The organism is Leifsonia sp., assembly GCF_051955155.1.
In the GTDB taxonomy this organism is placed as follows: domain Bacteria; phylum Actinomycetota; class Actinomycetes; order Actinomycetales; family Microbacteriaceae; genus Leifsonia.
In genome coordinates this window covers 1-50,384 of the sequence record NZ_JBQCGZ010000166.1, presented here as the reverse complement: position 1 = coordinate 50,384, position 50,384 = coordinate 1, and the positions used below count along the sequence as shown (strand labels likewise).

The 50,384-nt window shown below is 71.3% G+C and carries 44 protein-coding genes; 23 read left to right on the top strand and 21 right to left on the bottom strand.

Annotated features, from left to right (window positions below):
* Positions 1-37 precede the first annotated feature (37 nt).
* The gene (locus tag ACTHMF_RS17890; protein WP_440319506.1) at positions 38-934 is read left to right on the top strand and encodes a glycosyltransferase family 2 protein; all 897 of its coding nucleotides are present in this window, start codon (positions 38-40) and stop codon (positions 932-934) included.
* 76 nt (positions 935-1,010) lie between these two features.
* Positions 1,011-3,500: a glycosyltransferase gene (locus ACTHMF_RS17885; protein ID WP_440319505.1), complete on the top strand. Its 2,490-nt coding sequence runs from the start codon at positions 1,011-1,013 to the stop codon at positions 3,498-3,500.
* A 58-nt stretch (positions 3,501-3,558) separates the two neighbouring features.
* On the opposite strand, the gene ACTHMF_RS17880 is transcribed toward ACTHMF_RS17885, so the two are convergent.
* The 3 genes from ACTHMF_RS17880 to ACTHMF_RS17870 are packed head-to-tail and all read right to left on the bottom strand — an operon-like array spanning position 3,559 to position 6,878.
* The gene (locus ACTHMF_RS17880) at positions 3,559-4,776 is read right to left on the bottom strand and encodes a polysaccharide pyruvyl transferase family protein (RefSeq protein WP_440319504.1); all 1,218 of its coding nucleotides are present in this window, start codon (positions 4,774-4,776) and stop codon (positions 3,559-3,561) included.
* Between the two features lie 28 nt (positions 4,777-4,804).
* Positions 4,805-5,956: an ABC transporter ATP-binding protein gene (locus ACTHMF_RS17875; protein ID WP_440319503.1), complete on the bottom strand. Its 1,152-nt coding sequence runs from the start codon at positions 5,954-5,956 to the stop codon at positions 4,805-4,807.
* Between the two features lies 1 nt (position 5,957).
* Complete coding sequence (locus ACTHMF_RS17870) at positions 5,958-6,878, bottom strand: ABC transporter permease (protein WP_440319501.1); 921 nt, start codon at positions 6,876-6,878, stop codon at positions 5,958-5,960.
* A gap of 226 nt (positions 6,879-7,104) precedes the next feature.
* Here ACTHMF_RS17870 and ACTHMF_RS17865 point away from each other — a divergent pair, with 226 nt between their 5' ends.
* The 5 genes from ACTHMF_RS17865 to ACTHMF_RS17845 all read left to right on the top strand — a co-directional run bounded on the left by ACTHMF_RS17865 (position 7,105) and on the right by ACTHMF_RS17845 (position 13,819).
* Positions 7,105-8,409, top strand: coding sequence for a hypothetical protein (locus ACTHMF_RS17865; protein WP_440319499.1), 1,305 nt, complete (start codon positions 7,105-7,107; stop codon positions 8,407-8,409).
* A complete protein-coding gene (locus ACTHMF_RS17860; protein ID WP_440319497.1) occupies positions 8,402-9,793 on the top strand; it encodes a hypothetical protein in 1,392 nt (463 codons plus the stop codon). The genes ACTHMF_RS17865 and ACTHMF_RS17860 overlap by 8 nt, the downstream gene beginning before the upstream one ends.
* A gap of 138 nt (positions 9,794-9,931) precedes the next feature.
* Positions 9,932-10,384, top strand: a complete 453-nt coding sequence (locus tag ACTHMF_RS17855; protein ID WP_440319495.1) for a hypothetical protein — start codon at positions 9,932-9,934, stop codon at positions 10,382-10,384.
* Positions 10,384-12,678, top strand: a complete 2,295-nt coding sequence (locus ACTHMF_RS17850) for a hypothetical protein (RefSeq protein WP_440319493.1) — start codon at positions 10,384-10,386, stop codon at positions 12,676-12,678. The genes ACTHMF_RS17855 and ACTHMF_RS17850 overlap by 1 nt, the downstream gene beginning before the upstream one ends.
* 52 nt (positions 12,679-12,730) lie before the next feature.
* A complete protein-coding gene (locus ACTHMF_RS17845) occupies positions 12,731-13,819 on the top strand; it encodes a glycosyltransferase (RefSeq protein ID WP_440319492.1) in 1,089 nt (362 codons plus the stop codon).
* 4 nt (positions 13,820-13,823) lie between these two features.
* Here the strand turns inward: ACTHMF_RS17845 and ACTHMF_RS17840 are convergent, their stop codons facing one another.
* Positions 13,824-15,116 (bottom strand): nucleotide sugar dehydrogenase, encoded by a 1,293-nt coding sequence (locus ACTHMF_RS17840; protein WP_440319490.1) that lies wholly within the window; start codon positions 15,114-15,116, stop codon positions 13,824-13,826.
* An 81-nt stretch (positions 15,117-15,197) separates the two neighbouring features.
* Between ACTHMF_RS17840 and wecB the strand changes: the two genes are divergently transcribed.
* Entirely contained in the window at positions 15,198-16,256 is a 1,059-nt protein-coding gene (wecB, locus tag ACTHMF_RS17835; RefSeq protein ID WP_440319488.1) for a non-hydrolyzing UDP-N-acetylglucosamine 2-epimerase, read from the top strand.
* On the opposite strand, the gene ACTHMF_RS17830 is transcribed toward wecB, so the two are convergent.
* From ACTHMF_RS17830 to ACTHMF_RS17805, 6 genes are all read right to left on the bottom strand, one after another.
* Positions 16,253-16,900, bottom strand: coding sequence for a hypothetical protein (locus ACTHMF_RS17830; RefSeq protein ID WP_440319486.1), 648 nt, complete (start codon positions 16,898-16,900; stop codon positions 16,253-16,255). The genes wecB and ACTHMF_RS17830 overlap by 4 nt on opposite strands.
* A 57-nt stretch (positions 16,901-16,957) precedes the next feature.
* Entirely contained in the window at positions 16,958-18,136 is a 1,179-nt protein-coding gene (locus ACTHMF_RS17825; protein WP_440319484.1) for a glycosyltransferase family 4 protein, read from the bottom strand.
* Complete coding sequence (locus ACTHMF_RS17820) at positions 18,133-19,125, bottom strand: Gfo/Idh/MocA family protein (protein ID WP_440319482.1); 993 nt, start codon at positions 19,123-19,125, stop codon at positions 18,133-18,135. Before ACTHMF_RS17820 ends, ACTHMF_RS17825 begins: the two co-directional genes overlap by 4 nt.
* The gene (locus ACTHMF_RS17815) at positions 19,125-20,222 is read right to left on the bottom strand and encodes a DegT/DnrJ/EryC1/StrS family aminotransferase (RefSeq protein WP_440319480.1); all 1,098 of its coding nucleotides are present in this window, start codon (positions 20,220-20,222) and stop codon (positions 19,125-19,127) included. Before ACTHMF_RS17815 ends, ACTHMF_RS17820 begins: the two co-directional genes overlap by 1 nt.
* Complete coding sequence (locus ACTHMF_RS17810) at positions 20,219-20,812, bottom strand: DapH/DapD/GlmU-related protein (protein WP_440319478.1); 594 nt, start codon at positions 20,810-20,812, stop codon at positions 20,219-20,221. The genes ACTHMF_RS17815 and ACTHMF_RS17810 overlap by 4 nt, the downstream gene beginning before the upstream one ends.
* 78 nt (positions 20,813-20,890) lie before the next feature.
* Complete coding sequence (locus ACTHMF_RS17805) at positions 20,891-22,330, bottom strand: lipopolysaccharide biosynthesis protein (RefSeq protein WP_440319476.1); 1,440 nt, start codon at positions 22,328-22,330, stop codon at positions 20,891-20,893.
* An 83-nt stretch (positions 22,331-22,413) separates the two neighbouring features.
* Between ACTHMF_RS17805 and ACTHMF_RS17800 the strand changes: the two genes are divergently transcribed.
* The 4 genes from ACTHMF_RS17800 to ACTHMF_RS17785 are packed head-to-tail and all read left to right on the top strand — an operon-like array spanning position 22,414 to position 25,490.
* Positions 22,414-23,094, top strand: a complete 681-nt coding sequence (locus ACTHMF_RS17800) for a glycosyltransferase family 2 protein (protein ID WP_440319507.1) — start codon at positions 22,414-22,416, stop codon at positions 23,092-23,094.
* Between the two features lie 11 nt (positions 23,095-23,105).
* Positions 23,106-23,525, top strand: a complete 420-nt coding sequence (locus tag ACTHMF_RS17795; protein ID WP_440319474.1) for a DUF2304 domain-containing protein — start codon at positions 23,106-23,108, stop codon at positions 23,523-23,525.
* 20 nt (positions 23,526-23,545) lie between these two features.
* Positions 23,546-24,526 carry a UDP-glucose 4-epimerase GalE gene (galE, locus tag ACTHMF_RS17790; protein WP_440319473.1) on the top strand — a complete coding sequence of 327 codons (981 nt, stop codon included), beginning with the start codon at positions 23,546-23,548 and terminating at the stop codon, positions 24,524-24,526.
* Positions 24,519-25,490, top strand: coding sequence for a glycosyltransferase family 2 protein (locus tag ACTHMF_RS17785; protein ID WP_440319471.1), 972 nt, complete (start codon positions 24,519-24,521; stop codon positions 25,488-25,490). Before galE (ACTHMF_RS17790) ends, ACTHMF_RS17785 begins: the two co-directional genes overlap by 8 nt.
* Before the next feature lie 24 nt (positions 25,491-25,514).
* Here ACTHMF_RS17785 and ACTHMF_RS17780 read toward each other — a convergent pair whose 3' ends face one another.
* The gene (locus tag ACTHMF_RS17780; protein ID WP_440319469.1) at positions 25,515-26,399 is read right to left on the bottom strand and encodes a glycosyltransferase family 2 protein; all 885 of its coding nucleotides are present in this window, start codon (positions 26,397-26,399) and stop codon (positions 25,515-25,517) included.
* Between the two features lie 184 nt (positions 26,400-26,583).
* Between ACTHMF_RS17780 and ACTHMF_RS17775 the strand changes: the two genes are divergently transcribed.
* Positions 26,584-27,807, top strand: coding sequence for a lipopolysaccharide biosynthesis protein (locus ACTHMF_RS17775; protein ID WP_440319468.1), 1,224 nt, complete (start codon positions 26,584-26,586; stop codon positions 27,805-27,807).
* On the opposite strand, the gene ACTHMF_RS17770 is transcribed toward ACTHMF_RS17775, so the two are convergent.
* Genes ACTHMF_RS17770 through manA form a run of 3 tightly spaced genes read right to left on the bottom strand, consistent with a single transcriptional unit; the run spans position 27,749 to position 31,543 of the window.
* Positions 27,749-29,038: an exopolysaccharide production protein gene (locus ACTHMF_RS17770; protein WP_440319466.1), complete on the bottom strand. Its 1,290-nt coding sequence runs from the start codon at positions 29,036-29,038 to the stop codon at positions 27,749-27,751. The genes ACTHMF_RS17775 and ACTHMF_RS17770 overlap by 59 nt on opposite strands.
* A gap of 9 nt (positions 29,039-29,047) precedes the next feature.
* Positions 29,048-30,376 carry an O-antigen ligase family protein gene (locus ACTHMF_RS17765; protein ID WP_440319464.1) on the bottom strand — a complete coding sequence of 443 codons (1,329 nt, stop codon included), beginning with the start codon at positions 30,374-30,376 and terminating at the stop codon, positions 29,048-29,050.
* 15 nt (positions 30,377-30,391) lie between these two features.
* A complete protein-coding gene (gene manA / locus ACTHMF_RS17760; protein WP_440319462.1) occupies positions 30,392-31,543 on the bottom strand; it encodes a mannose-6-phosphate isomerase, class I in 1,152 nt (383 codons plus the stop codon).
* 114 nt (positions 31,544-31,657) lie between these two features.
* Between manA and ACTHMF_RS17755 the strand changes: the two genes are divergently transcribed.
* The 5 genes from ACTHMF_RS17755 to ACTHMF_RS17735 all read left to right on the top strand — a co-directional run bounded on the left by ACTHMF_RS17755 (position 31,658) and on the right by ACTHMF_RS17735 (position 39,268).
* Positions 31,658-32,836: an acyl-CoA dehydrogenase family protein gene (locus tag ACTHMF_RS17755; protein ID WP_440319460.1), complete on the top strand. Its 1,179-nt coding sequence runs from the start codon at positions 31,658-31,660 to the stop codon at positions 32,834-32,836.
* Positions 32,837-32,991: 155 nt separating this feature from the next.
* Complete coding sequence (gene galE, locus ACTHMF_RS17750) at positions 32,992-33,954, top strand: UDP-glucose 4-epimerase GalE (RefSeq protein ID WP_440319458.1); 963 nt, start codon at positions 32,992-32,994, stop codon at positions 33,952-33,954.
* A 184-nt stretch (positions 33,955-34,138) separates the two neighbouring features.
* Positions 34,139-34,468: a WhiB family transcriptional regulator gene (locus ACTHMF_RS17745; RefSeq protein ID WP_314146577.1), complete on the top strand. Its 330-nt coding sequence runs from the start codon at positions 34,139-34,141 to the stop codon at positions 34,466-34,468.
* A gap of 71 nt (positions 34,469-34,539) precedes the next feature.
* Complete coding sequence (locus ACTHMF_RS17740; RefSeq protein ID WP_440319456.1) at positions 34,540-37,845, top strand: glycosyltransferase family 2 protein; 3,306 nt, start codon at positions 34,540-34,542, stop codon at positions 37,843-37,845.
* Positions 37,838-39,268: a DUF5719 family protein gene (locus ACTHMF_RS17735; protein ID WP_440319455.1), complete on the top strand. Its 1,431-nt coding sequence runs from the start codon at positions 37,838-37,840 to the stop codon at positions 39,266-39,268. The genes ACTHMF_RS17740 and ACTHMF_RS17735 overlap by 8 nt, the downstream gene beginning before the upstream one ends.
* Before the next feature lie 12 nt (positions 39,269-39,280).
* Here the strand turns inward: ACTHMF_RS17735 and ACTHMF_RS17730 are convergent, their stop codons facing one another.
* The gene (locus tag ACTHMF_RS17730) at positions 39,281-39,724 is read right to left on the bottom strand and encodes a metallopeptidase family protein (RefSeq protein WP_440319453.1); all 444 of its coding nucleotides are present in this window, start codon (positions 39,722-39,724) and stop codon (positions 39,281-39,283) included.
* 44 nt (positions 39,725-39,768) lie between these two features.
* Between ACTHMF_RS17730 and ACTHMF_RS17725 the strand changes: the two genes are divergently transcribed.
* From ACTHMF_RS17725 to ACTHMF_RS17710, 4 genes are read left to right on the top strand one after another with little or no spacing between them, the layout of a single operon-like run.
* A complete protein-coding gene (locus ACTHMF_RS17725; protein WP_440319451.1) occupies positions 39,769-39,981 on the top strand; it encodes a DUF3499 family protein in 213 nt (70 codons plus the stop codon).
* 20 nt (positions 39,982-40,001) lie between these two features.
* A complete protein-coding gene (locus tag ACTHMF_RS17720; RefSeq protein WP_440319449.1) occupies positions 40,002-41,441 on the top strand; it encodes a phosphomannomutase/phosphoglucomutase in 1,440 nt (479 codons plus the stop codon).
* Between the two features lie 36 nt (positions 41,442-41,477).
* A complete protein-coding gene (gene ahcY / locus ACTHMF_RS17715; RefSeq protein WP_440319447.1) occupies positions 41,478-42,959 on the top strand; it encodes an adenosylhomocysteinase in 1,482 nt (493 codons plus the stop codon).
* Positions 42,959-43,510, top strand: coding sequence for a GNAT family N-acetyltransferase (locus ACTHMF_RS17710; RefSeq protein WP_314146584.1), 552 nt, complete (start codon positions 42,959-42,961; stop codon positions 43,508-43,510). The genes ahcY and ACTHMF_RS17710 overlap by 1 nt, the downstream gene beginning before the upstream one ends.
* A 4-nt stretch (positions 43,511-43,514) precedes the next feature.
* Here the strand turns inward: ACTHMF_RS17710 and ACTHMF_RS17705 are convergent, their stop codons facing one another.
* Both ACTHMF_RS17705 and ACTHMF_RS17700 read right to left on the bottom strand, forming a co-directional pair.
* The gene (locus tag ACTHMF_RS17705; protein WP_440319445.1) at positions 43,515-44,420 is read right to left on the bottom strand and encodes a cyclase family protein; all 906 of its coding nucleotides are present in this window, start codon (positions 44,418-44,420) and stop codon (positions 43,515-43,517) included.
* A gap of 46 nt (positions 44,421-44,466) precedes the next feature.
* On the bottom strand, positions 44,467-45,324 hold the full coding sequence (locus ACTHMF_RS17700) for an RDD family protein (protein WP_314146586.1): 858 nt from the start codon (positions 45,322-45,324) through the stop codon (positions 44,467-44,469).
* A gap of 17 nt (positions 45,325-45,341) precedes the next feature.
* On the opposite strand from ACTHMF_RS17700, the gene ACTHMF_RS17695 reads away from it, so the two are divergent.
* Positions 45,342-46,337, top strand: a complete 996-nt coding sequence (locus tag ACTHMF_RS17695; protein ID WP_440319443.1) for a stage II sporulation protein M — start codon at positions 45,342-45,344, stop codon at positions 46,335-46,337.
* Between the two features lie 19 nt (positions 46,338-46,356).
* Here the strand turns inward: ACTHMF_RS17695 and ACTHMF_RS17690 are convergent, their stop codons facing one another.
* The 4 genes from ACTHMF_RS17690 to ACTHMF_RS17675 form a co-directional block, all read right to left on the bottom strand.
* Entirely contained in the window at positions 46,357-47,688 is a 1,332-nt protein-coding gene (locus ACTHMF_RS17690; RefSeq protein WP_440319441.1) for a DUF58 domain-containing protein, read from the bottom strand.
* A gap of 9 nt (positions 47,689-47,697) precedes the next feature.
* Complete coding sequence (locus tag ACTHMF_RS17685; RefSeq protein ID WP_440319439.1) at positions 47,698-48,702, bottom strand: AAA family ATPase; 1,005 nt, start codon at positions 48,700-48,702, stop codon at positions 47,698-47,700.
* Positions 48,699-49,949 (bottom strand): DUF4350 domain-containing protein, encoded by a 1,251-nt coding sequence (locus ACTHMF_RS17680; protein ID WP_440319437.1) that lies wholly within the window; start codon positions 49,947-49,949, stop codon positions 48,699-48,701. Before ACTHMF_RS17680 ends, ACTHMF_RS17685 begins: the two co-directional genes overlap by 4 nt.
* Positions 49,946-50,384, bottom strand: a 439-nt coding sequence (locus ACTHMF_RS17675) for a DUF4129 domain-containing protein (protein ID WP_440319435.1), incomplete at its 5' end; no start/stop codon positions are given. The genes ACTHMF_RS17680 and ACTHMF_RS17675, both read right to left, overlap by 4 nt.

The window sequence follows — 50,384 nt, the reverse complement described above, 5'->3', positions numbered from 1 at the left end:
GCGGCTACGGCCGGTATCTGAAGCGACTCCTCGAGGCATGACGGCGGACGGGGCGCTCGGGGCGGGGTCGGCCGGCTTCGACCGGTCCCTGGTAGCCGTCGTCACGGTCAGCTACGGCTCCGAGGATGTCCTCCCGGCGTTCCTGGGCGGGCTCGCCGATGAGATCGCGGCGGGGATGGACGTGGTCGTCGCCGACAACGCGCCGTCCACAGGGTCCCCGGTGCCCGGCATCGTCGAGCGAGCGGGTGCCAGGTACCTGGCCCTGGACGCCAACCACGGATACGGCGGAGCGGTGAACCGGGCGGTGGCGACCCTTCCCGCCTCCGTCGAATGGGTGCTCGTGAGCAACCCGGACGTCGTGCTCGATCCCGGCGTGATCGCCGCATTGGTCGCGACAGGGTCCCAGGCACCGGCGATCGGCAGTGTCGGTCCCGCTGTGCTCACCCCGGAAGGCGAGGTCTATCCGTCGGCTCGCGAGGTGCCGTCGATCCGGAGCGGCGTCGGCCACGCGCTCTTCGCCAACCTCTGGCCGGAGAACCCCTGGACGACCCGCTACCACCGCTCCAACGACACCGGGAGCCAGCGCGACGCCGGTTGGCTGTCGGGATCCTGCGTCCTCGTCCGGCGCAGCGCGTTCGAGGCCGTCGGCGGCTTCGATGAGGAGTTCTTCATGTACTTCGAGGACGTCGACCTCGGCTACCGCCTCGGGCTCGCCGGCTTCCGGAACGTGTATCAGCCCGCCGTCTCCGTCGTGCACACCGGCGCGCACTCCACCCGCTCGCACCGCGCGGCGATGGTCGCGGCGCACCATGACAGCGCCAGGCGGTTCCTGCAGAAGAAGTACCGCGGCTGGAGGCTCGCGCCCGTGCGCTGGACGCTCGGGGTCGGCCTCGCGATCCGTTCCCGCATCGCCGAACGCCGCGCTCGCGACTGAGCGGCCGCCCGGTTCCCGGCCAGCTTGCGCTGCTAAACTCGTGCCGCTTCCGTCCGCCGAGAACCTGAAGGAACGAATGTCTGTACTGAAGCCCGGTGTTGTCTCAGTCGTGCTGGTCAACTTCCGGGGTGTCGACGACACGCTGCAGGCCATCCGGTACCTCCGCGAAACGGACTGGCCGTCGGAGCGTCTGGAGATCGTCGTGGTCGAGAACGCCTCGGGCGACGACAGCCTCGAGCGGCTGAAGGCCGAGGCGGGCGACGACGTCCTGATCGTCGAGTCGCCGGAGAACAAGGGCTTCGCCGGCGGCTGCAACCTCGGCGTATCCCAGAGCTCCGGCGAGTTCCTGGCCTTCCTCAACAACGATGCCCGTCCGGACGCCGGCTGGATCTCGGCCGCCGTGGCGCGGTTCGGCGAGAACGGTCGCATCGGTGCGATCGCGAGCAAGGTGCTCGACTGGGAGGGCGAGAAGGTCGACTTCATCGACGCCGCCCTCACCTGGTTCGGCATGGGCTACAAGCCGCTCACCGCGCAGCCGATCCCCGCCGATGAGGGAAACAAGGCCCAGGACGTGTTGTTCGGCACCGGGTCCGCCATGTTCGTGCGCCGCGACGTCTACGACCAGCTCGGCGGCTTCGACGAGGCGTACTTCATGTTCTTCGAGGACGTCGACTTCGGCTGGCGGCTCAACCTGGCCGGCTGGCGCTTCGTCTACGAGCCGGAGTCTGTCGCCTACCACAAGCACCACGCGTCGATGGGCGGCTACGGCGCATACAAGGAGGCCTACCTCCTCGAGCGCAATGCGCTCTACACGCAGTTCAAGAACCTGGGCGACGAGAAGCTGGGCGAGACGCTGCAGGCGACGATGGCCCTGAGCGTCCGCCGCGGAATCGAGAAGGGGCAGGTCGACACCACGGTGTTCGACCTGCGTGCGGGCGATGACGACTCCACCGAGAACGCCTCTGTGCCGAAGATCGCGCTCTCGAGCATGTATGCCATCGACCAGTTCGTCTCCGCCCTGCCGGAGCTCCGCGCCAAGCGCGAGCACATCCAAGGCACCAGGGTCGTCTCGGACTCGCAGATCTGGCGGCTGTTCCGCGAGACGAACGCCCCGTCGTTCTCCTCAAACCGCTACATCGACGGCTACGTCGCGCTGACCGACACGTTCGACGTGTTCGACGGCCCCGTCGGCACCAAGGTCCTCGTGATCACGGGCGACCCGATCGGCCAGCAGCTGGCCGGTCCGGCCATCCGGGCCTGGAACATCGCGGAGGCGCTGAGCGCCAAGCACTCGGTCACGCTGGTCTCGCTGGTCGGGATCGGGGACGTCACGGCGCCGTTCGACCTCGCCCACGTCCGCTCCGGCGACGACCGCGCGATGAAGCAGCTCGAGCAGTGGGCGGACGTCATCGTCTTCCAGGGCCTGGCGATGGCGCTCTTCGAGTCGATCCGCACCTCCGAGAAGATCATCGTCGCGGACATCTACGACCCGATGCACCTGGAGCAGCTCGAGCAGGCGCGCGAGCTCCCCGAGGCGCAGTGGAAGCGTCAGGTGCTCGACGCCACCGAGGTGCTCAACGAGCAGCTGGCGCGCGCCGACTTCTTCCTCTGCGCGTCGGAGCGCCAGAAGCACTTCTACCTCGGCCAGCTGGCCGGGCTCGGGCGCCTCAACCCGGCGACCTACGCGAACGACCCCGACCTGAACGACCTGATCGCCGTCGTGCCGTTCGGCCTCTCCAGCACCCCGCCGCAGCACGTCAAGCCGGTGCTCCGCGGCGTTCGGGACGGCTTCGGCGAGGACGAGAAGATCCTGATCTGGAGCGGCGGTCTCTACAACTGGTTCGACCCGCAGACCCTGATCCGCGCGGTCGGCGAGGTGGCGAAGAGCCACCCGCAGACCCGGCTGTTCTTCCAGGGCGTCAAGCACCCGCACCCCGGCGTCCCGGAGATGGAGATCGTCGCGGAGTCCCGCCGCCTCGCCGGCGAGCTGGGGCTGCTCGACTCGGTCGTGGTGTTCAACGACACCTGGGTGGACTTCGCGGACCGGCAGAACTACCTCCTCGAGGCCGACGCCGGCGTGAGCACGCACCACGCGCACGTCGAGACCACCTTCTCGTTCCGCACCAGGATGCTCGACTATCTGTGGGCCGGCCTGCCCATGATCGTGACCGAGGGCGACCATTTCGCCGATCTGGTGCGCTCGGAGGAGCTCGGCATCGTCGTCCCCGCCGGCGACGTGTCCGCGCTCGCGGCCGCCATCGAACGCGCTCTGTACGACGAGGCATTCCGACGCAAGGCGGCTCGCAACATCAAGCGCGTGCGCCCCTCCTACTACTGGGAGTCCGTGCTCGAGCCCGTGGTCTCGTTCGTGGACCACCCGCACCACGCGGCCGACCTGGTGGAGGACGGCCGGTTCAAGCACGAGTACGTCCCCGGCGCGCTTCCGCCGCGCCGCGCCAAGCACGGATTGCGCCGCGATGCCGAGCTGGTGTTGCACTACATGCGCAATGGCGGTCCGCGCGTCGTCGCGAGCAAGGTCAAGAGCCGGCTGCGCAAGCAGGGCTGACGCCAGCCGGACGCACCTCGGGTGCCGCGTGGAGCTCCACGCGGCACCCGATCTGCGTTCAGCGCCGGCGGAGGCGCCCGATGCGCTCGCGCAGGCGGACGCGCAGCGGACCCACCTGCCGGCTGATCGCGAGTCCGCGCTTGACCCACCAGCGGGTCAGCAGCTCGTCGTACCGGCCCGTGACGTCCTGCAGGGAACGCTGCGCGTCGGCCGCCTCGTTCACGGCGGCCTCCCTGCGCGCCTCCACGATCGAGAGCGCGAGGTCCCGATCGGAGATCACGCTGGAGGACTGGCCGAGCAGGATGCGGTCGCGCTCGGTCGTCCCGGCCTCGCCCGCCGCGTCGCCGGTGGGCGAGGCCGGGCCCGCCGCGGAGTCGGACGCGGGCTGAGCGCCCAGGATCCTGGCGTACTCGTCGTACACCTCGTTCACAACGGCTTTGTCGGCGGCGACCTGGGCGGAGGCGTCGAAACCGCCGTGCTCCAGCCGGTCGACGACGTCGACGAACTCGCGCTCGTCGCGGATGATGAACTCGCCGAGCCCGCGGTCGCGGAAGTAGTTCTCGATCTTCGGCTGGTGCACGGCACCGAAGCTGACGCCCTGGCTGTAGGCGAAGATCGACGCGTGCAGCGAGGACGTGATCAGGTAGCTCATCTGCCGGATCACCGAGTGCAGCTCCAGCGGCGCCAGGTCGGGCAGCACGAACGAGTTCGACCAGTCGAACGGCATCGAGCGCATGAACGAGGCGTCCAGGTTGTAGTGGGTGAACGGGATGAACACCTTCTTGTGCGGGATCCGGTTCACCAGATCCACCATGTTCTCCAGCAGGCGCAGGGTGTGCGGGACGAGGTGGATGCCGACGACCGTCTCGCCAGGCTCGATGCCGTCGAGCTCGAAGTGCGGCGACTCCAGCAGCGTGGTCGTGCACGGCACCAGGCGCGCGTCGGGGACCCAGGTGCGCAGATGGTCGACCTCGACCTCCGAGCGCGCCGACACGAACTGGTAGTCGCGCAAGTAGTCCAGGTCCGTCGACGTCGGCCAGACACCCGCAGCGTTGAGGATGTGGCTGCCGGTCCGACGGTAGTGGTCGTAGAAATCGTCGCCGACCTCGCGGATGAGCTCTCCGCCCCCGATGATCAGAGGGGCGTCGGCGTCCGCGAAGGGGTCGACGTAGTCCGAGTCGATGCCGCGAGCCGCGAGGACCTGCCGACCGGCGATGCCGATGGCGATGTCCCCGGTGTTCCGGCTGATCGAGTCGAAGAGGAGGTGAGCGGTCATGTCTGCTTTCGGGATGGAAGGGACACGTCTAGAAGGACACGTCCGGAGTGATCCGGAGGAGGCCGCTTCCGACTTCGGGGTCCACAATATCGAACGCCGTGATTCCCGTCCGGCGGTCGTAGGTGGTTCCCGCGTCGTCTCCCAAGCCGATGTTCACCACGTACCGGCCGACGCCCAGGCGCACGTCGGGCAGATGCACGCGGACGACGTGCGTGCCCACCGTGTTCGGGAGCTGCACGTCCAGCGGGAAGGTCGTCCAGCCGTAGAGCCGGACGCCGAGCGCACTCTCCAGCGCGAGGCCGATCCCCCAGGGCAGCGCGGTGTCGGAGATGTGGATCTCGATGTCGATGTCGACGTCGGTCCTGCCGTTCTCCGTGTGGATGCTGCTGGTCGCGCCGAGCAGCGTGTACGGCGATCCGGCGGTGCCGAACTCCGAGATCGCGTGCCGATTGGCGTCGTACCCCTCGCGCAGCACCTTGAGCCCGATCACGGGGTCGCCGTCGTGCTTCATCACGCCGTGGTCGAGGACGACGACGCGGTCGCAGAGCTGGCCGATCTGCTCGGAGGAGTGGCTGACCAGGACGATCGTGCGGCCCTCCTTCTGGAACTCCGCGATCTTGTCCATGCACTTGCGCTGGAACGGCTCGTCGCCGACCGCGAGCACCTCGTCGACGAGCAGGACGTCGGGGTCGATGTGGATGGCGACGGCGAACGCGAGGCGCACGTACATGCCGGAGCTGTAGAACTTCACCTGGGTGTCGATGAACTCGCCGATCCCGGAGAAGTCGACGATGGCGTCGAAGTGCCGCTCGGTCTCCTGGCGGCTGAGGCCGAGCAGCGCCGCGTTGAGGAACACGTTCTCGCGGCCGGTCAGGTCCGGATGGAAGCCGGCGCCGAGTTCCAGCAGGGCGGCGACCCTGCCGCGGTAGCGGACGGTGCCCTGCGTGGGCTGGATGATGCCGCCGATGGTCTTCAGCAGCGTGCTCTTGCCCGAGCCGTTGTGGCCGACGAGGCCGATCGTCGTCCCGGAGTCCACCTCGAGCGAAACGTCGCGCAGCGCCCAGAAGTCCTCGCGGTGCTCCTTGGAGCGGGAGAAGTTGAGGATGCGCTCCTTGATCGACTTGTCCTTGTGCAGGACGAAGCGCTTGGAGACGTTCTCGACGGAGATCACTTTTGTCATGTCACAGCTCCTGCGCGAAGTTGCCCTGCAAGCGGTTGAAGACGCGCTGGGCGATGAAGAGGAGGACGAGGCTCACGAGCGCGGAGATCGTCAGCCGCAGCACGAGGTCAGGCGGAGCGTTGTAGGCGTCGATCGTGGCGCCGGCCGTCCACAGCCCCTGCTGCATGCCGAGCACCGAGAGCGTGATCGGATTCGCCAGGTAGAGCTGCTCCAGCCAGTTCCCGTGCAGAGCGTCGTGCACGAAGCTGAACGCGTAGACGATCGGCGACGCCCAGAACAGCACGGTCAGCACCACCTCGACGAGGTGCTGGATGTCGCGCAGGTACACATTGAGCGCCGACAGCAGCAGCGCGAGCGCCGTCGCGAAAAGCAACAGGTTCACGAAGGCGAGCGGGACGATCGCCAGCTTCGGCGTGAGCGGGAACTCCCCGAGTACTGCGGTCGCCGCGAGGAGGATCACCAGCTGGATCGCGAAGGTGAACAGCGCGCTGCCCACGCTGGCCAACGGGAAGATCTCGCGCGGCAGGTACACCTTCTTGATTAGACCGGAGTTCGCCACGATGGACGTCGTCCCGCCTCCCACGATCTCGGTGAACAGCGTCCAGATGGTGAGGCCGACGAAGACGAAGATGGCGAAGCTCGGCACGTTGCGAGCGGCGCCGAGGATCTGCCCGATCGCGAAGTAGTAGATGAGGAGCTGCGTGAGCGGGCGCACCAGGCTCCACAGCAGTCCGAGCGAGCTGTCCTTGTAGCGCGCGCGCACCTCGCGCCGCACCAGCAGGCCGAGGAGTTCGCGGTGACGCCACAGGTCGGCGAACGACCGGCCCATCCCACGGAACAGCTGGGGCTTCTCACCGACGACGTTCCACGGTGCGGCCGCGATCGCCTGGGCGCGGGCAGCGGCGGACGGTGTCGAGGACATGGGGGCTCCTGATTTCGACGTGTGCACGGGGCAGGACAGAGTGACAGGATATCCGGCCTGCCTTGGAGCCGCCGCCGAGCGGCCCAGGCGGCGGAAGGTATGCTGTTGCGGGGTTCGCCGCGCGCGGTCCATGACGTATACGGGAGAGTTCATGACGATAACGGCTGAGCCGGGGGTCCGCCCTGCCCGGGCCGCGCGAGGTCGCCACTGGTTGAGGATCCTGTGGGTGCCCGTCCTGCTGGTGATCGCCTCCCTCGCGATGGGCTTCACCGTCACCTCCTCGCACGGTAAGGCGCTGTCGCCGGTCGACGAGTGGGACTACATCGACTACCTCTACAAACTGCCGCAGGAGCCCGTCGTGCCGCGCGGCGACATCGCGGGGCCGGAGACGCTGAGCATCATCTCGTGCGACGGTTTCCGCATCTTCGGCACCATGGGCGCGCCGTGCGGCACGAAGCCCACCGATCTCTCGCAGTACCCGCAGAGCGCCATCAACACCGCCGCCGGGTACACGCCGATCTTCTTCTGGGTCACCTGGGCGGGCGCGAAGGCGATCCAGGTAGTCACGCACGTGGACCTCGTTCAGGCGGCGCGCTACTTCGGGGCGTTCTGGCTCGCCGGGGGCGTGCTCATGCTGTGGGGGCTCATGCGGCTCTTCCGCGTCCATCCGGTGGCGATCCTGGCCGCTGGTCTCGCGCTCATCGCGTCGCCGTACTCGTGGTGGACGTACACCTTCGTCAGCACGGACGCGCCGTCGGTGCTGATCGGCGCGCTCACCCTGTTCGCCGCGGTGAAGTTCGCCCGCGGGCAGTGGTCGGGCTGGTGGCTGGTGGCGATCGCCTTCGTCGGGACCCTGGTCAAGGTGACGCACCTGCTCGGGGCGGCGCTCGCGGTGCTGTATCTGGTGATCGAGTTCGTGATCAGGCGCGTGCGGGAGAAGCGCAGAGGCTTCGAGTGGCGGCGCTCGATCGGCAGGGGGAGCACGGACGGCTTGCTCGTCTTCGGCGTGCTCGCCGGGCTCGCGGCGGCCGTCGCCCAGTTCGGCTGGCGGTTCGTGCTGAACCTGAACGTCGTCGGGCCCGATCCCGACCAGGGCGTCCACCGCCCGCTCACCTCGACAGCGCTCCAGGCCGAGTTCACGAACTTCCTCCCGAACACGATCGTCGCCAACGTCAGCGTCGGACACATCCTCGGGCTTCCGGTGCCAGGCGCGATCATCGCGCCGCTGAGCTGGCTCACGATCGCCGGCGTCATCGGCGCCTTCGCGATCTACCGCTGGCGGCGGCCGGAGAGCTCGATCGTCTATGCGGTCGGCATCGGCGCAGTGTGCCTCGCTCCCGTCCTCGCCATCGTGCTCGCCCTCACCGGCGGCTACCTGCAGCTGCCGTCGCGCTACGGCGGCGTGCTGCTCCCTGGAATGCTGTTGATGCTCGGCCTGATCGCCAAGAACCGCATCTTCGTCTACGGCATCCTCGGCTACAGCGTGTTCCTGTACGGCTACATGATCCTCCACGCCCCGTTCTATGGCTGAGCGGGCGGAGTCGGCGACGACCGAGCGAGGGGCGGCCGCGCCGGCGCGGATGGACGCCCGCCGGACGCGCCGCGTCGACTGGATCCTCGGGGCTCTCCTGGTCATCGCGAGCATGCTCGTCGGCATCGTCCAGGTGTCGGAGCACAAGAGCGTCTCGCCCGTCGACGAGTACGTCTACATCGATTACCTGGCTAAGGTGCCCTCCGAGGGCATCGTCCGTGGCGGCGAGCGGACGGGCGACTACGCACGCGAGACCCTGGCGTGCCGCGGCGTCCGGCTGCTCGGCACCTACCCGCCTCAGCTCTGCCGGACCGCCGACACCGCGCCTGACTCGTCGTTCCCGACCGGTGGCACGAACTCCGCGGACATCTACACGCCGTTCTACTTCGTCATCACCTGGGTCCTTGCGCAGCCCTTCCACTGGGTGGGCGTCTCCGACCTCACCAACGCCGGCCGGCTCACCGGCTGGATCTGGCTGGCCGCCGCGGCCGTCCTGCTCTACCTGAGCCTGCGGCGGCTGCGCGTCGGCCCGTTGCTCTCGTTCGGTCTCGGGCTGCTCATGGTCGGGTCGCTGCCCGCCATCTGGTTCAACACCTACATCAGCACGGACGCTCCGACGATGCTGGCCGGGGCGGCGATGCTCTGGGGGCTGCTCCGGTTCGAGGACGGCGCCCGGTTCCGCACCCTCGCGCTCACCGTCCTCGCAACGGTCGTCACGCTGTTCAAGCTGCAGAACTATGGAGCGGTCGGGGTCGTGGCGGTCGTGCTACTGCTGCGCGCCGCGTGGCAGGCGTTCTCGGTGCGTGGAGAGCCGTTCGGCGCGCGCCTCCGCTCCTGGATCACGGACCGCCGCGTGCTCGCGGCGGCGCTGATGGCCGTCGTGCCGATGGTGTTCGAGGTGCTGTGGCTCGCGCTGCGCAACGCCATCCGCGTGGGGGAGAGCGTCGACCAGGGCATCTCGGCGCCCTTCGGCTGGAAGGCCTTCATCTCGGAGATGTTCAAGCTCTTCACCGGGCCGGCCGAGGGCGCGCGGGACCCGTCGGCGCTCGGCCCGATCGGCTTCATCCTCGCGACCGTGCTGAGCTGGGTCATCGTCAGCGGTGTCCTCGGCGCCGCGGTCGTCGAGCGCCGCGGCTCTGTCGGGGAGTCGATCGCCGTTTCGACGTTCGGCATCGCGCTGCTGCTGGGGCCGGTGCTCGCCATCCTGACCATCGCGATGGCGGGATACTACTTCGCGCTGCCCGTCCGCTACGGCCTCTCGCTGCTGCCGTTCTACCTCGCCTGCGCCGGGATGCTGTACCGGAGGAAACCGTGGGTCGGCAACGTCGTCGCCGTCGTCGGCATCGGCTGCTTCGGCCTGTCCTTCCTGCTGCCCGCCGGCTGAACCGCGTGCCGTGTGCCCCCAACTAGGGAGGGCAGGGGGTCGTGGCCCTGCATATCGCACGGTTACACTCGAAACGCGACCCGAAAGCACCTGAAGCGACATCCGTCGCATCTCGCCGACCCCGAGAGACGACCCATCATGACCAGGTCCGCCGCCCTTCCCGCTGCGCTGACAGCACTCGCCGCCGTCGTGCTGCTCGCCGCCTGCGCGGAGAGCCCGGTTCCGGCGCAGACGCCAGTGCCGCCCTCGGCCACGAAGTCGGCCGCGCCCGGCAACGATGCGCAGACCCCGGCGCCCGTCGAGGCGGTCCTCGTGGTGGCGAGCGTCGATCCGGACGGCGCGCACGTGACGGCGTCCGGCTATCTGCAGGGCGTCGTCCGCGACGGAGGGACCTGCGTCTACACGTTCAGCGGAAGCGGATCGGAGTTCACCGTGGAGCAAGAGGCTGCTGCCGACAGGATGACGACATCGTGCGGCACCGTTCAGGTGCCCTTCGACAAGTTCACGCGGGGATCCTGGACGGTGACCGTCGGGATGACCGTGGACGGCAGGACCGTCACCTCGCAGCCGACCACGGTGGAGGTGCCGTGATGCGCCGCGCTCTGCTCGCCACCGCGGCGATCCTCTCCGTCGTCGCGACGGTCCTCTCCCCGGTCTCGCCCGTCGCGCCGCTCGCGGCGGAGACGCCCGCCTCCGCGGCGGACGGACGGCAGTTCGATCCTGGCAACATCATCAGCGATCAGCTGTTCTTCGACGGCGGCGCGCTGAGCGCATCCGCCGTCCAGTCGTTCCTCGCCGCGAGGGTGCCCACCTGCCGGTCCGGATACACCTGCCTCAAGGACTACCGGCAGTCCACGGCGAGCAGGGCGGCCGTCGACGGCCGCTGCGGCGCGTACACCGGCGCGGCCCACGAGCTCGCCTCCACGATAATCGCCAAGGTCGGAGCGGCCTGCGGCATCAGCCAGAAGGCGATCCTCGTGCTGCTCGAGAAGGAGCAGAGCCTCGTCACCGACACCTGGCCCTCCAGCGGCCAGTACCGCTCCGCCACCGGCTACGGCTGCCCGGACACCGCGGCGTGCGACAGCCAGTACTACGGCTTCTTCAACCAGGTCTACAACGCCGCCCTGCAGTTCAAACGGTACGCGGCGTCTCCGACCAGCTGGAACCACATCGCCGGGCGGGTCAACGCCGTCAGGTACAGTCCGAACGCCTCGTGCGGGTCGAGCAACGTCTACATCCAGAACCAGGCGACCGCCGGACTCTACAACTACACCCCCTACCAGCCGAACGCTGCCGCCCTGTCCAACCTGTACGGGACCGGCGACTCCTGCAGCTCCTACGGCAATCGCAACTTTTGGCGCCTCTACACCGACTGGTTCGGTGCGACCACCATCCGGTCGTCGCTGCTGCGCACTCCGGAGAACCCGCGCGTCTACCTGGTCTCCGGCACAGTCAAGTACCCGGTGCTCACGCAGGACATCCTCACTGCGTACGCGCCGCTGGGGCAGGTCGGCTACGTGTCGCAGAGCTACTTGGACGCCTACAGCACGGCGCAGGCCGCCGGCCGTGTGCTGCGCGGGCCGGACAACACCATCTACTTCACGGATGCGAACGTGAAGCTGCGCTTCGGCAGCTGCGACCTCGTCGCCGCGTACGGCGGCCGCTGCGCGACGGACGGCTACGTCCAGCTCACCGCCGAGCAGCTGGCCGGCTTCGCGAACGGCCCGCAGATGGGCCCGGTGCTGGGGACATCGGCGGGCGCGCGCTACTACGTCACCGGCGGTACCAAGCGCGAGATCCTGGACGCGGCCTCTCAGGCCGCCGCCGGGTTGCCCGCCACATTCCCCGTGCTCACGGAGAATGCGGTCGCCGCGCTCCCGTCCGGGCGCCCCGTCGTCCGCGACGCCGTGTTCGCGGCCGAGCGCGGCACCTCCGGTTACTCCTACTTGGGCAACGGCATGCGCTACACGGTGAATGCCGGCGCCGTGGCCGCAGCGCAGGCGTCGAAGCGCGCCGCCGGCTCGCTCTGGCCCGCCAGCCTCGCGACTCTGCCGAGCGCGTCCGGCTCCTTCAACGGTGTCGTCACGATCGCCGGCTCGTCGAGCGTGTCTGTCCTCTCCGGCGGCGGGCGGTACGTCTGGACGTCCGGAGGCGGAGCCCTCAGCCCGGTCCCCGTGCCGCAGGGGTTCCTGGACAGCTACCCCTCCAGCGGGCAGATCGCGACGGGCGCTTACATCAAGAGCGCGAGCTCGCCCGTCGTGTACCTGGTGACGGCCGACAAGCTCCGCGCGATCTCGACGTGGGACGTGCTCGTCGCGATGACGCCGGGCCCGACGATCGCGACGGTGCCGGACGCCCTGCTCACCGCGATCCCGAAGGGAACGACGCTCACGCTCCCGACGAACACGCTGTGGCGCACCGCGTCTAATCCGATGGTGTACCTGATCAATGGCACCACGAACAAGATCGCGCTCACCGATCTCGCGCATGCCACGGACCTGGGCGTGAAGTCGGTCGGGTACACGACGCAGTCCAACCTCGACGCGTACCAGACAGCGCCGAAGCCGCTCGGCTTCGGCATCGTCTGCGGGACGACCAGCTACGTCAGCGCGGGCGGCGCCATCCACGCGATCTCCGACGCGCAGAAGACCCTGTATCCGTTCGCCTACGCGGCGCTGGACTCCTACGCCTGCCGGCTGCTGAAGGTGGGTGGGCCTGCGACATCCTTCATCCGAACGCCGGACAACGCCATCTACCAGCTCGTCGCCGGTCAGAAGCGTCACGTCACGACGATGGACAGGTACAACCAGCTCGCGCAGGGCCAGACGTTCCTGAACGTCTCGGCCGCGTTCGGCGCCGCGATCCCGACCGGTCCCGCGGCCTGAGCGGCCCCGCCTGACCGAAAGGTCACCGCACGCCTGGGCTAAAATGCATGCAATGCCCACATTGCGTGTAGCGGTCGTCACGACCTGGTTCCCATCCGAAGAACATCCAGCCCAGGCGCCGTTCAACCTCGAGCACGTCAGGGCGATCGCCGGCTTCGCCGACGTCGAGGTGCTGCATGTGCGCCTCGGCGGCCGCGGTGCAGCGGTCCATGAGCGCTACCAGGGCATCTCCGTGCGCCGGTTCGCCCTCGACCCCCGGCGCCCCCTCGAGGCCTTCCGAACGCTGCGGGCCGTCGCGCGTGCGACGCGGACGGCGGACGTCGTGCACACGATGGCGTTCTCGACCGCGCTGGTCGTCGCCGCCGCGCGGCCGTTCGCGCGCCGGCTGCCCTGGCTGCACACCGAGCACTGGAGCGGAGTCACCAGCCCGGCCAGCGTGTCGCCGCTCTGGCAGCGGCTGGCGTGGCTGCGGCGCGTGCTGCGCCGTCCCCGCATCGTGACCGCGGTCACCTCCCAGCTCGCCGCCGCGATGCGGCCGTTCACGCGCGACGACGTCGTCGTCGTCCCGTGCGTGGTGGAGAACCCGAGCCCGCTCGTTGCCAGGCCTCGTGACGGCGCGCGCCTGGTCGGCGTCGGCTACCTGGTGCCTGGCAAGCGTCCGCTGTTCGCGGTGGACGTCGTCGCCGAGCTCGTCCGCCGCGGGGTGGACGCGCGCATGGTGTGGGTGGGCGGGGGGCCGTTGGAGGCCGAGACGCGCGCGCATATCGCGGACGCCGGCCTGACCGACCGCTTCGAACTGACCGGCATGGTGGCGCCTCAGGAAGTGTTCGCGCACTTCGACGACGCCAACCTCTTCTTCCTGCCCACCGAGCGGGAGAACTTCTTCACCGCCGCCGCCGAGGCCGTCTCGGCCGGACGGCCGGTGGTGGTCGCGCGGGTGGGCGGCTTCGTCGACTACCTCGACGACCGCAACGCGGTCTTCGCCGAGGACAGCGTCACCGGCTACGCCGACGCCATCCAGACGGCGCTCGAGCGTTTCGCGGGAGTGCCGGAGAGTCGGATCGCCGACCCGGTGCGCGAGCGATTCGGGCTGCGCAGGGTCGGGGCGGACTTCGAGGCTCTCTACTCCCGGCTCGGCTGAGGTCTCAGACCGCGGTGCCGATGACGCGGTAGGGAACGCCGCCCCAGGCCGCCTCGGAGCTGATCCGGCGGCCGTCGACAACGGCGCGCACGCCGGGGATCTCGCCGGCGCCGACCGTGCGGTACTCCGCGTGGTCCGCCTGGATGACGACGGCGTCGGCCGGCTCGCCCAGGTGGTACGGCGTGAAGCCGAGCTTCTCCAGCTCCTCGTCCGTGTACAGCGGGTCGTGCACGAGCGGCACGGCGCCCCGGTCGGTGAGCTCGGAGACGGTGGGGAAGACGCCGGAGAACGCGGTCTCCTTGACGCCGCCGCGGTAGGCGGCGCCGAGGACGACGACGCGGACGCCCTGCAGGCCGCCGACGGCCTCGTCGAGCAGGTCGACGGCGTGCGACGGCATGAGCGCGTTCGCCTCGCGGGCGGTGCGCACGACCGTCGCCTCGGGGTCGTTCCAGAGGTACAGGCGCGGGTAGACGGGGATGCAGTGGCCGCCGACCGCGATGCCGGGCCGGTGGATGTGGCTGTACGGCTGCGAGTTGGACGCCTCGATGACCTGGTAGACGTCGATGCCCGAGCGCTCGGCGAACCGCGCGAACTGGTTGGCGAGCGCGATGTTCACGTCGCGGTAGGTGGTCTCCGCGAGCTTGGCGAACTCCGCAGCCTCCGCCGAGCCGAGGTCCCACACGCCGTTCGGCCGCTCCAGGTCCGCGCGCTCGTCGAAGTCGAGCACGGCCTCGTAGAACGCGACCGCACGCTCGGCTCCGGCCTCGCTGAGGCCGCCGACGAGCTTCGGGTAGCGGCGCAGGTCGGCGAAGATGCGGCCGGAGAGCACGCGCTCGGGGGAGAAGACCACGTGGAAGTCGGAGCCCTCGGCGAGGCCGGAGAGCTCTTGAAGGCGCGGCGCCCAGCGGGTGCGGGTGGTGCCGACCGGGAGCGTCGTCTCGTAGGAGACCAGCGTGCCGGCGCGCAGGTTCTCGCCGACCGAGGTGGTCGCGGAGTCCATCCACGTCCAGTCCGGGCGCGCCTCCTCGTCGACGAAGAGCGGGACGACGATCACGACGGCCTCCGCCTCCGGGATCGCCTCGCTGTAGTCGGTCGTCGCGCGCAGCCGGCCGGCCGAGACGACCTCCGCCAGCTTCTCCTCGAGCCCGGTCTCGCCGGGGAACGGGGCTGTTCCTGCGTTCACGGCGTCGACGACGGCCGGGTTGACATCGACGCCGACGACGTCGTGTCCCTTCGATGCGTACTGGACGGCGAGCGGCAGCCCGATCTTTCCGAGGGCGACGACGGAGATTCTCATGATGGATCGATTCTACGGGTTCCGGCGTCGACGCCCTTCGTGGGCGCGGCCCCATGGCGCCGCACCGCCTAAGCTGGACGAATGCGCGTACTCAGTGTCGTCGGCGCCCGTCCCCAGTTCGTCAAGCTCGCCCCGATCGCCGCGGCGTTCGCCGGGCACGCCGAGCACATCGTCATCCACACCGGGCAGCACTACGACGAGCTGATGTCGGACGTGTTCTTCCGCGACCTCGGCATCCCGGAGCCGGACGTGAACCTGGCGATCGGCTCCGGCAACCACGGCGCGCAGACCGGCGCGATGCTCGCGAAGATCGAGCCGGAGCTCGAGCGCTACCGCCCGGACTGGGTGCTCGTCTACGGCGACACGAACTCGACGCTCGCCGCGGCCGTCGCCGCCGTGAAGCTGCACATCCCGCTGGCCCACCTGGAGGCGGGGCTGCGCTCGTTCAACCGGCGGATGCCGGAGGAGCACAACCGCGTCCTGACGGACCACGCGGCCGACCTCCTGCTCGCGCCGACCCAGGTCGCGATGGACCACCTGGCGAACGAGGGCCTCGCCGCCCGCAGCGTGCTCGTCGGCGATGTGATGACGGACGTCCTGTACCGCGTCCGCGACGCCCAGCAGGGCGCGCCGGGCCCGTTCCCCGAGCACGGCGACGGCGAGTACTACGTCGCGACGCTGCACCGTCCGGACAACACCGACGATCCCGCCCGCCTCGGCGCCATCGTCGAGCAGCTGGCCGCGCTGGGCAAGCCCGTCATGCTGCTCGCGCACCCGCGCCTGCGCGCCGCGGCGGAGGCGGGCGGCGTCGCGCTCGAGACCGGGTCGATCGTGGTCAGGGAGCCGCTGGCCTATCCGCAGCTCGTCGCGGCGGTGTCGCGGAGCGCCGGCGTCGTGACCGACTCCGGCGGCCTGCAGAAGGAGGCGTTCCTGCTGCGCGTGCCGTGCACGACGGTGCGCAGCGAGACGGAGTGGGTGGAGACGGTCGACCTCGGCTGGAACGTGCTGGTCGACAGCGACCTCTCCGTGCTCCGCGCTGTGGTGGAGCGGCCTGCTCCCGCCCCGACCGACGAGCAGCCGTACGGAGACGGCCACGCCGCCGAGCGCGTGCTCGCGGCGCTCAGCTCCCGCAGCGCCTAACGGCCGACCGCGGGCGCGGGCGCGGCGGAGACGTCCCCGGTCTCCCGGACCACATCGACCAGGATGTCGGACGCCCCGGCGGCGTGCGCCCCGGTGAGCTGCGACAGCGGGATCGTCGTCCCGACGGCCGGGCCCGCGCCCGCCGTGTCGTCACGTCCCAGCCGCAGCCGGTTGCCCTCGACGTCCGGTCCGACCGACGACCAGCCGGCGATGGCGTGGACGTCGATCGTCGCTGCGGCGGCGTTCAGCTCGGCCATCGAGTGCTCCACCTTCTGCAGTCGCACCTGCCCGGCGGCCGGCTGCCCGCGGAGGGCCGCCGTCAGGGCGGTGACCGCGGGGGAGTGCAGGTCCGTCGCGTACACGGTGAGCGTGGAGTAGTCGTGGGCGTACGCGGTCCCCGCGAAGACGTCGTCGTGCCCCAGCGTGGCCGCACCGACGACGCGCTCCGCCGCCTGGAGGGAGGGGGACGGGCTGCCGACCCAGGCCGGCTCGGCGGTCCGAGCCGGGGTGGCAGCGGCCGGGGCGGCGGCCGGCGTCCGGGGAGCGGCGACCGCTGACGCCGCGGCGCATCCCGTGATAGTCAGCGCGGCGAGAAGGAGGAAAGCTGCGGTCGCGTTCCGTCGTACCGTCCGGTTTGCGCTCATGCGGCACATCATAGGTGCCCGCTCTCGGGCGGTGCCAGGCCCCGTTCTCGGGTCGCGTCAGCGCGCGCGGCGGATCGCGTCGAGCGCCGCCCGGCCGCCGATGCGGCCGATCGCGGAGAGGGACGCGTTCTCGTCCACCCACCTGCTGCGCTCCTCGGCGCGCGCGTCGCGCACGCCGGAGGCCTCGTCGCGCGCGGCGGCGAGCATGGCATCGGCGACCGCCGCCGGGTCATAGCCGGCGCGCCAGCCGAGACCGTTGTCCGCGACCAGCTCGGCGCCGGCGCCGACACCGGCGAAGACCACGGGCGCGCCGCAGGCCGCGGCCGCATAGATCTTGGTGGGCTTGGCGAAGTCGTATCCGATGCCCGGAGTGATGCTCGCCAGCGCGGCCGTCGCCCCGCGCAGCCAGCGCGCGGCCTCCGCGGGCGGGACGACGCCGCCGAAGTAGACGGCGTCGCCGACGAGCTCCTGCGCCAGCGCGCGCGTCGACTCCTCCTCGACGCCCTGGCCGAAGAACACGATGCGGGCGTCGGGGAACTCCTCCAGCACGCGGGGGAGCGCGCGCACGAAGATGGCGGGCGTCTGCCACTCCGACATCGAGCCGGTGTAGACGAAGGTCGGTCTGTTTTCGACGTCCGTCTCGCCGTCACGACGGAACGTGTCGGTGTCGACGCCGTTTCCGACGGTGGCGATTCGATCGGGGTCCACGCCGAACTCCGTCGCCCGCTCCGCGACGCCGTCGGAGACCGCGAGCACGAGCGCGGCGCGGCGCAGCGTGAACCGCTCCAGCGCGCGCATCACACCGACCACGAACCTCGGTGCTCCCAGTGCGACGACGCCGTCCGTCCAGATGTCGGCGGCGTAGTGGACGAACGGGCGACGGTGCAGCCAGGACGTCAGCGCGACGACGACACCGGTGGTGGGCGGCGGCTCGGAGATCACCAGGTCTGCACGCGTGAACAGCAACCGGAAGAACAACGGGACGTCGAAGCTCAGGTACTGAAGGTAGCCGCGCACGTTGCCGCCCCTGTCGCGCAGGACCGGGAAGCGGGAGACCCGGACACGCGGGTCCTCCGGTGCGGGGGGAGCGGACCGTGGAGGAGAGGTGGTGACGACGCGGACGACCGCGCCCTCCTCGGCGAGCCCGCGCGCCAGGGCACGGAGCCGGAATGCGGCGGCGGCGACTTCCGGCGCGTACAGACGCGTCGCGATGATGACGCGAGGACGCCGCGTCATCGCTCGATCCTCACGGATTCTGCAGCCTCGGCCGAGTTCAGGATCGCTTCCGCCACGCGGACGTTCTCCAGCCCCTCGCGCATCGTCACGATGTCGCTGCGGAGGCCCAGGATGGCATCGCGGAAGGCCTCGTGCTCGACCCGCAGCGGCTCGCGCTTGTTGAGGGCGAAGCGGGTGACCGTGCCCTCGGAGACGCCACGGAAGGCCATGACGGACTCCCACTCCATCGAGAACGTGCCGTTCTCGAAGAAGGTGAGGTCGGCGCTGACCGTGTCGGCCACGAACGCGCCGCGCTCGCCGGTGACGACGGTGATCCGCTCCTTCATCGGCGACAGCCAGTTCACCAGGTGGTTGGTGATGATGCCGTTCTCCAGCTGCGCCGCGGCGGAGACCATGTCCTCGTGCGCCCGGCCGCTGCGCGAGCTGACGTGCGCGAACACCGTCGAGTACAGGCTCTGGGCCAGCCACGCGGTCGCGTCGATGTCGTGGGTGGCGAGGTCCTTGACGACGCCGACGTCCGCGATGCGCGAGGGGAACGGGCCCTGCCGGCGGGTGGCGATCTGGTAGACGTCGCCGAGCTCGCCGGCGTCGATTCGCTGCCGCAGGCTCTGCAGCGCCGGATTGTAGCGCTCGATGTGGCCGACGGCGCCGACCAGGCCGGCCTTCTCGAACGCGTCGACGACCCGCGTCCCGGACTCGATGTCCACGGTGATCGGCTTCTCGACGAGCGCGTGGACGCCCGCGTCCGCGAGCTCCAGCGCGATCGCCTCGTGCGCCTGCGTCGGAACGGCGACGACGGCGGCGTCGATGCCGGACGCGATCAGCTCGCCGACGGTGCGGTGGATCGGGGCGTCACCGGCCGAGCGGCGCGGGTCGCCGGCCTCGTCGGCGACACCGGCGAGCGTGACGCCCTCGGTCTCGCGGATGACGCGGGCGTGGTGGCGCCCCATCATCCCGACGCCGATCAGGCCGACCCTCAGCTCCGCCATCAGGCACCGGCCCCGGCGAGGGCGTTGACGGCCGTGACGATGCGGTCGAGGTCCTCCTCGGTGAGCGACGGGTGCACCGGCAGCGACAGCACCTCGGCGGCGGCGCGCTCGGTCTCCGGCAGGTCCTCGGTGCGCGCGAACGACGGCAGCCGGTGGTTCGGAACCGGGTAGTACACGCCGGAGCCGATGGCGTACTCCTCGCGCAGCGCGGTGGAGAAGCCGTCGCGGTCCTCGGGGACGCGGATCGTGTACTGGTGGTACACGTGCGTCGCGTCCTCGCGGACCGCCGGCGTGACGACGCCGCGCAGGCGCGCGTCCAGCACGCTCGCGTTCTGCTGGCGCTGGCGCGTCCACTCCGGGAGCTTGGTGAGCTGGACGCGACCGATGGCGGCGTGGATGTCCGTCATCCGTGCGTTGAAGCCGACGAGCTCGTTGTGGTACTGCCGTTCCATGCCCTGGTTGCGCAGCAGGCGCAGGCGGCGGTGGACCTCGTCGTCGTCCGTGGAGACCATCCCGCCCTCGCCGGAGGTCATGTTCTTGGTCGGGTAGAGGCTGAAGACGCCGAAGGTGCCGAACGTGCCGACCGGGGCGCCATGCAGGGTCGCGCCGTGCGCCTGGGCCGCGTCCTCGAAGATCGCGAGGCCGTGCTTGTCGGCGATCGCGCCGAGGCCGTCCATGTCGGCGGCCTGGCCGTACAGGTGCACGGGCATGATGGCCGCGGTGCGCTCGGTGAGCACGGACTCCACGGCGGCGGGGTCGAGGGTGAAGGTCACCGGGTCGATGTCGGCGAACACCGGCGTCGCTCCGGTGAGGGCGACGGAGTTGGCGGTCGCCGCGAACGTGAACGAGGGGACGACGACCTCGTCGCCCGGCCCGATGCCCGCAGCGAGCAGGCCGAGGTGCAGTCCGGAGGTGCCGGAGTTGACCGCGACGCTGCGCCGCCCGGCGACGAGGGCCTCGCCGAACTCCTGCTCGAACGCCGCGACCTCGGAGCCCTGCGCGAGCATCCCGGACGCGAGGACGGCGTCGACGGCGGCACGCTCGGCGTCGCCGACGATGGGGCGGGCCGCCGGGATGAACGGGGTGTCGGTGGTCATGGTGTTGTTGCCTCTCTGAGTGTTCCGTCCGCCTCCGCGTATCGCTCTCCCGTCTGCGGGCAGACCCACTCGTCGCCGTCGGGGAGCAGCCGGACTCCCGCGCGGCCGACCCAGCCGATGCGCCTGGCGGGGACACCGGCGACGAGGGCGAAGTCTGGCACGTCATTCACGACGACGGAACCGGCGGCGACAAGCGCCCAGCGGCCGACCTCGACGGGCGCGACGCAGACGGATCGGGCGCCGATGGAGGCGCCCTGTCGCACGGTCACACCGACCGCCTCCCACTCGTCGGCGGACTTGAGCGTGCCGTCGGGCGTCACCGCCCGGGGGTGGGTGTCGTTGGTGAAGACGACGGCGGGACCGACGAAGACGCCGTCCTCCAGGACGGCCGGTTCGTAGACCAGCGCGTAGTTCTGGATCTTGCAGCGGTCGCCGACGCGGACACCGGTTCCGATGTACGCGCCGCGGCCGACGATGCACTCCGCGCCGAGGTGCGCGGACTCCCTGACCTGAGCGAGGTGCCAGATCTTGGAACCGTCACCGATGACGGCGTCCGGCGACACGTCCGCTCCAGGGGCGACGAATACCAAGTGGGGGTTCCTCTCGAGGGCGGGGAGGCGTGAGAGTCTGTCTGTCGAAACTACCATGCAGCCACTGCACGTTGCCGATCAAGCGGCTTTCGTCCGGCGCAGAGTGCGCAGTTCGGGCAGCATGATGAGCGCCCACGCGAGGGCGAAGCCGACGGCGACGACGATGTCGCCCCAGTACGAGCCGATCCACTGGCGGGTCGCGATGTAGCACGCGCCGACCAGCACCGTTCCGACCCCGAGCCGGAGGAAGAGCCCCGCCCAGTGCATCCGCCGTGTTCTCCATACGACGACGATCGGACCGAGGCCCCCGATCACCGTCGAGACGAGGAATCCGAGCGCGACGCCGACGACGGACAGCGAGGGGATCAGGAGGGCCATGGTCGCCAGGCCCGCGATCACTCCGGCCAGGCTGAGCACGGACGGCACGCGGACGGTGCGGCGATGGCCGGTCACGAGGGCCGTGACCGAGCCGACGTTGATGCTCTGCAGGAAGCTCGCCGCCATCAGAATGGGCAGGATCACGTCGGCCGCCTGGAACCGGCTTCCGAACAGCACCGCGACCAGCGGGCGCGAGGCGAGGATCAGGCAGCCGTAAGCGAGCCCGAGCAGCAGGATGAGGATCCTCGTCGTCAGGTCGGTCTGGCGGCGCAGGCTGCCATGGTCCTCGCGGCCGACGGCGTGCGCCATCGTCGGCATGATCGTGATCGAGAGGATGGACCCGATCATGGTCGCCGGGGTCGCCAGGCTGAGCGCCGCAGCGTATTCGCCCGCCTCCGCCGGCGAGCCGATCGCGCGCGCTATCACCATGCTGAGCTGCAGGAAGCCGCCCGTCGTCAGCGCGGCGATCGACGTCCAGGCGATGAACTCGACGATCTCGCGCCGGTGCTCGGCGGTCAGCCTGGGGACCCCGCCCGTCCGCCTCGGCCAGCCGGCGATCGCGTATACGCCGTAGCAGATCGTCAGCGGGAGCAGCAGGAGGGCGTTCCAGCGCAGGGCGACGACCCCGACGAGCAGCGCGAGCCCGCTGACGGAGGTCACCACATCCCAGAAGAGGGCGCGGTCCACGCGACCGGTGGCGAAGTAGATCCCGCGCACGAACGTGTAGGCGGAGAGGGCGAACGTCAGCAGGGCGACGAGCCCCGGGGTGAGCCAGTCGCCGGGCGCGAAGAGCAGCACGGTCAGCAGCGCGGCCGCCACCGCGAGCACCGTGGACACCACGAGAGTGACACGCGACAGGAAGCGGGTCATCGCCGTCACCAGCTCCGCGTCTCCCGCACCGCGCGCACGGGCCACGAACGTCGTCGCCGCGTTTCCGATCCCGGCGGGTCCGACGAAGGAAAGCAGCTGGGCGAGCGAGATGCTGCTGTTGACGACGCCGAGCCAGACCGGCCCGAGCAGGCGGCCGACGATCAGGCTGTAGAGGAAGCGCAGCAGCCCCTGCACGGCGACGCTTCCCGTCGACAGGGCTCCCCGGCGGATCACCGACGGTTCTGCTGCGGGCTGCGGCTCTCCTGACACCGGATAAGGGTAGCAGCGGGCTTGCAAGCTAAAATGGTGTCGCCCATGGCGGTCCCCGCCCGCACATCCACGAGGAGACGACCATTTCCATCCCTGTCGAGCAGCGAACCTGGCTTGTCGTTCCGCTCTACAACGAGGCCACCGTCGTCCGCTCGGTCATGGAGGAGGCGCGCAAAGTCTTCCCCAAGATCGTCTGCGTCGACGACGGGAGCACGGACGCGTCCGCGGCGGAGGCGCGCGCGGGCGGCGCCGTCGTCGTGCAGCACCCGATCAACCTCGGGCAGGGCGCCGCGATCCGGACCGGCCTCGACTACGCGCTCCTCGACCCGGAGGCCGACTTCTTCGTGACCTTCGACTCCGACGGCCAGCACCGCGTCGAGGACGCGCTGACGATGGTGCGGATGCTCGACGAGGGCGAGCTGGACATCGTGGTCGGCTCCCGCTTCCTCGACGACAGGACGACGCTCTCGCCGCTCAAGAAGGTCGTGCTGCGGGCCGGCGTCGTGTTCGAGCGGATGTCCAGCGGCGTCCAGCTGACCGACGCTCACAACGGCCTGCGCGCGCTCAACCGGCACGCGGCGGAGTCCATCCAGATCATCCAGAACCGGATGGCGCACGCGTCGGAGATCGTCGCCGAGATCGGCCGGAACAAGCTGCGCTGGGCGGAGGCACCCGTCCACGTGCTCTACACGGACTATTCGCGCTCCAAGGGCCAGTCCGTGTGGAACTCCGTCAACATCCTTTCCGACCTCTTCCTCAAGTAATCGAGATCCCCATGGACACCGGCCAGCTCGTCATCAAGATCCTCCTCATCGTCATCTTCGCCGCGTTCGCAGTTTTCCTGATGCTCCCGGGGCGCGGCGCGCGGCACCTCGCGATCCGCCGCCTGGTGATGCTGGCGCTGCTGGTCCTGCTCGTCCTCGCGGTGATCTTCCCGTCGTCCGTCACCGCCGTCGCCCAGCTGCTCGGCGTCGGGCGAGGCACCGACCTGCTGCTGTATGCGCTCTTCGTCGTCTTCATCGGCAACTCGCTGCTGATGCAGCGCAGGCACCGCAAGACCGAGCAGGAGATCACCCAGCTCGCGCGCCAGCTCGCGATCATGCGCGCCCCCGCTCCGGAGGCCCTCGTCGCGGCGGACCGCCCGTCCGTCCTAGAGGCCGGGGAGGACACCGAGCACCGTCCGGAAGCCGGATAGGCGTCTTCTAGACTGTCGGCATGAGAGTCCTGGTCACCGGCGGGGCCGGGTACATCGGCAGCCACGTCGTGCGGCAGCTGGTCGAGCGCGGCGACGAGGTCGTCGTCGTCGACGACCTCGAGACCGGCGACGAGCGGCGCATCCCCGGCATCCCGATCGTGCGCACCGAGCTCTCGGATCCAGCGGCGATCCCCGTCGTCCGCGAAGCGCTTTCCGACGTGGCTGCGGTGATCCACTTCGCAGGACGCAAGCGCGTGAACGAGTCCGTGCTCCGCCCGGCGTGGTACTACCAGCAGAATGTGGGAGGCATGGCGAACCTGCTGCTGGCGATGGAGGCGGTGGGGGTTGGATCGATGGTCTTCTCGTCCTCCGCGGCGGTGTACGGCACGTCCGAGGGCGACAGCATCCCGGAGTCGGCCCCGACGAACCCGATCAACCCGTACGGCTCGACGAAGCTGATCGGCGAGCGGATGCTGAGCGACGTCGCCGCCGTCCGCCCGTTCCGCTCGGCCAGCCTGCGCTACTTCAACGTGGCGGGCGCCGGTGCGCCGGAGCTCGGCGACACCGCCGTGCTCAACCTCGTCCCGATGGTATTCGAACGGCTGGACGCAGGCGAGGCTCCGGTGGTCTTCGGTGCGGACTACCCGACGCCGGACGGCACCTGCATCCGCGACTACATTCACGTCTCCGACCTGGCGGCAGCTCATCTTGCCGCGCTGGACGCCGTGACGGACGGCCGGATCGACGGCAACCGCGCGTTCAACATCGGCACAGGAGTCGGCAGTTCCGTGCGCGAAATGGTGGAGGCGATCGAGCAGGCGTCCGGCATCCGCATCGAGCCGCGCATCGTGGAGCGTCGCGAAGGGGACCCCGCGGTCGTGGTGGCGGATCCGTCGCGGGCGCGCTCGGAACTCGGCTGGAAAGCGCGGCACACCCTGCAGGACATCGTCTCCTCCGCCTGGCGGTCGCACGTCCTCCTGGCGACGGGCGGACATGCCTGAGCGCGTCTCCGTCGCCCTCTGCACGCACAACGGAGAACGGCATCTCGGGGAACAACTGCGATCCGTGCTCGCCCAGACCCGCCGGGTCGATGAGATCGTGCTGTCCGACGATGCCTCCACGGACCGCACGCGCGTGATCTTGGAGGAGTTCCGGGCGTCGGCTCCGGCCGGCATCCGGGTCATCGTGCTGCACAACGATCCCGCGCTCGGGGTCACGGCCAACTTCGAGAAGGCCGTCAGGGCGACAAGCGGCGACGTGGTGTTCCTGTGCGATCAGGACGACGTCTGGGCGACGGACAAGGTGGACCGTCTGCTTCGATCGCTCGACGAACACCATGCGACCCTCGTGCACTCTGACGCGCGCATCGTGGATGCGGACGGCACGCCGACGGGGGAGACGTTGTTCGGCACCCTGGGCGTCCGTCCCAGCGACCTGGCAGCCGAGGAGCGCGGCGACGCGGCTCGCGTGCTGCTGCGCAGGAACATCGTCACTGGTGCCACGGTAGCGCTCCGGAGGAGCCTGGCCGAGGCCGTCATGCCGTTCCCGGCGTCGTGGCTGCATGACGAGTGGCTGGCGATGAGTGCGGCGCTCCGAGGGGGACTGGTGGTGAGCAGGCTTCCGCTCACCGACTACCGCATCCACGGGCAGAACCAGATCGGAGCCAGCCGGCTCACCGCAGCAGCGGCGCTGGGGCGGCTGCGTGCGTCGCGCGCTGACCGCAACGCCCGTCTCCTGGCTCGCGCACAGGACCTTTACGACCGGGTCGCGGCCGACCGTCCGGACGACAGGGCCGTGCTCGCCGTCCTGCACGACAAGCTGCGCCACGAGCAGGTCAGGTCGGCGTATCCCCGGGCCAGAGCGCTGCGCATCCTGCCGGTGCTGCGAGAACTCGCCACCGGGCGCTACGGCCGGTTCGGCGGCGGGCTGCGTGACGTGCTCAGAGACCTCGTCCAGCCCGTCTGAGACAGAACGGGGACCGGTGTCTGGTCAGGGACCGAACACGTGCCGGGCAAGCGACCGCGCGCCTGCCGGGTTCCGGCCGCCGAGGGCGCCCGGCAGCTTGGTCGCCGCGTTGAGCCGCGAAGAGAGGTGCACGCGCGCGACCCGCGCCGCATGCCGCCAGCCGGCGTCGCGCATCAGCTTCTGGGCGCTGGCGAAGAATGCCCGCTCCTCGGCGAACCGGGTGCCGTCCTTCGCCGACCAGGACGACACACTGCCCGCGTGCCTGCGATACCGGAACAGGCGTTCGGGCAGGACGACGAGCGAGCCACCGCCACGGATGATCTCGCGCTGGAGGGCGAGGTCGAGAACGACCTCGAAGTCCTCGGCGAAACCGTACTGCCGCACGACCTCCGTGCTCCAGCAGATCGACGGGAAGTAGGTCCAGTTGCCGCGCAGCAGGCTGCTCGCGAGCTTCTCGCCGGAGAGGATGGCGGCACCGGAGCGGTGCGGCCGGGAGAAGCCCTTCACCCGGTCCGGCAGCGGCGAGGCCGGCCGTCCGGCGTCGTCGACGACCGTCACACCCGGCTGGAAGTAGGAGGCGGTCGGGTGCTCGGCGATCGCGGCCCTGATCCGCTCGACATAGCCGGGCTCGAGCAGGTCGTCGCAGCCCATCAGCACGAAGTGGTCGCTCTCGACCAGCTCCAGGCAGCGCGAGAAGTTGCCGGAGACGCCGAGATTCGTCTCGTTGCGGACGTACCGGATGCGCGCGTCGTCGATGCCGCGCAGCCACTCGCCGGGGGCCGGATCGGGGTACACGTCGTCCACGACCACCAGACGCCAGCCGGGATCGGTCTGCGCCATGACGCTTTCCACGGCCCTGCGGAAGAGCGCAGGATCGCCGTAGAACGGCATCATGATGTCGATCGTCACTAACGTCCAGACTTTCGTCGTAGGGTTGGCCTGCTGCGAGTCGTGGCCGCCGTCCAACGTTTCTTGCGTCTAGGGAGACACCCCCATAACCGCGTTCGAACCCCTCAACGAACCTCTTCCCGAAACCGACGATACCGCACGGTCGAGGGACCGCAGGTCGGTCCCTCTCATTCTCTCAGCGACCGTGATTTCGGGCGTCGCGGGCTATGTGGTGACCTGGCGGGTGTTCGTCGAAGCGGGCGCTGCGGGGTACGGGCTGTTCTCCGTCTTCTGGTCCGCGCTGTTCCTCGTCGTCGGCATCCTGTTCGGTCTCCAGCAGGAGGCGACCCGGGTCGTCGCGCACGAGCAGCGGTCCCCGGACGTCCCGCGCGGACGCTCCTCGCTGTGGCTCTTCGCGGCCGCCGTCTCGCTCGTCGTCGGCGCGGCGATCATGCTGCTCGCACCGCTCTGGGCCGTGCCGAGCCTGGGCGCGGACAACGCGGGCCTGTCCTGGATCGTGGCGATCGGTGCCGCACTGAACGGGCTCGTCGCCGCCGCGTCCGGCGTCATGGCCGGAGCCGGGATGTGGCGACACCTCGCCGCGATCGTGGCCCTGGACGGCGTGCTGCGGGTCACCCTCGTGCTCGTCGCCCTGGCGTTCACGCACGACGTCGCCGTGCTCGCCGTCGCGGTGATCCTGCCGTTCCCGCTCTCCCTGCTGATCGTCGCCGCAGCGGGTCGCAGACGCCTCGCCACCGCCGGCCGGGTGAGCGCCGGCTACGGCAGGCTCACGGCGAACACCGCCAGGACGATGGTCGCCGCCAGCGCCACCGCGATCCTGATCAATGGCTTCCCGCTCGTCCTCTCCTTCTTCTCCGGTCCGGACAACCACGACCAGCTCGGCTCCCTCGTGCTCGCGGTGACCCTCACCAGGGCGCCGGTGCTCGTGCCGCTGATGGCGCTCTCCAGCTACCTCGTCAGCCGGTTCTCGCACCTGCCGGAGCAGGCGGGACGGACGATGACCGTGCTGCTGCTCGGTCTGGCCGGCGTCGTCGCGGTGCTCTGCCTCGGCACCTGGCTGTGGGGCGAGCCGGTGCTGCACTGGATCTTCGGGCCGGAGTTCGGGATCTCCGGCGGCGTGCTCACCGCTCTGGTGGCCTCCTCCGGGCTGATCGGAGCGCTCTGCATCTCCGGCTCCGCCGTGCTCGCGCGCGACCTGCACGGCCTTTACGCCGGCGGCTGGGTCGTGGCGTCGCTGGTCTCGCTCGCGGTGCTGTTCGTCCCGCTGCCGCTGCCGGAGCGCACGGCACTCGCGCTGGCGAGCGGGCCGGCGGTCGGCCTCGTCGTGCACCTCGTGGGCAGGCGCCTGCTCACGCCTCGGCGCGTCGGGGCAGCCGAAGGCGCCAGCTCATCCCCTGGGACGCCTTGACCGTGCAGATCACGAGCAGCATCCAGCCCGACTCGACGAGGATGGAGCTCTCGAACACGCTCGTGACGAGCAGCGCGACCAGCACGAGCGGCGCCCAGGCGTAGACGACGCTGCGCCGGTTCGACGCCAGCAGCCAGGAGCGGCTGAACGCGAGCGCGATCAGCGCGATGAAGAGCAGCAGCCCGATGATGCCGACCTGCAGGTAGACGTCGAGGTACGCGTTCAGGCCGTCCGCGTGGTAGACCCCCGTCGCAGCCTGGATGGCCGTGAACGGGTAGAGGTCGGTCGGCCAGGCGCCCACCCAGCCCCAGCCGACCGACTGCTGGACCGGGATCAGCTCCCAGATCTGGATCCACAGCCGGTAGCGCACCTGGAAGTCGGCGCGGGCGTTGAGCAGGTCGATCACGCGGGTGCGGTAGATGTAGGCGGCGACCAGCGCTGCGACGGTCACGATGGCGAGCCCCCACTGCACGTAGCCGCGGGACGCCGCCGGCACCTTGCGCACCAGGAAGAGCGCGAGGGTGGCGAGCCCGACCACGACCGACACCGCCGCGATCACCGGCGAGTGCGCCAGCAGAACGCAGAGCGCGGCGAGGGCGATGGAGGCGATGGCGAGCGGCGGCCGGATGGAGCGCGTGCGCAGCTCGATCAGGAACGTCACGAACGCGATCAGCGCCACGATGCTGAGCGCGTTGCGGCTGCCGAAGATGCCCTGGATGGGACCGCCGAGCGCGATGTTGCCCTGGATGCCGAGGAAGCGGATCGGCATGTCGATCAGCAGCCCGCTCAGCACCTCCAGGGCGAGCGACAGCGTGAGCAGGAACCGCAGCGCGTCGCCGACCACGCGGACGATCTGGATGGCGTCGCGCACGAGCGCGATGTAGACGGCGAGGAACGCGAACAGCAGCTGGTAGATGACCCCGGCGAGCGTCGCCCACTGGTACTGGCTCCAGATCAGCGACAGCGCACACCAGCCGACGAACAGCAGCGCGGAGATCGGAAGCAGACCGTGCCACTCGATCATCCGCCACTGGGCGGCGAACGAGACAGCGGCCAGCGCCGCGAGCGTCGCGAGCGCCCCGATCAGCCCCGGCCAGCCGACGACCGCGCGGATGGCGTGCGTGGAGAAGCCGACGCCGACGGCGGCCAGCGCGAGCGCGGAGTTGAAGCGCGCGGACCCGAGGAACTCGGTGACCGCGGGCGGCACCAGGGTTCTGCGGGCTTCAGCCATGCAAGAATCCTACGGCGCTGCCTGCTTGGTCTTGACGGCGAGCACCACGAGGAGCGTCCAGCCGCCCTCGATCAGGATGCGGCTCTCGGCGAAGCTCTGGGCGAGCAGCGCGGCGAGCAGGAGCAGCGGGAGCAGGGTCAGCGCGGTGTACGGCGTGTCGTCCGCGATCGAGGTGCGCGGCCGGTCGACGGCGGCGAACCAGGACCGCCACAGCGTCGTGAGCACCAGCAGGATGAACACCACCAGCCCGACGATGCCCAGCTGCAGCCACACGTCCAGCCAGGCGTTGTGGGCCTGCAGGTAGACGACGCCTCCGCGCTCCGCGAGGTTCCGGAACGGCTCCGTCCAGGGTGCCCAGTAGCTCACCCAGCCCCAGCCGAAGACCGGGCGCTGCTGCGCGAGCCCGATCACCTTGTCCCAGATGTCGAACCGGCCGGTGAGGTCCTCGCTCTTGCCGAACAGCGCGGGGATGCGCGAGGCGAACACCGACAGCAGGACGACGGCGGCCACGAGCAGCGCCGCGGCGGTGAGGTAGACCGGCGTCCGCCGCTCCGGCCCCGCGCGCCGGGTCCAGAGCGCTAATCCGAGCACGACGGCCGTGAAGAGTCCGGCGACGATCACCGTGGAGGACCGGGTCAGCAGCATCGTGAGCGCGGCGACCACGAGCCAGGCGATGGCGGACCCGCGGCGGACGGTGCGGTCGGCGAGCTGGATGCCGAACACCACCAGCGCGAGCAGCGCGATCATCGCCAGCAGGTTGCTGTTGCCGACGATGCCCTGGATCTGGCCGCCGTGGAAGAGCAGGTCGCGGCTCCAGTAGAAGGCCTGCGGGAGGTGGCCGGGCGGCACCGGCTGCACCGGGGTGAGCGGCAGCACGGGTCTGCGCACGAAGATCGCGACGACGAGCTCGAAGAGCAGCGACAGCCCGAGGATCCACCGGAACGCGTTGCCGAGCGCGGTCAGCAGCGACGCCCAGCCCAGGCACAGCGCGAGGAAGACGGCCCCGGCGGTCGTCGCCAGGGTCGCCAGGACGCCGAGCGCGCTCGCTCCGGGGTAGGCCGACCACGCGATCGAGACGATCGCGAGGGCGAGGAAGAGCAGCAGCGTCCACGGCGCCCGGCGCCAGGAGAACGCCGGCCGGGTGCGGACGAGGAAGACGACGCTGCCGGCGGCGAGCAGCGCGGCCAGGACGAAGTAGCCGGGCCAGCTGATCAGGTTGCGCCAGAAATCCCCGGCGAACAGCGTGAACAGCAGGAGCGACGCGAAGACGGACGCCCCCGTGCCCGATGCGCGGCGCGCGGCGTCGACGCGGGCGCTCAGCACGGACGGTCTACTCACTCTGCGAAGAATAGCTCACCGGTTCGGCATGGCGAGGAACAGGGTGCCCGCCCCGCCGCCGACCGCGATCCGGTCCTCGCCGGCGACGACAACGGCCTCGCCGCGGGTCAGCCGGAGGGATCCGGCGGCGCCGCTCAGCTCCAGCTCGCCCGCGGTGCAGAGTGCGATCGCTGTCCCGGTCAGGGCGATCTCCGCGCTCGGCACATCCCCGCCGACCTCGATGTGGTCCAGGGTGAAGTCGGGCACGTCGGGCCGGAACTCCTCGACGCCGGGAGCCGGGCGCTCCGGCGGGAGCGGCGTCGCCGCGATGGGGGAGAAGTCGAGCACGCTCACCAGCTCCGGCACGTCGATCCGCTTCGGCGTGAGCCCGCCGCGCAGCACGTTGTCCGACGCGGCCATCAGCTCGATGCCGAGGCCGTGCAGGTACGCGTGGATGTTCCCCGCCGGCAGGTACAGCACCTCACCGGGGGAGAGGCTCACGCGGTTGAGCAGCAGCGCGAGCACGATGCCGGGGTCGCCGGGGAACGCGGCGGACAGCATCCGCACCGTGCCGGCCGCCTCGCCGTCGGAGCCCTCCGCCGCCTCGACGACGGCGGACACCAGCTCGCGGACCTCGGCGGAGCCGCCGAGCAGCCACTCGGTCGCGCGGCGCAGCACCGCGCCGGGCTCGCCGTCGAGCGACGCGGCGAACGCGGCGATCGCCGGTGCGTCGCCGAGCTCCGCGATGGCCGCCCTGCTGAGCGCGGGGTCGCGGAAGCCGCACAGTGCGTCGAACGGGTCGGAGAGCGCGTAGATCAGCTCCGGCTTGTGGAAGGGGTCCTTGTAGTTGCGCTCCGGCGCATCGGCGGCGAGGCCCGCGGCGTTCTCGCGCTCGAAGCCGGCGCGCGCCTGCTCGGGGGACGGGTGGGCCTGCAGCGAGAGCGGGCCGTCCGCCGCCAGCACCTTCAGCAGGTACGGCAGCTTCCCCGCCGTGACCGGCCAGGAGGCCAGGTCCCTCGCGCCGCCCGCCTCCGCGGGGTCCAGGATGCGCGACGGCGACCCCGGGTGCGCGCCGAGCCACAGCTCCGCCTCCGGGCCGCCGCTCGGCCGGGTGCCGAGGAGTCCGGCAATGGCGGTGGTGGATCCCCAGGCGTAGTCCCGAGGAGTGTTGCCGATGCGCACAAACATCCGTCGTCGTCCCTTCCGATTCGTTAGACCAAAGTACCAACGGCTTTGCCCGGCTCCGCGCGCCTTCCGTAGGCTGACGCTGCCCGAAAGCCGACCGTACGCACTGGAGCACACATGTCTTTCGAATCCCTCGCCAGCGACTTCTACGGCTTCGAAGACCTCCTCACGGATCGTGAGAAGGACTTCCTCATGACCCTGCGCGGCGCGCTGGAGACCGAGATCAAGCCGATCGTCAACGAGTACTGGGAGAAGGCGGAGTTCCCGCACCGGATCGTCGAGGTGCTGCACCGCAACGGGGCCATCGGACTCGGCTTCCCCGAGACGGCGCCGTTCGAGAACTCCGCCGTCTTCCGCGGCTGGGTCGCCCTGGAGCTGGCCCGCGTGGACGCGTCGGTCAGCACCTACGTCGGCGTCCAGAACGGTCTGGCGCTCGGCGCCATCGGCGTCTGCGGATCGCAGGAGCAGCGCGAGACGTGGCTGCCGAAGCTGACCAGCGGCGAGGTGATCGGCGCGTTCGGCCTGACCGAGCCGACCTCCGGCTCCGACTCGGCGCAGGGCCTGCAGACGGTCGCGACGCGCGACGGCGACGACTGGATCCTGAACGGTTCCAAGCGCTGGATCGGCAACGCCACGTTCAGCGACATCACCATCATCTGGGCGAAGAGCGCAGAGGACGGCCAGGTCAAGGGCTTCATCGTCCCCACCGGCACCGAGGGCTACACCGCGACGAAGATCGAGGGGAAGCAGTCCCTGCGGATGGTGCAGAACGCCGACATCGTGCTCGAGAACGTGCGCGTTCCCGAGGCGCTGCGGCTGCAGAACGCGAACAGCTTCCGCGACACCGCCGCCGTGCTCCGGCTCACGCGCGCCGAGGTGGCCTGGGCCGCCGTCGGAGTCGCGATCGGCGCCTACGAGGCGGCGCTGACGTACGCGAAGGAGCGCGTGCAGTTCGGCAAGCCGATCGCCAAGCACCAGCTCGTGCAGGACCACCTGGTGAAGTCGATCGGCGACATCACCGCCTCCATCGCCCTGTGCACGCGGGTCTCGCAGATGCTCGACGACGACATCCAGCGCGACGAGCACTCAGCGCTGGCCAAGGCGTTCGCCACGGCGCGGATGCGCGAGACGGTCGCCCGCTGCCGCGAGGTGCTCGGCGGCAACGGCATCGTGCTGGAATACGACGTCGCCCGGTTCTTCGCCGACGCGGAGGCCCTCTACTCCTACGAGGGAACGCGCGAGATGAACACCCTCATCGTCGGCAGGGCGATCACCGGCGAGGCCGCCTTCGTCTGACCGCGAAGCCCTCTCCGGCCGCGCCGATTCGCCACGAATGCGCGCTGCTCGTCACGAGCAGCGCGCATTCGTGACGAATGGAGGGCGTTCAGGGGGCGGGACGCGTGCCCGATAGGGTTGCCCCTGTCGGAGTGAGCAGAGCAGGAGGACGTTCCGTGGCGTGGTTGGTGACCGGAGGCGCAGGATACATCGGCTCGCACGTGGTGCGGGCGTTCCGCGAGGAGGGCATCGGCGTCGTCGTGGTCGACGACCTCTCCAGCGGGCACGAGGAGTTCGTCCCCTCCGACGTGCCGTTCTACCGCGGCACCATCCTCGACGGCGCGCTGCTGGAGCGGATCTTCGCCGAGAACGAGATCAGCGGCGTCGTGCACGTCGCCGGCTTCAAGTACGCCGGCGTCTCTGTGCAGCGCCCGCTGCACACCTACGAGCAGAACGTGACGGCGACCGCCGTGCTGCTGGCCGCGATGCAGGAGGCGGGCGTCGGCGCGATCGTGTTCTCTTCCTCCGCCGCCGTGTACGGGACGCCCGACGTCGACATCGTCACCGAGGCCACCCCGAAGAACCCGGAGTCGCCGTACGGCGAGTCCAAGCTGATCGGGGAGTGGCTGCTGCGCGACCAGGGCGTCGCAGCGGGCCTTCGGCACACGTCGCTGCGCTACTTCAACGTGGTCGGCTCCGGCGACCCGGCGCTGCGGGACACCAGCCCGCACAACCTGTTCCCGCTGGTCTTCGACGCGCTCGTGGCCGGGCGCACGCCGCGGATCAACGGCGACGACTACCCGACGCCGGACGGCACCTGCGTCCGCGACTACATCCACGTCGCCGACCTCGCCGTCTCGCACGTCGCCGCGGCGAAGCGGCTGGACGCCGGCGAGCCGATCGAGCCGGTCTACAACCTCGGCAGCGGCGACGGCGTCAGCGTCGGCGAGATCATGTCGACGGTCGCCGACGTGACGGGGATCGCCTTCACCCCAGAAGTGGGGCCTCGACGGGCGGGCGACCCGGCGAGGATCGTGGCCTCGGGAGAGCTCGCCGCGCGCGATCTCGACTGGAAGATGCGTCACTCCCTCGACGAGATGGTGCGCAGCGCCTGGGAAGCACGCCAGGCGGCGTCCTGAGCACCGCTCGATGGGGGTAGAAAGCCCGCGCGTGTCGCGATCGTTGTCGAAGCCCGGCGCGTCGTGAACTCTCGACCAGGGCTTAAGGCTTTACGATTCGCGACTTGACTGTCGCGAATGACAACGGTGTAATTATTGCGAAGCGCAACACATGCGCGAGCAATGCATGGGTGGGGAGACCGATATGACAGTTCCTGAATATCGCTCTGGGGTACCCGACGACTGGTTCATCGATCCGGTGCGACTCGGAGTTCCGGGTGTCAGGACCAACGCGGAGGATGTCGACGACGACAACCCGCTGTCCTGGCAGACCGACGCTCTGTGCGCGCAGACGGATCCGGAGGCGTTCTTCCCGGAGAAGGGCGGCTCCACGCGCGACGCCAAGCGGATCTGCGGTTCCTGCGAGGTGAGGTCCCAGTGCCTCGAATACGCGCTCGCCAACGACGAGCGGTTCGGCATCTGGGGCGGCCTCTCCGAGCGGGAGCGCCGCAAGCTCCGCAAGCGCGCCGGCTGACCGGAGCCGAATCCGCGCCGCGCCCGAACCGATACCGGGATCGGCGCAACCCCAACTTAGGCTGACTCCCGATGTATCCGAGAGTCACCGCCATCATCGTCGCCCACAGCGGCGGCCCCCGCCTGGAGCGCACTCTCGACGCGATCGCGGCGCAGACCCGCACCCCGGACGCCGTGATCGCCGTCGACTGTGCGAGCTCCGACGACGCTGCGCGCCTGCTCTCCGCCGCCCAGCCCACCCAGTTGCTCAGCATCCCGGAGAAGCTCGCCTTCGGAGCCGCGGTCGGCGCCGCGGTGCGCGTACTGCCGCCGGCGTCGTCCCCCGACGAGGTGCTCTGGCTGCTCGCCCACGACACCGCTCCGGAGCCGACCGCGCTGGAGGCGCTGCTGGCCGCGCTCGAGGTGTCCCCGTCCGTCGCGATCGTCGGCCCCAAGCTGGTGGATGCGGAGGACCCGGCCTTCATCCGCGAGTTCGGCGAGGCGATGACCCCGTTCGGGGCCTCCGTGCCGCTCGTCGAGAACGAGCTCGACCAGGCGCAGCACGACGGCCTGAGCGATGTGCTGGCGGTCTCCTCGGCCGGCATGCTGGTCCGCCAGGCGCTCTGGGAGAAGCTCGACGGCTTCGACCCCGCCCTCCCCACCGTCGACGACGGTCTCGACTTCTGCACCAGGGCGCGCCTGGCCGGATTCCGCGTCACGCTCGTGGCGCAGGCGCGGGTCGCCGTGCACGGCGACGGGCTGGCCGGTCCGAACCTGAGCCGGCGCTGGTCGGTGCGCAGGCGGCTCGCGGGGGAGCGCAGGCGTGCTCAGCTGCACAGGCGGATGGCGTACGCGCCGGGCTGGGCGGTCCCGCTGCACTGGCTCACGCTCGTCCCGCTGGCGATCCTGCGCTCGCTGCTGCGGCTGCTGCGCAAGGAGCCGGGCTCCATCGGCGGCGAGCTCGCCGCCGCGTTCCGGGTCGCGTTCTCCGGGATGGCCGTCTCCTCCGCCCGGCGCAGGCTCGCCGCGGCGAAGTCCGTCGGCTGGGCGGCGATCGCGCCGCTGCGCATCCCGTTCGCGGAGGTGCGCCGTTCCCGTGCGCTCAAGCGCGAGGCCGCCATGGTCAGCCAGCAGGGCGAACGCCAGGACCTGGACTTCTTCGGCACCGGCGGCGGCTGGACAGTGCTCGCCGCCCTGGTGATCGGCGTCGCGATCTTCTACCCGCTCGTCGGGTCGGGGACGGTCGCCGGCGGCGGCCTGCTCCCGCTGAACGCGTCCGTCGGCGAGCTGTGGGCGAACCTCGGCTACGGCTGGCGGGACGTCAGCCTCGGCTTCGTCGGCGCCGCCGACCCGTTCTCCGCCGTGCTCGCCGTGCTCGGGACGCTGACCTTCTGGCAGCCGTCGCTCGCGCTGCTCGGCCTCTACCTGCTCGCTCTGCCGCTCGCCGCGCTCGGCGCCTGGCTCGCCGCGGCGCGGCTGACCGCGAAGGGAACGCTACGCGCCTTCGGCGCGCTGGCGTACGCGCTCGCGCCGACTCTGCTGATCGCGATGGCCGGAGGCCGGCCGTCGGCCATCCTCGCGCACATCCTGCTGCCCTGGCTGTTCTTCGCCGGCCTGGCCGCGCGGCGCTCGTGGGCGGCAAGCGCGACCACCGCACTGCTCGCCGCCGCCACCGCGGCCTGCGCGCCCGTGCTCATCCCGGCGCTCGTGATCGCGTGGATCGCGGCGATCGTCTTCGCCGGGAAGCGCGCCGCCCGGATCGTCTTCATCCCGCTGCCCGCCCTGGTGCTGTTCGCGCCGCTCGTGATCGAGCAGGTGGCGCGCGGCGCCTGGCTGTCGGTGTTCGCCGACCCGGGCGTCGCCCTGGATGCCAGGCACACCCCGGCCTGGCAGCTCGCGCTCGGCCTCCCGGACGGGACGCTCGGCGGCTGGCACGCACTCGCCTCCGCGCTGTACCTGCCGCAGGCGGCGCCGAACATCATCGTGCCGATCCTGCTCGCTCCGCTCGGCGTCCTGGCCATCCTCGCGCTGTTCCTGCGCGGCACGGTCCGCGCGATCGTCGCTCTGGTCGTCGCGCTCGCTGGCTTCCTGACCGCCGTCGCCGCCCTGCAGCTGGAGGTCGCCGTCTCCGGCTCGGTCGCCGTGCCGATCTGGCCGGGCAGCGCGATCAGCCTGTACTGGCTCGGACTCACCGGCGCCGCCGTCCTCGCTCTCTCCGCGCTCGGCCGCGGCGCCATCGCGCCGGCGTGGGTCGCGATCGTCACGCTCGCGATCGTGGCCGTGCCCTCCGCCATCGCGATCCACAGCCCGGACCCGACGGTCACCGCGAGCGACGGCCGCACGATGCCTGCCGTCGTGACCGCGAAGGCGTCGACGCAGCCGCGCGCAGGGACGCTGCGGATCGTCCCGCAGCCGGACGGCGGCATCCGAGCCGACATCGTGCGCGGCGGCGGGCAGACGCTGGAGGAGCAGTCCACGCTGAGCTCGACCGAGCGCACGCTCACGCAGGGGCAGAAGGACCTCGCCCAGCTGGCGGGCAACCTGTCATCGCGCAGCGGCTACGACGCGTCGAAGCAGCTGAGCGACCTGGGCGTCGACTTCGTGCTGCTGACCCCGTCGGCGAAGGCGATCGACGGCGCGGACAGCACCTCGGCGGACGCGACGGGCACCCGAGCGGCGGTCGCCCTGGACGCCAACCCGCTGCTCACCTCCGTCGGCGACACCGCGACGGGACGGCTGTGGGCGTACGACCGCGGGACGGACGCCGTGCCGGCGGCCGCGCAGATCCCGGCCGGTGCCGGCGGTCTGTGGCGCGTCCTGGTGCTGCTCGTGCAGGGCATCGTCATCGGCGTCACGGTGCTGCTCGCGATCCCGACCAGCCGGTCGGCCGACCGCGTCTCCGAGCTGACCGGCCGCCGTCCGAAGCGCGGCAAGGACGAGCGGGCCGTGGAGCCGGACGACCAGCCGGATCCGCCCGCGGCGGAGTCGGACACGACGATCGCCGAGGAGAGCCTCGACGAGTGGGAGCCGGAGCCCGACATCGAGGCCGCCGTGGAGTCCGCCGATGAGGACGAGGCGCGCGCGGCGGAGCCCGAGCCGGCCGCGGAGCCGGAGCCCGAGCCGGAGCGCGAAGCCGACCGCACGGTCGAGCGCGTGCCCGTCACAGAGCCCGAGCCGGAACCCGAGCCCGAGCCGGATCCCGAGCCGGAGCCGGATCCCGAGCCGGATCCCGAGCCGGAGCCGGAGCCCGAGCCGGAACCCCGAGACGACCGGGAGACCGAGTCCCGGTTCGAGCCGCAGCCCGCCGGCGTCGCCGCAACGGCCCCGACCACCCTCGAAGAGGGCCTGGAGGAGACCATCATCCGACCACGACGGACCGAAGGAGGCGACCGTGGCTGACAAGCGCGCGCTCGCGAAGATCGGCGCCCGCGCGGTCGGCGGCGTCGTCGGCATCGGCGTCGCCGTGCTGGCGGTCGCCGGCGCGACCCTGCTCCCGCTGCCGTCGGTCGCGATCGACGTGCCGGCGTCCACCGTGCACCCGGTCCCCGCCGACCAGCAGCGGGTGTGCCCCGGCCCGGTCCTCGCGCTGGCCGCCGACGCCGCCCAGGCCTCGCGTCCCGCCGCGCTCGGCACGCCGACGGTCGGCTACGGGACGGACGGCCCCGACGTGCAGACCAGGAACCTGAAGCCGGACGCCGACACCTCCTCCGCCGACCAGGCGCCGCTCGCGCTGACGGTCTCCACCCCGCAGGGCGCGACCGAGCCGCCGCTGTTCGCCGGCGCCCAGGTGCAGGACGCGGTCTCCGAGGACCTCGCCGGACTGGCCGCCTCCGCGTGCCTCGAGCCGTCGGCCGACAGCTGGCTGGTCGCGGGGTCGACGTCGCTCGGGCAGACCAGCCTCGTCCTGCTCTCCAACCCGACCTCGGTCGACGCGACGGTGTCCCTCACCGTCTACACCGAGACCGGGATGGCGGACGCGCCGGGCGGCACCGGCATCACGGTCCCGGCCGGCGCCCAGAAGGTCGTCCCGCTCGCGGGGCTCGCGCCGGCTGCCACCGCGCCCGTCGTGCACGTGCAGACCACGGGCGGCCAGGTGGTCGCCACCCTGCAGCAGAGCTTCGAGCAGGGCATCCAGCCGTACGGCGTCGAGCAGACCGGCGCGACGGGATCCCCGTCGCGCGTCCAGCGGATCGCCGGGGTGACGATCGCCACCCTCGCCGCCGTCACCGCCGGCCAGTCGGCCGAGAGCGTCGGCGTCGACTTCCCCGCGGTGCGCATCCTGGTCCCCGGCCAGGAGGACGCGCAGGTGACCATCGGCGCCGTGGGCGAGAACGGAACGGCCGCCGGCAACTCGTACGCCCAGACGATCAAGGCGGGCAACGTCGCCGAGGTGCCGCTCGGCAACCTCAAGGACGGCAGCTACACGGTCACCGTCAACTCCTCTGTTCCCGTCGTCGCCGCCGTTCGCACGTCCGTCATCGGCCAGAAGGCCAGGGACTTCGCCTGGTTCGCCTCCTCGCCCGGCCTGAACGACCGCCAGCTCGTCGCCGTCCCCAGCGGACCGTCGCCCGTGCTGCACTTCGCGAACGCGGGCGAGAAGGATGCGCCGGTCACGGTCACCCCCGAGACGGGGAAGCCGTTCACCGTCACGGTGCCCGCCGAGGGCGGGGCCAACCACGCCGTCCCGCCGGGGAACTACACCATCGAGGGCGCGAAGGGACTCGCCGCGAGCGTCAGCTTCGCCGGCGCCGGGCTCACCAGCAGCTTCGCGCTCGAACCGCCCGGCCCGCTCGCCGCGCCCATCGAGGTCTACCCGCGCTAGCGCCGCCGGCGCTCAGAAGTGCCGGAACCGGTCGGGCGCGAGGTCCCACGGGTCCTTGCCGAGCAGCTCGGCGACCGCGCGGAACACGCAGCCCTCGATGTACATCCTGCGGTGCAGCTCGTCGTCCCTGTGCAGCTTGGTGAGCCGCTGGATCGGGACGCGGTACAGGATGATGCGGCGGCGGGAATGGTCGACGTACCAGCGGTCGACGCCGTCCGTCCCCGAGTTGCCGACCGGCGTCGCCGCGACCTCGAAGTGCACGCCGGCGAGCTCCTCCGGCCAGACGCCCTTCAGGTAGTCGGCGGTGGAGGCGACGGTCATGTCGAAGAAGTCGATCCGGTTCTGCAGCATCGGCAGGTGCGGGCCGGTGACGGGGCCGCGGGCGCCGCGGCCGTGCCGGCTCCGCCAGCGGCTGGTGGCCGGGGGCGTGCTGCCGGTGCGGCGGTTCCTTGGCATGTCGCAATCCTACGTCGCCGGCGCGCTCCGGTAATCTGAGCCTGATGTTGAGCCGTCCGTGTTCCCGTGTCGCGTGCCCGCGCGACGCCGTGGCGACGCTCACCTACGTCTACGCGGACTCGATGGCCGTTCTCGGCCCGCTGAGCCTCTCGCACGAACCGCACGCCTACGACCTGTGCGCGATCCACGCCGAGCGGCTGTCCGCGCCGCAGGGCTGGCAGATCGTCCGGCACGAGGTCTTCGGCGGGCTCAGGTAACCCAGGTAAGGATCGCCGACATGAGCAGTTCCGATTCGATCGACGACATCCGAGCCTCCCTCGGGGCGGTGGTGAAGACCTACGACGTGCGCGGTCTGGTCGGCAGCGGACTGACCCCGGATGTCGTTGCCGCCGTCGGAGCGGCGTTCGTGGACGAGATCGGTGCGGCGGGGCAGGACGTCGTCGTCGGCCACGACATGCGCGACTCCTCGCCGGGGTTCGCCGAGGCGTTCGCGCGCGGGGTGCGGGCCAGGGGCGGCGACGTCGTCGCGATCGGGTTGTGCTCGACCGACGAGTCGTACTTCGCCTCCGGCGCGCTGAACGCCGCAGCGGCCATGTTCACCGCGAGCCACAACCCGGCCACCTACAACGGCATCAAGCTGTCCAGGGCCGGCGCCCAGGGGCTCAGCCTCGACACCGGCCTCGCCGCCATCCGCGACCGCGCGGCGGTGTACCTGGCAGAGGGCATCCCCGAGGTGGAGGCGCCCGGCGGCTACCGCGAGCAGGACGTGCTTCCCGACTACGCCGCCTATCTCCGCGGCCTGGTCGATCTGAGCGGCATCCGCCCGATCCGGGTGGTCGTCGACGCCGGGAACGGGATGGGCGGGCTGACCGTGCCCGCCGTGCTCGGCGAGGCGGCGGGGCTGCCCGCTCTGCCCATCGAGGTCATCCCGATGTACTTCGAGCTGGACGGCACCTTCCCCAACCACGAGGCCAACCCGCTGGAGCCCGCGAACCTCCGCGATCTGCAGGCCGCCGTCGTCGAGCACGGAGCCGACCTCGGCCTCGCCTTCGACGGCGACGCCGACCGCTGCTTCGTCGTCGACGAGACCGGTGCGGCCGTCTCGCCGTCCGCGGTCGCCGCCGTCGTCGCGCTCCGCGAGATCGCGCGGGCGCAGGCGGAGGACCCGGACGCCGAGATCGTCGTCATCCACAACCTGATCACCTCCAACATCGTCCCCGAGACGATCGAGGCCGCGGGGGCCACGCCCTACCGCACGCGGGTCGGCCACTCCCTGATCAAGGCCGCGATGCGCGAGACCGGGGCCGTCTTCGGCGGCGAGCACTCCGCGCACTACTACTTCCGCGACTTCTGGAGCGCCGACAACGGGATGCTCGCGGCGATGCACCTGCTGGCGGAGTTCGGCGCGCAGGACCGTCCGCTCTCCGAGCTCGCCGCCGCGTTCAGCCCGTACGCGCAGTCCGGGGAGATCAACTCCACCATCGACGACGTCCCCGCGGCGTACGCGCGCGTGGTGGAGGCGTTCACCGGCCGCGCGGAGTTCGACGAGCTGGACGGCCTGACGGTGACCGGCCTCACCGCGGAGAGCGAGCCGTTCTGGTGGTTCTCCGTCCGTCCCTCGAACACCGAGCCGCTGCTGCGTCTCAACGTGGAGGCGGCCGACGCTGCGACGATGCGGGCGATCCGCGACGAGGTGCTCGCGCTCATCCGCGGGTGAGGAAACACGCTCCACCGCGCATGCGACAATGGGCGCATGCCATCCTCCGTCACTGACACGTCCCTGCCGTTCAAGGTCGCAGACCTCTCGCTCGCCGCAGCGGGTCGCCACCAGATCCGGCTCGCCGAGAACGAGATGCCGGGACTGATGTCGCTGCGCGAGGAGTTCGGGGAGTCGAAGCCGCTCGCCGGGGCGCGCATCGCGGGCTCGCTGCACATGACCGTGCAGACCGCCGTGCTGATCGAGACGCTGGTCGCCCTCGGCGCGCAGGTGCGCTGGGCGAGCTGCAACATCTTCTCCACCCAGGACGAGGCCGCCGCCGCCATCGCGGTCGGCCCGGACGGCACCCCGGAGTCGCCCGCGGGCGTCCCGGTGTTCGCCTGGAAGGGCGAGACGCTGGAGGAGTACTGGTGGTGCACCCAGCAGATCTTCGACTGGTCGGCGGAGGCCGCGGCGGAGGGAGCCGACTGGATCGGCCCGAACCTCATCCTGGACGACGGCGGCGACGCCACCCTGCTCGTGCACAAGGGCCGCGAGTTCGAGCTGGCCGGCGCGGTGCCGCAGGACGCGGAGGGCGACAGCCACGAGTACCGCGTCATCCTCGCCGCGCTCCGTCAGTCGCTCGCCGCGTCGCCCGACCGCTGGACGCGCATCGCCGACGGCATCCTCGGCGTCACCGAGGAGACGACCACCGGCGTCCACCGGCTCTACGAGCTCGCGAAGCACGGCGAGCTGCTGTTCCCGGCAATCAACGTCAACGACTCGGTCACCAAGAGCAAGTTCGACAACAAGTACGGCATCCGGCACTCGCTGCCCGACGGCCTCAACCGCGCGACGGACGTGCTGATCGGCGGCAAGGTGGCGTGCGTCGCCGGCGACGGCGACGTCGGGAAGGGCGCAGCGGAGGCGCTGCGCGGCCAGGGCGCGCGCGTCATCGTGAGCGAGATCGACCCGATCAACGCGCTGCAGGCGGCGATGGACGGCTACCAGGTCGCCAAGCTCGAGTCCGTCGCCGACCAGGTGGACATCCTGATCACCGGAACCGGCAACGTCAACGTCGTGACGCTCGACCACATCCTGAGCCTCAAGCACCTCGCGGTCGTCGCGAACGTCGGCCACTTCGACAACGAGATCGACATGGCCTCGCTGGAGGCGCTGCCCGGTGCCGAGAAGATCGAGATCAAGCCCCAGGTGCACGAGTGGCGGCTGCCGAACGGCCGCAGCGTCCTCGTCCTCTCCGAGGGCCGGCTGATGAACCTCGGCAACGCCACCGGCCACCCGAGCTTCGTGATGAGCAACTCGTTCGCGAACCAGGTGCTCGCCCAGCTCGAGCTGTACGTGTCGACCGAGAACTATCCGATCGGCGTCTACGTGCTTCCGAAGCACCTCGACGAGAAGGTGGCGCGCCTCCACCTCGCCTCCCTCGGCGTCGAGCTGACCACCCTGACCGACGAGCAGGCCGCCTACATCGGCGTGCCGGTGGACGGCCCCTACAAGGTCGACCACTACCGGTACTGATGGTGCTCGAGTTCGCCGACCGGGAGCTGCCCGGCGGTCTCGTCCTCCGCGTGCGTCGCGAGGACGACGCCGCCGCGCTCGCGGCCGCCTACGCCCGCAACCGCGGGCACCTGGCGCCGTGGGATCCGACCCGTCCCGAGGAGTTCTTCACCGAGGACGGGCAGCTGGCACGGACCAGGGAGCTGCTGGCGCTCCGCAGCCTCGACGTGGCCCTCCCGCTCGTGGTGGCCGACGGCGACGAGATCGCCGGCGGGATGGACCTCAGCAACATCGTGCGCGGAGCGTTCCAGAACGCGATGGTCGGCTACTGGCTGGACCGCGACCACACCGGACGGGGACTCGCCTCGGTGGCGCTGTCGGCCGTGGTGGAGGCCGCGCGCGACGACTACGGGCTGCACCGGCTGCAGGCGGCGACGCTGCTCGCCAACCACGCCTCGCAGTCCGTGCTGACCCGCGCGGGCTTCGAGCGCATCGGCGTCGCGCCCGCCTACCTCAAGATCGCCGGCCGCTGGCAGGACCACGTCCTGTTCCAGCGCATCCTGCACGACTGAGGCGTCAGACCTCCGCGTACGCCCGCACCGGGAAGGTGCCGAAGCCCTCGACGGCGGGCGGCGCGGCGGTGAAGCGCGCGCCGCGCGCCGGCAGCTCGCCCAGAGCGGTGAGGTGCTCGACGACGTGGATGCCCGCCGCCAGCAGCAGCGAGTGAGCCGGCCGCGCGCCGCCGCTCTCGGTGTCGTCGATGTTCAGCGAGTCGATGCCGACGAGCGCGACGCCCGCGTCCACCAGGTGCCGCGCACCCTCCTCCGTGAGGAAGGGCGCGCCCGTCGCGTACGCCGGGGCGCCGAAGCGGCTGTCCCAGCCGGTGTGCAGCAGCACGGCGCTGCCGGCGAGCTCGCGGTCGTAGAACGCCGAGGCCGGGATGCCGCGCTCGGCCGCGTCGGTCAGGTGGAAGACCTCGGCGGGCAGCCCGACCAGGGTGGCCAGGTCGAGCGACGCGAGGTCGCCGCCGTCCGCGTAGCGGTGGTACGGGCTGTCGAGGTAGGTGCCGGTGTTCCCGATCATCGTGATCGTGTCCATCGCGAACTCGGTGCCAGGCGCGTACCGCGACCGCGACTCCTCGCGGGTCAGGTGCGGCGTGATCACCGGGGCGGGCAGGCCGGGGTAGGTCACCAGGCCGGCGCGGATGCGGTGGCTCAGGTCCACGATGCGGCGCGGGCCGTCCGCCGTTGCCTGCGCCGGCTCGACGCCGCGGCTGCCGCGGTGCTGCTCCTCGACGATGCGCACGTCCCGCAGCTCGACGGAGCCGACGAGCGCGAGGCCGAGGTGGTTCACGAACAGCCGCGCGAGCTCCTCCTCGGACACGTCCGCCGAGGGGATGTCGAGCCGGAAGCCCTCGGCGGTCAGGCCGCCGCCGTTGACGAAGGCGACGGTCGCGTCGAAGTGGGCGCGGTGCTCGGTCATGCGATCTCCTCGGGAGGGTCGGCGGTGTCGGCGGGCGTCGTCGCGCTCAGCGGTCGGGGAAGGCGTGCGGGAGGCCGTCGAGGACGGGAGTCAGCCGCTCCAGCCGCTCGCGCTCGATGGCCAGTCCGGTCGCGTCGCGCTGCCGGCGCAGCACCGCGACGGCGACGAGGAACGTCTCTGCGTCCACGTGCGGCAGCGGCGAGACGTACGGGGAGGCCTCCCTCGCGAGCTCGGTGCTGAGGCCGAGCCGGGCGGCCGGCGTGAGCTGCGGCGCCTGCCGCACGAACTGCGCGATCCGCCGGGCGAGCCGGTCGGGCAGCCGGCCGACGTCGGCGGTCGCCGCCCAGCCGGCGAGGTGCGGCGCGAGGTAGAGCGGAAGCGGTTGCGGCTTCGGCACCCGCTCCAGCTGGCTGTAGGTCCCGGCGAGCAGGTCGCCCAGCCGCTTCGACCGCGGATTGAGCAGGCCGGTCAGCGCCGCGATGCCGCCCATCGTCATGAAGATCTCGAGCACGCCGGTGAGGGCGCGGATGAACGCGTGCCGGAAGCCGATCGCGCCGCCGTCGTCCCGCACGATGCGTGCGCCGACCGCGAGCTTCCCGAGCGACTTGCCGTGGAAGACCAGCTCGACGGTCATCGGCAGGATCACCATCCCGAACACCAGGATCAGGATGACCAGCACGCGCACCAGCGCGTCGTCCAGTCCGGCGCCGGTGGCGACGACCAGCAGGATGCAGCCGAACATGACCAGCAGGGAGAGCAGCCAGTCGATGATCGTCCCCGCGGCGCGCAGGATGTAGCTGGCCGGCTTCACATCCAGCGTCACGGCCTCGCCGGTCACGAGCTCGCGCTCGGCGACGGCGTCCCGCGCCCCCGGGACGGCCGACCCCTCCACGCTTGCGGTCATGGCTATCATTCAAGCAGATGGATCTCGACGCATACACGGACGCGCACAGCGCCGACTGGGACAGGCTCTCCCGGTTGGCGAAGCAGCGTCGCCTGGACGGCAGGGACGCCGACGAGCTGATCGACCTCTACCAGTCCGGCGCCGCCGACCTGTCCGCCATCCAGACCAGCGCCGGCTCCTCCGCGGTCGGCGACCGGCTGTCGCTGACGCTGGCCTCCGCGCGGCTGCGGTTCACCGGCGCCGGCGCGAACCTCTTCTCCCAGATCCCGCGGTTCTTCGTGCTGCAGCTGCCCGCCGCTCTCTACCGCATCCGCTGGATCGTGCTCGCCGTCGCCGTGGCCACCGTGGTCGTCGCGACGCTGTACGCGGTGTGGATCACCGGCAACCCGCAGGTGCTGCGCAACCTGGGCAGCGACGCCCAGCTCAAGCAGTACGTCGAGCACTCGTTCATCGACTACTACTCGAACAACCCCGCCGCGTCGTTCGCCGGCCAGGTATGGACCAACAACGCGTGGATCGCCGCCCAGTGCGTCGCGTTCGGCATCACCGGCGTGTGGGTGCCGTATGTGCTGCTGCAGAACGCGATCGGGGTCGGCACCGCCGCCGGCGTGATGTTCGCGTACGGGCGCGGCGACGTGATGTTCGCGTACATCCTGCCGCACGGGATGCTCGAGCTCACGAGCGTGTTCGTCGCAGCCGCGGCGGGCCTGCGCATCTTCTGGGCGTGGATCGCACCGGGAGCCACGACCAGGGCGCAGGCGCTCGCCGAGGACGGCCGTGCGCTGTTCACGGTGGCGGTCGGCTGCGTGATCACGCTGTTCGTGTCCGGGCTGATCGAGGGCTTCGTCACGCCATCCTCGCTGCCGGTGTGGGCGAAGATCGGGATCGGAGCGCTGGCGCTCGCCGCGTTCCTCGCCTACATGCTGGTGCTCGGCCGCCGCGCCGTGCGCGCGGGCGAGACCGGCGACCTCACCGAGTACGAGGCGGGCAGCCGCCGCGTCGTCGCCGCCTGACGCCTTCCGGGGGAACGGGTCAGAGCCGGCCGGCGGCCTTGAGGGCCAGGTAGCGGTCCGCGAGGGCGGGCGGCAGGTCCTCGGGCGATCCGGTCACGACGTCGCCGCCGAGGCGCTGCACGGCGGCCGTCACGCGGCTGACGTCGAGCAGGGCGCGCTCCGCCGCCGCGGCGCGGTAGACCTCCTCGCGGTCCCGGCGCTCGTGCGCCGCGATCAGGCTGTCCGGGTCGGTGACGCTCGCCACCACGACGATGTGCTTCTTCGTCAGCTGCGGGAGCACCGACAGCAGCCCGCGGGACGCGCCAGGCGCCTCGATGGACGTCAGCAGCACCACGAGCGAGCGCTGGCTGGTCACCGCGGCCAGCTGTGCGGGGACGGCCGACCAGTCCATCTCGATCAGCGCCGGCTCGATCCCCGCCATCGCGTCCACCATCCGGGAGAGCAGCTCCGGCCCGCTCGCGCCCTGCACCCGGCCGCGGGACACGCGGTCGTAGGCGATCATGTCAACCCGGTCGCCCGCGCGCGTTGCCAGCGCCGCCAGCAGCAGGGCGCCCTCGAACGCGGTGTCGATGCGCGGCTCGTCGGCGACGCGCGCGGCGGAGGTGCGCGCGGTGTCGATCACGATGACGACCCTGCGGTCCCGCTCCGGCCGCCAGGTGCGCACCATCACCCGGGAGCCGGCGCCACCGGTCGGGTCGTGCCGGCGGGCCGTCGCGCGCCAGTCGATCGAGCGGACGTCGTCGCCGCGCACGTACTCGCGCAGCGAGTCGAACTCGGTGCCCTGACCGCGCAGCATCACGCTCGTGGTGCCGTCCAGCTCGCGGAGCCTGGCGAGCCGGGAGGGCAGATGCTTGCGCGAGGTGAACGGCGGGAGCACCCTCACCCGGCCCGGTGCCGCGAGCGTCGCCTGTCGCGCCCAGAGGTGCAGCGGCCCCCACGAGCGCACGGTCAGCTGGGCGACCCTGCGCTCGCCGCGCCGCCACGGCCGCAGCGTCGCCGTGACCCGGCGGCGCTCGCCGGGCGGGATCTCGATGGGGGACCGGGTGGGCGAGGCAGCGGCCGAGGGCTCCCAGCCGTCCCGGACCGTGCCGCGGATCGTGCGCCGGCCCGCGTTGGTCAGCAGCACCTCGGAGACCGCGTCGGCGCCGAGGCGCACCCGTGCCGGCAGCTCGCGTTCGACCGCCAGGGCGCGCGGGGATCCCGCCAGGACGAGGTCGATGCCCCCGAGCAGCAGGCACAGCACCAGCCACGCGCCGAGCACGGCGAACGCCACCCCCTCGTCCGCGCCCAGCAGCGCGACGGGGATGACGCCGAGCGCGAGCAGGGCGACGAAGCGTCCGGATACGGTCATCGCCGCGGCCTAGATCGGGACCTGGACCTGCTGCAGGATGGAGCGCAGGATCGCGTCGGCACCGACACCCTCGAGCTCCGCCTCCGGCCGCAGCTGGATGCGGTGCCGCCACACCGGCACCAGCATCGCCTGAACGTGATCCGGCGTGATCGAGTCGTAGCCGGACAGCCACGCCCATGCCTTGGCCGCCGCGAGCAGCGCGGTGGTGCCGCGCGGGCTGACGCCGAGCCGCACCGACGGGCTCTGCCGGGTGGCGCGGGCGAGGTCGACGATGTACGCGAGCACGTCGGCGTTCGCGCCGACCGCCGCCGCGGACGCCCGCGCGGCGTGCAGCTGCTCGGCGCTGAGCACCGGCGTGACCCCGGCCGCCGCCAGATCGCGCGGGTTGAACCCGGCGGCGTGACGGCGCAGCACCTCCACCTCGGTGTCCCGTTCCGGAACGTCGAGGGTCAGCTTGAGCAGGAACCGATCGAGCTGCGCCTCCGGCAGCGCGTAAGTGCCCTCGTACTCGATCGGGTTCTGCGTCGCTGCGACGATGAACGGGTCCGGCAGTCGGCGGCTCACGCCGTCCACGCTCACCTGCCGCTCCTCCATCGCCTCCAGCAGGGCGGACTGGGTCTTCGGCGGCGTCCGGTTGATCTCGTCGGCGAGCAGGATGTTCGTGAAGACGGGGCCTTCGCGGAAGACGAACCCGCCGGTCTGCGCGTCGTAGACGAGCGAGCCGGTCACGTCGCCCGGCATCAGGTCCGGTGTGAACTGGATGCGCTTGGTGTCGAGGCTGAGCGCCTGGCTGAGCGAGCGCACCAGCAGGGTCTTGGCCACGCCGGGCACGCCCTCCAGCAGCACGTGGCCGCGGGCGAGCAGGGCGATGATCAGGCCGGTCACCGCTCCGTCCTGGCCGACGACGGCCTTGCCGACTTCGCCGCGCACGCGCGCGAGCGCCTGGCGCAGTCCGGCGGCGTCGGCGGCGGGGTCCGCGGAGGCGGTGGGGTGTCCGGTCGTGAGGTCGGTCATGCTTCCATTCTTCCGGTCGGCCCCGGCTGTCCGGGGGAGACGGCTGCGGCGGTGGCCCGTTCGAGCTCCGCCAGGGCGTCTGAGAGCGCGAGCAGGTCGGCATCGGTGCGCGGGATGTCGTCGATGAGCAGGTCGCGCACGCGGCCGCGGTCGCGGCCGGTGAGCGCGGCGACGGCGTCGGCGATTTCGCTTGCGGTCGCGGCGCGGGAGAGCCCGGCCTGGCCGGCGAGCCTCCCGATCGCGCCGATGCGCAGGGCGTCCGCCGCGCGCAGCCGCGCCGACGAGCGCTGGTAGAGGCGGGCGCGGCCCTCCCTGGTCTCGCCCGCGCGGACGACGACGGGCAGGTTCTCGACCACGAGCGGCCCGAACCGGCGGCCGCGCCAGACGGCGGCGGCGACGAAGACGAGCACCAGCAGCACGACGACCGGCGTCACCCAGCCCGGCGTCAGCGCCGCGATGTCCGGCCCTCCGGTGACCGGGCGGTCGAGCACGCCCGGCAGATACCAGACGAGGGTGCGGTGACCGCCGAGCAGGTTGAGGGCGAGCGCGGCGTTGCCCTCGCGTTCGATCCCCTCGTTCATCAGCAGCGCGGACGAGCCGACCAGGTACACGGTGCGGCCGTCGAAGCCGGTGCGGACCAGCGATGCGCCGCCGTGACCGTCGACGAAGCACGAGGCGGCGTCGTCCTCGGCCCGGAAGGTGTCAGGGGACGCCTGGTCCTTCGTGTTCGCGGTGGCCCTGGGGTCGATCCGCTCCGCGCGCTGGGCGGCAGGCACGCCGCAGCCGGCCGCGACGACGCCCTCCGGCGCACCGGCGGCGCGGACGCCGGGGGCGAGCCGCTGCAGCGTCTGGAAGCCGGGCTCGACGACGACGAGCGTGCTCGCGATGGAGCTGACCTCGTCGTACCCCTCGGCCGGCAGGTTGCCTGCCGGGTCGTAGATCAGGACGGTGGTGTCGTCGCCCGCCGCATCGCGCACCTCGTCCAGCGTCCCGGCCGAGGCGACCGTGACGCCGTGCTGCGAGAGCACCTGCGCGAGCGCCTTCCCGCCGGTCGGGGCGGCGTTGCCAGCGCCCAGCGGGGTGCCGGCGCCCGCGCCGCTGCCGGAGAGCAGCATCCCGCCGACCGCGACGAACACCGCGATCGCGCCGAGCACGATCCACGGCACCGCGCGGCGGGAGGTCTGCCGCACGGTGGGCGAGACCGCCTGCGCGGGAGCCGGGGCCGGGGTGGTCTGGACGGCCGTCACGCCGGCACCTCCTGGCGGGCGGGGCGGACCTGCTGCAGCCGGCCGTCCAGCGCCACCAGCTGCTGGTACCGGGACTCGCTGCCCGGCCGGTCGAGGTAGCGCACGTCGTCGAACGCCCGCGCCGCCTCGCGGAGCGCCTCGCCCTCGGCGGGCGCGACGGCCGCGGCGCGCGCGGCGAACTCGGTCGCGGTGGTGCCGGGGGTCACCCGCACCAGAGTGCGCTCGTCCAGCCCGACCGCGATCGCCCGGAACTGCTCCTCGATCGCGGTCACCCAGTCCGCGGCGCGCGCGGCGGCGGCGGCGGACGCCCGCAGTTCCGCGGCGGTGCGCGCGTCGTCCGCGCCGAGCACGGAGCGCCGGGCGTCGGCCGAGCGCCGGTTGGCCCTCGGCCGGCCGAAGATCACGAACGCGATCACCACCACTGCGGCGATCAGG

Bases quoted from the DNA above. Each gene is read 5' to 3' on its own strand.
- ACTHMF_RS17890 (WP_440319506.1), top strand. From the start codon at position 38: ATGACGGCGGACGGGGCGCTCGGGGCGGGGTCGGCCGGCTTCGACCGG.
- ACTHMF_RS17885 (WP_440319505.1), top strand. From the start codon at position 1,011: ATGTCTGTACTGAAGCCCGGTGTTGTCTCAGTCGTGCTGGTCAACTTC.
- ACTHMF_RS17880 (WP_440319504.1), bottom strand. From the start codon at position 4,776: ATGACCGCTCACCTCCTCTTCGACTCGATCAGCCGGAACACCGGGGAC.
- ACTHMF_RS17875 (WP_440319503.1), bottom strand. From the start codon at position 5,956: ATGACAAAAGTGATCTCCGTCGAGAACGTCTCCAAGCGCTTCGTCCTG.
- ACTHMF_RS17870 (WP_440319501.1), bottom strand. From the start codon at position 6,878: ATGTCCTCGACACCGTCCGCCGCTGCCCGCGCCCAGGCGATCGCGGCC.
- ACTHMF_RS17860 (WP_440319497.1), top strand. From the start codon at position 8,402: ATGGCTGAGCGGGCGGAGTCGGCGACGACCGAGCGAGGGGCGGCCGCG.
- ACTHMF_RS17855 (WP_440319495.1), top strand. From the start codon at position 9,932: ATGACCAGGTCCGCCGCCCTTCCCGCTGCGCTGACAGCACTCGCCGCC.
- ACTHMF_RS17850 (WP_440319493.1), top strand. From the start codon at position 10,384: ATGCGCCGCGCTCTGCTCGCCACCGCGGCGATCCTCTCCGTCGTCGCG.
- ACTHMF_RS17845 (WP_440319492.1), top strand. From the start codon at position 12,731: ATGCCCACATTGCGTGTAGCGGTCGTCACGACCTGGTTCCCATCCGAA.
- ACTHMF_RS17840 (WP_440319490.1), bottom strand. From the start codon at position 15,116: ATGAGAATCTCCGTCGTCGCCCTCGGAAAGATCGGGCTGCCGCTCGCC.
- wecB (WP_440319488.1), top strand. From the start codon at position 15,198: ATGCGCGTACTCAGTGTCGTCGGCGCCCGTCCCCAGTTCGTCAAGCTC.
- ACTHMF_RS17830 (WP_440319486.1), bottom strand. From the start codon at position 16,900: ATGAGCGCAAACCGGACGGTACGACGGAACGCGACCGCAGCTTTCCTC.
- ACTHMF_RS17825 (WP_440319484.1), bottom strand. From the start codon at position 18,136: ATGACGCGGCGTCCTCGCGTCATCATCGCGACGCGTCTGTACGCGCCG.
- ACTHMF_RS17820 (WP_440319482.1), bottom strand. From the start codon at position 19,125: ATGGCGGAGCTGAGGGTCGGCCTGATCGGCGTCGGGATGATGGGGCGC.
- ACTHMF_RS17815 (WP_440319480.1), bottom strand. From the start codon at position 20,222: ATGACCACCGACACCCCGTTCATCCCGGCGGCCCGCCCCATCGTCGGC.
- ACTHMF_RS17795 (WP_440319474.1), top strand. From the start codon at position 23,106: ATGGACACCGGCCAGCTCGTCATCAAGATCCTCCTCATCGTCATCTTC.
- galE (WP_440319473.1), top strand. From the start codon at position 23,546: ATGAGAGTCCTGGTCACCGGCGGGGCCGGGTACATCGGCAGCCACGTC.
- ACTHMF_RS17785 (WP_440319471.1), top strand. From the start codon at position 24,519: ATGCCTGAGCGCGTCTCCGTCGCCCTCTGCACGCACAACGGAGAACGG.
- ACTHMF_RS17770 (WP_440319466.1), bottom strand. From the start codon at position 29,038: ATGGCTGAAGCCCGCAGAACCCTGGTGCCGCCCGCGGTCACCGAGTTC.
- manA (WP_440319462.1), bottom strand. From the start codon at position 31,543: ATGTTTGTGCGCATCGGCAACACTCCTCGGGACTACGCCTGGGGATCC.
- ACTHMF_RS17755 (WP_440319460.1), top strand. From the start codon at position 31,658: ATGTCTTTCGAATCCCTCGCCAGCGACTTCTACGGCTTCGAAGACCTC.
- ACTHMF_RS17745 (WP_314146577.1), top strand. From the start codon at position 34,139: ATGACAGTTCCTGAATATCGCTCTGGGGTACCCGACGACTGGTTCATC.
- ACTHMF_RS17740 (WP_440319456.1), top strand. From the start codon at position 34,540: ATGTATCCGAGAGTCACCGCCATCATCGTCGCCCACAGCGGCGGCCCC.
- ACTHMF_RS17730 (WP_440319453.1), bottom strand. From the start codon at position 39,724: ATGCCAAGGAACCGCCGCACCGGCAGCACGCCCCCGGCCACCAGCCGC.
- ACTHMF_RS17725 (WP_440319451.1), top strand. From the start codon at position 39,769: ATGTTGAGCCGTCCGTGTTCCCGTGTCGCGTGCCCGCGCGACGCCGTG.
- ACTHMF_RS17720 (WP_440319449.1), top strand. From the start codon at position 40,002: ATGAGCAGTTCCGATTCGATCGACGACATCCGAGCCTCCCTCGGGGCG.
- ahcY (WP_440319447.1), top strand. From the start codon at position 41,478: ATGCCATCCTCCGTCACTGACACGTCCCTGCCGTTCAAGGTCGCAGAC.
- ACTHMF_RS17710 (WP_314146584.1), top strand. From the start codon at position 42,959: ATGGTGCTCGAGTTCGCCGACCGGGAGCTGCCCGGCGGTCTCGTCCTC.
- ACTHMF_RS17705 (WP_440319445.1), bottom strand. From the start codon at position 44,420: ATGACCGAGCACCGCGCCCACTTCGACGCGACCGTCGCCTTCGTCAAC.
- ACTHMF_RS17700 (WP_314146586.1), bottom strand. From the start codon at position 45,324: ATGACCGCAAGCGTGGAGGGGTCGGCCGTCCCGGGGGCGCGGGACGCC.
- ACTHMF_RS17695 (WP_440319443.1), top strand. From the start codon at position 45,342: ATGGATCTCGACGCATACACGGACGCGCACAGCGCCGACTGGGACAGG.
- ACTHMF_RS17690 (WP_440319441.1), bottom strand. From the start codon at position 47,688: ATGACCGTATCCGGACGCTTCGTCGCCCTGCTCGCGCTCGGCGTCATC.
- ACTHMF_RS17685 (WP_440319439.1), bottom strand. From the start codon at position 48,702: ATGACCGACCTCACGACCGGACACCCCACCGCCTCCGCGGACCCCGCC.